General features: G+C 68.6%; 61 protein-coding genes, 1 other RNA gene and 1 pseudogene (2 of these 63 only partly in view). 22 read left to right on the top strand and 41 right to left on the bottom strand.

The genetic code is table 11. The features are described 5' to 3' along the window. The 6 genes from ACGFH6_RS23270 to ACGFH6_RS23245 all read left to right on the top strand — a co-directional run. Positions 1–573, top strand: the 3' portion of a protein-coding gene (locus ACGFH6_RS23270) for a helix-turn-helix domain-containing protein (protein ID WP_393387311.1). Its footprint begins 3 nt before the window's first position; the window shows 573 of its 576 coding nt (coding positions 4–576); its start codon lies beyond the left edge, outside the window; it ends in the stop codon at positions 571–573. Beyond that, positions 570–1,286, top strand: coding sequence for an SRPBCC domain-containing protein (locus ACGFH6_RS23265; RefSeq protein WP_393387308.1), 717 nt, complete (start codon positions 570–572; stop codon positions 1,284–1,286). Before ACGFH6_RS23270 ends, ACGFH6_RS23265 begins: the two co-directional genes overlap by 4 nt. A gap of 163 nt (positions 1,287–1,449) precedes the next feature. Continuing rightward, positions 1,450–2,658 carry a hypothetical protein gene (locus ACGFH6_RS23260; RefSeq protein ID WP_393387306.1) on the top strand — a complete coding sequence of 403 codons (1,209 nt, stop codon included), beginning with the start codon at positions 1,450–1,452 and terminating at the stop codon, positions 2,656–2,658. 158 nt (positions 2,659–2,816) lie between these two features. Then, positions 2,817–5,477 (top strand): FHA domain-containing protein, encoded by a 2,661-nt coding sequence (locus ACGFH6_RS23255; RefSeq protein ID WP_393387303.1) that lies wholly within the window; start codon positions 2,817–2,819, stop codon positions 5,475–5,477. Positions 5,478–5,556: 79 nt separating this feature from the next. After that, the gene (locus ACGFH6_RS23250; RefSeq protein ID WP_393387300.1) at positions 5,557–5,994 is read left to right on the top strand and encodes a MarR family transcriptional regulator; all 438 of its coding nucleotides are present in this window, start codon (positions 5,557–5,559) and stop codon (positions 5,992–5,994) included. Beyond that, complete coding sequence (locus ACGFH6_RS23245; protein WP_393387297.1) at positions 5,991–7,202, top strand: epoxide hydrolase family protein; 1,212 nt, start codon at positions 5,991–5,993, stop codon at positions 7,200–7,202. Before ACGFH6_RS23250 ends, ACGFH6_RS23245 begins: the two co-directional genes overlap by 4 nt. Here the strand turns inward: ACGFH6_RS23245 and ACGFH6_RS23240 are convergent. Next, positions 7,193–7,972, bottom strand: coding sequence for a helix-turn-helix domain-containing protein (locus tag ACGFH6_RS23240; protein ID WP_393387294.1), 780 nt, complete (start codon positions 7,970–7,972; stop codon positions 7,193–7,195). The genes ACGFH6_RS23245 and ACGFH6_RS23240 overlap by 10 nt on opposite strands. 88 nt (positions 7,973–8,060) lie before the next feature. Here ACGFH6_RS23240 and ACGFH6_RS23235 point away from each other — a divergent pair, with 88 nt between their 5' ends. Continuing rightward, positions 8,061–8,429, top strand: coding sequence for a nuclear transport factor 2 family protein (locus ACGFH6_RS23235; protein WP_393387291.1), 369 nt, complete (start codon positions 8,061–8,063; stop codon positions 8,427–8,429). Here ACGFH6_RS23235 and ACGFH6_RS23230 read toward each other — a convergent pair. Further along, entirely contained in the window at positions 8,426–9,217 is a 792-nt protein-coding gene (locus ACGFH6_RS23230) for a DUF4386 domain-containing protein (protein ID WP_393387288.1), read from the bottom strand. The genes ACGFH6_RS23235 and ACGFH6_RS23230 overlap by 4 nt on opposite strands. Positions 9,218–9,399: 182 nt before the next feature. Here ACGFH6_RS23230 and ACGFH6_RS23225 point away from each other — a divergent pair, with 182 nt between their 5' ends. Next, positions 9,400–10,389 (top strand): helix-turn-helix transcriptional regulator, encoded by a 990-nt coding sequence (locus ACGFH6_RS23225; RefSeq protein ID WP_393387285.1) that lies wholly within the window; start codon positions 9,400–9,402, stop codon positions 10,387–10,389. A 6-nt stretch (positions 10,390–10,395) separates the two neighbouring features. Further along, positions 10,396–11,334 (top strand): AraC family transcriptional regulator, encoded by a 939-nt coding sequence (locus tag ACGFH6_RS23220; protein ID WP_393387283.1) that lies wholly within the window; start codon positions 10,396–10,398, stop codon positions 11,332–11,334. 58 nt (positions 11,335–11,392) lie between these two features. On the opposite strand, the gene ssrA is transcribed toward ACGFH6_RS23220, so the two are convergent. The 9 genes from ssrA to ACGFH6_RS23175 all read right to left on the bottom strand — a co-directional run bounded on the left by ssrA (position 11,393) and on the right by ACGFH6_RS23175 (position 17,604). Further along, positions 11,393–11,769, bottom strand: a transfer-messenger RNA (tmRNA) gene (gene ssrA / locus ACGFH6_RS23215). A 90-nt stretch (positions 11,770–11,859) separates the two neighbouring features. Next, the gene (locus ACGFH6_RS23210) at positions 11,860–12,549 is read right to left on the bottom strand and encodes a YoaK family protein (protein WP_393387280.1); all 690 of its coding nucleotides are present in this window, start codon (positions 12,547–12,549) and stop codon (positions 11,860–11,862) included. Between the two features lie 19 nt (positions 12,550–12,568). After that, entirely contained in the window at positions 12,569–13,129 is a 561-nt protein-coding gene (locus ACGFH6_RS23205; protein WP_393387278.1) for a DUF1707 and DUF4870 domain-containing protein, read from the bottom strand. Between the two features lie 104 nt (positions 13,130–13,233). Continuing rightward, on the bottom strand, positions 13,234–13,713 hold the full coding sequence (gene smpB, locus ACGFH6_RS23200) for an SsrA-binding protein SmpB (protein ID WP_131517580.1): 480 nt from the start codon (positions 13,711–13,713) through the stop codon (positions 13,234–13,236). Positions 13,714–13,734: 21 nt separating this feature from the next. Beyond that, positions 13,735–15,162, bottom strand: a complete 1,428-nt coding sequence (locus ACGFH6_RS23195) for a M23 family metallopeptidase (protein ID WP_393387275.1) — start codon at positions 15,160–15,162, stop codon at positions 13,735–13,737. A 66-nt stretch (positions 15,163–15,228) separates the two neighbouring features. Beyond that, positions 15,229–16,140 carry a permease-like cell division protein FtsX gene (ftsX, locus tag ACGFH6_RS23190; RefSeq protein ID WP_131364580.1) on the bottom strand — a complete coding sequence of 304 codons (912 nt, stop codon included), beginning with the start codon at positions 16,138–16,140 and terminating at the stop codon, positions 15,229–15,231. Positions 16,141–16,173: 33 nt separating this feature from the next. Continuing rightward, positions 16,174–16,863, bottom strand: a complete 690-nt coding sequence (gene ftsE / locus ACGFH6_RS23185; RefSeq protein ID WP_131364582.1) for a cell division ATP-binding protein FtsE — start codon at positions 16,861–16,863, stop codon at positions 16,174–16,176. A gap of 203 nt (positions 16,864–17,066) precedes the next feature. Continuing rightward, complete coding sequence (locus ACGFH6_RS23180; RefSeq protein WP_360445271.1) at positions 17,067–17,231, bottom strand: hypothetical protein; 165 nt, start codon at positions 17,229–17,231, stop codon at positions 17,067–17,069. Then, complete coding sequence (locus ACGFH6_RS23175; protein ID WP_238163402.1) at positions 17,224–17,604, bottom strand: hypothetical protein; 381 nt, start codon at positions 17,602–17,604, stop codon at positions 17,224–17,226. Before ACGFH6_RS23175 ends, ACGFH6_RS23180 begins: the two co-directional genes overlap by 8 nt. Before the next feature lie 127 nt (positions 17,605–17,731). On the opposite strand from ACGFH6_RS23175, the gene ACGFH6_RS23170 reads away from it, so the two are divergent. Beyond that, a complete protein-coding gene (locus ACGFH6_RS23170; protein WP_393387271.1) occupies positions 17,732–18,781 on the top strand; it encodes a carbohydrate kinase family protein in 1,050 nt (349 codons plus the stop codon). A gap of 15 nt (positions 18,782–18,796) precedes the next feature. Here ACGFH6_RS23170 and ACGFH6_RS23165 read toward each other — a convergent pair. The 3 genes and pseudogenes from ACGFH6_RS23165 to ACGFH6_RS23155 all read right to left on the bottom strand — a co-directional run. After that, positions 18,797–19,933: pseudogene (locus tag ACGFH6_RS23165) on the bottom strand (MFS transporter); the annotation flags it as partial. 99 nt (positions 19,934–20,032) lie between these two features. Next, entirely contained in the window at positions 20,033–20,470 is a 438-nt protein-coding gene (locus ACGFH6_RS23160; protein WP_393387268.1) for a PIN domain-containing protein, read from the bottom strand. Further along, positions 20,467–20,676, bottom strand: a complete 210-nt coding sequence (locus tag ACGFH6_RS23155; RefSeq protein ID WP_202867746.1) for a type II toxin-antitoxin system VapB family antitoxin — start codon at positions 20,674–20,676, stop codon at positions 20,467–20,469. The genes ACGFH6_RS23160 and ACGFH6_RS23155 overlap by 4 nt, the downstream gene beginning before the upstream one ends. A 168-nt stretch (positions 20,677–20,844) precedes the next feature. Between ACGFH6_RS23155 and ACGFH6_RS23150 the strand changes: the two genes are divergently transcribed. Together ACGFH6_RS23150 and ACGFH6_RS23145 are read left to right on the top strand one after the other, a co-directional pair. Continuing rightward, positions 20,845–22,119 carry an ABC transporter substrate-binding protein gene (locus ACGFH6_RS23150; protein WP_393387264.1) on the top strand — a complete coding sequence of 425 codons (1,275 nt, stop codon included), beginning with the start codon at positions 20,845–20,847 and terminating at the stop codon, positions 22,117–22,119. Between the two features lie 20 nt (positions 22,120–22,139). Next, complete coding sequence (locus tag ACGFH6_RS23145; protein ID WP_393387262.1) at positions 22,140–22,553, top strand: cytidine deaminase family protein; 414 nt, start codon at positions 22,140–22,142, stop codon at positions 22,551–22,553. A gap of 44 nt (positions 22,554–22,597) precedes the next feature. On the opposite strand, the gene ACGFH6_RS23140 is transcribed toward ACGFH6_RS23145, so the two are convergent. From ACGFH6_RS23140 to ACGFH6_RS23130, 3 genes are all read right to left on the bottom strand, one after another. Continuing rightward, on the bottom strand, positions 22,598–24,949 hold the full coding sequence (locus tag ACGFH6_RS23140) for a hypothetical protein (RefSeq protein ID WP_393387260.1): 2,352 nt from the start codon (positions 24,947–24,949) through the stop codon (positions 22,598–22,600). Between the two features lie 78 nt (positions 24,950–25,027). Continuing rightward, entirely contained in the window at positions 25,028–25,366 is a 339-nt protein-coding gene (locus ACGFH6_RS23135) for a YciI family protein (protein ID WP_393387257.1), read from the bottom strand. Further along, positions 25,363–25,740 carry a VOC family protein gene (locus ACGFH6_RS23130; RefSeq protein ID WP_131364590.1) on the bottom strand — a complete coding sequence of 126 codons (378 nt, stop codon included), beginning with the start codon at positions 25,738–25,740 and terminating at the stop codon, positions 25,363–25,365. Before ACGFH6_RS23130 ends, ACGFH6_RS23135 begins: the two co-directional genes overlap by 4 nt. A 29-nt stretch (positions 25,741–25,769) precedes the next feature. Here ACGFH6_RS23130 and ACGFH6_RS23125 point away from each other — a divergent pair, with 29 nt between their 5' ends. Further along, positions 25,770–26,321 carry a winged helix-turn-helix transcriptional regulator gene (locus tag ACGFH6_RS23125; protein WP_393387254.1) on the top strand — a complete coding sequence of 184 codons (552 nt, stop codon included), beginning with the start codon at positions 25,770–25,772 and terminating at the stop codon, positions 26,319–26,321. Here the strand turns inward: ACGFH6_RS23125 and ACGFH6_RS23120 are convergent. The 5 genes from ACGFH6_RS23120 to ACGFH6_RS23100 form a co-directional block, all read right to left on the bottom strand. Further along, positions 26,291–27,283 (bottom strand): TIGR03842 family LLM class F420-dependent oxidoreductase, encoded by a 993-nt coding sequence (locus ACGFH6_RS23120; RefSeq protein WP_393387251.1) that lies wholly within the window; start codon positions 27,281–27,283, stop codon positions 26,291–26,293. The two genes, ACGFH6_RS23125 and ACGFH6_RS23120, sit on opposite strands and share 31 nt — an antisense overlap. Before the next feature lie 16 nt (positions 27,284–27,299). Continuing rightward, positions 27,300–28,706, bottom strand: a complete 1,407-nt coding sequence (gene hydA, locus ACGFH6_RS23115) for a dihydropyrimidinase (protein WP_393387248.1) — start codon at positions 28,704–28,706, stop codon at positions 27,300–27,302. Between the two features lie 55 nt (positions 28,707–28,761). Further along, positions 28,762–29,604, bottom strand: a complete 843-nt coding sequence (locus ACGFH6_RS23110) for a nitrilase-related carbon-nitrogen hydrolase (protein ID WP_393387245.1) — start codon at positions 29,602–29,604, stop codon at positions 28,762–28,764. Positions 29,605–29,693: 89 nt separating this feature from the next. Continuing rightward, positions 29,694–30,365: a PhzF family phenazine biosynthesis protein gene (locus ACGFH6_RS23105; protein WP_393388744.1), complete on the bottom strand. Its 672-nt coding sequence runs from the start codon at positions 30,363–30,365 to the stop codon at positions 29,694–29,696. A gap of 10 nt (positions 30,366–30,375) precedes the next feature. Next, entirely contained in the window at positions 30,376–30,570 is a 195-nt protein-coding gene (locus ACGFH6_RS23100) for a hypothetical protein (protein ID WP_393387242.1), read from the bottom strand. 83 nt (positions 30,571–30,653) lie between these two features. On the opposite strand from ACGFH6_RS23100, the gene ACGFH6_RS23095 reads away from it, so the two are divergent. Together ACGFH6_RS23095 and ACGFH6_RS23090 are read left to right on the top strand one after the other, a co-directional pair. Further along, complete coding sequence (locus ACGFH6_RS23095) at positions 30,654–31,073, top strand: SRPBCC family protein (protein WP_393387240.1); 420 nt, start codon at positions 30,654–30,656, stop codon at positions 31,071–31,073. Then, a complete protein-coding gene (locus ACGFH6_RS23090) occupies positions 31,070–31,618 on the top strand; it encodes a TetR/AcrR family transcriptional regulator (RefSeq protein WP_393387237.1) in 549 nt (182 codons plus the stop codon). The genes ACGFH6_RS23095 and ACGFH6_RS23090 overlap by 4 nt, the downstream gene beginning before the upstream one ends. On the opposite strand, the gene ACGFH6_RS23085 is transcribed toward ACGFH6_RS23090, so the two are convergent. Continuing rightward, complete coding sequence (locus ACGFH6_RS23085) at positions 31,599–32,765, bottom strand: serpin family protein (protein WP_393387235.1); 1,167 nt, start codon at positions 32,763–32,765, stop codon at positions 31,599–31,601. The two genes, ACGFH6_RS23090 and ACGFH6_RS23085, sit on opposite strands and share 20 nt — an antisense overlap. A gap of 81 nt (positions 32,766–32,846) precedes the next feature. On the opposite strand from ACGFH6_RS23085, the gene ACGFH6_RS23080 reads away from it, so the two are divergent. Both ACGFH6_RS23080 and ACGFH6_RS23075 read left to right on the top strand, forming a co-directional pair. Beyond that, complete coding sequence (locus ACGFH6_RS23080) at positions 32,847–33,827, top strand: permease (RefSeq protein WP_393387233.1); 981 nt, start codon at positions 32,847–32,849, stop codon at positions 33,825–33,827. After that, on the top strand, positions 33,824–34,519 hold the full coding sequence (locus tag ACGFH6_RS23075; protein ID WP_393387230.1) for a TIGR03943 family putative permease subunit: 696 nt from the start codon (positions 33,824–33,826) through the stop codon (positions 34,517–34,519). Before ACGFH6_RS23080 ends, ACGFH6_RS23075 begins: the two co-directional genes overlap by 4 nt. Here ACGFH6_RS23075 and ACGFH6_RS23070 read toward each other — a convergent pair. The 3 genes from ACGFH6_RS23070 to ACGFH6_RS23060 are packed head-to-tail and all read right to left on the bottom strand — an operon-like array spanning position 34,510 to position 36,798. Further along, entirely contained in the window at positions 34,510–35,571 is a 1,062-nt protein-coding gene (locus ACGFH6_RS23070) for a serpin family protein (protein ID WP_393387227.1), read from the bottom strand. The two genes, ACGFH6_RS23075 and ACGFH6_RS23070, sit on opposite strands and share 10 nt — an antisense overlap. Positions 35,572–35,575: 4 nt before the next feature. Continuing rightward, the gene (locus tag ACGFH6_RS23065) at positions 35,576–35,869 is read right to left on the bottom strand and encodes an antibiotic biosynthesis monooxygenase (RefSeq protein WP_131519438.1); all 294 of its coding nucleotides are present in this window, start codon (positions 35,867–35,869) and stop codon (positions 35,576–35,578) included. Between the two features lie 23 nt (positions 35,870–35,892). Then, a complete protein-coding gene (locus ACGFH6_RS23060; protein ID WP_393387223.1) occupies positions 35,893–36,798 on the bottom strand; it encodes an EamA family transporter in 906 nt (301 codons plus the stop codon). Between the two features lie 73 nt (positions 36,799–36,871). Here ACGFH6_RS23060 and ACGFH6_RS23055 point away from each other — a divergent pair, with 73 nt between their 5' ends. Then, positions 36,872–37,780 carry a LysR family transcriptional regulator gene (locus ACGFH6_RS23055; protein ID WP_393387220.1) on the top strand — a complete coding sequence of 303 codons (909 nt, stop codon included), beginning with the start codon at positions 36,872–36,874 and terminating at the stop codon, positions 37,778–37,780. A gap of 35 nt (positions 37,781–37,815) precedes the next feature. Here ACGFH6_RS23055 and ACGFH6_RS23050 read toward each other — a convergent pair whose 3' ends face one another. Next, positions 37,816–38,703 carry a helix-turn-helix transcriptional regulator gene (locus tag ACGFH6_RS23050; protein ID WP_393387217.1) on the bottom strand — a complete coding sequence of 296 codons (888 nt, stop codon included), beginning with the start codon at positions 38,701–38,703 and terminating at the stop codon, positions 37,816–37,818. A gap of 101 nt (positions 38,704–38,804) precedes the next feature. Between ACGFH6_RS23050 and ACGFH6_RS23045 the strand changes: the two genes are divergently transcribed. Next, complete coding sequence (locus ACGFH6_RS23045) at positions 38,805–40,259, top strand: MFS transporter (protein WP_393387215.1); 1,455 nt, start codon at positions 38,805–38,807, stop codon at positions 40,257–40,259. Here ACGFH6_RS23045 and ACGFH6_RS23040 read toward each other — a convergent pair. From ACGFH6_RS23040 to ACGFH6_RS23030, 3 genes are read right to left on the bottom strand one after another with little or no spacing between them, the layout of a single operon-like run. Beyond that, positions 40,216–41,010 carry a pentapeptide repeat-containing protein gene (locus ACGFH6_RS23040; protein ID WP_393387212.1) on the bottom strand — a complete coding sequence of 265 codons (795 nt, stop codon included), beginning with the start codon at positions 41,008–41,010 and terminating at the stop codon, positions 40,216–40,218. The genes ACGFH6_RS23045 and ACGFH6_RS23040 overlap by 44 nt on opposite strands. Continuing rightward, positions 40,994–42,115 carry a peptide chain release factor 2 gene (gene prfB / locus ACGFH6_RS23035; protein ID WP_393387209.1) on the bottom strand — a complete coding sequence of 374 codons (1,122 nt, stop codon included), beginning with the start codon at positions 42,113–42,115 and terminating at the stop codon, positions 40,994–40,996. Before prfB ends, ACGFH6_RS23040 begins: the two co-directional genes overlap by 17 nt. An 18-nt stretch (positions 42,116–42,133) precedes the next feature. Next, positions 42,134–42,763 (bottom strand): TetR/AcrR family transcriptional regulator, encoded by a 630-nt coding sequence (locus ACGFH6_RS23030; protein WP_393387206.1) that lies wholly within the window; start codon positions 42,761–42,763, stop codon positions 42,134–42,136. Between the two features lie 70 nt (positions 42,764–42,833). On the opposite strand from ACGFH6_RS23030, the gene ACGFH6_RS23025 reads away from it, so the two are divergent. Further along, on the top strand, positions 42,834–43,634 hold the full coding sequence (locus ACGFH6_RS23025; RefSeq protein ID WP_393387203.1) for an SDR family oxidoreductase: 801 nt from the start codon (positions 42,834–42,836) through the stop codon (positions 43,632–43,634). A gap of 4 nt (positions 43,635–43,638) precedes the next feature. Here the strand turns inward: ACGFH6_RS23025 and ACGFH6_RS23020 are convergent, their stop codons facing one another. The 9 genes from ACGFH6_RS23020 to ACGFH6_RS22980 all read right to left on the bottom strand — a co-directional run bounded on the left by ACGFH6_RS23020 (position 43,639) and on the right by ACGFH6_RS22980 (position 50,055). Further along, positions 43,639–44,433, bottom strand: a complete 795-nt coding sequence (locus ACGFH6_RS23020; protein ID WP_393387200.1) for an SDR family NAD(P)-dependent oxidoreductase — start codon at positions 44,431–44,433, stop codon at positions 43,639–43,641. 40 nt (positions 44,434–44,473) lie between these two features. Next, positions 44,474–44,872, bottom strand: a complete 399-nt coding sequence (locus tag ACGFH6_RS23015; protein WP_393387196.1) for a pilus assembly protein TadG-related protein — start codon at positions 44,870–44,872, stop codon at positions 44,474–44,476. Between the two features lie 35 nt (positions 44,873–44,907). Further along, a complete protein-coding gene (locus ACGFH6_RS23010; protein WP_393387194.1) occupies positions 44,908–45,357 on the bottom strand; it encodes a hypothetical protein in 450 nt (149 codons plus the stop codon). Then, positions 45,354–45,761, bottom strand: a complete 408-nt coding sequence (locus tag ACGFH6_RS23005; protein ID WP_393387191.1) for a TadE family protein — start codon at positions 45,759–45,761, stop codon at positions 45,354–45,356. Before ACGFH6_RS23005 ends, ACGFH6_RS23010 begins: the two co-directional genes overlap by 4 nt. Then, the gene (locus tag ACGFH6_RS23000; protein WP_131519427.1) at positions 45,761–45,955 is read right to left on the bottom strand and encodes a hypothetical protein; all 195 of its coding nucleotides are present in this window, start codon (positions 45,953–45,955) and stop codon (positions 45,761–45,763) included. The genes ACGFH6_RS23005 and ACGFH6_RS23000 overlap by 1 nt, the downstream gene beginning before the upstream one ends. Before the next feature lie 14 nt (positions 45,956–45,969). Then, positions 45,970–46,908, bottom strand: coding sequence for a type II secretion system F family protein (locus ACGFH6_RS22995; RefSeq protein WP_393387187.1), 939 nt, complete (start codon positions 46,906–46,908; stop codon positions 45,970–45,972). Beyond that, positions 46,905–47,765, bottom strand: a complete 861-nt coding sequence (locus tag ACGFH6_RS22990) for a type II secretion system F family protein (protein WP_393387185.1) — start codon at positions 47,763–47,765, stop codon at positions 46,905–46,907. The genes ACGFH6_RS22995 and ACGFH6_RS22990 overlap by 4 nt, the downstream gene beginning before the upstream one ends. Beyond that, a complete protein-coding gene (locus ACGFH6_RS22985) occupies positions 47,765–49,039 on the bottom strand; it encodes a CpaF family protein (protein WP_393387183.1) in 1,275 nt (424 codons plus the stop codon). Before ACGFH6_RS22985 ends, ACGFH6_RS22990 begins: the two co-directional genes overlap by 1 nt. 272 nt (positions 49,040–49,311) lie before the next feature. Then, positions 49,312–50,055, bottom strand: coding sequence for a GntR family transcriptional regulator (locus ACGFH6_RS22980; RefSeq protein ID WP_393387180.1), 744 nt, complete (start codon positions 50,053–50,055; stop codon positions 49,312–49,314). Between the two features lie 323 nt (positions 50,056–50,378). On the opposite strand from ACGFH6_RS22980, the gene ACGFH6_RS22975 reads away from it, so the two are divergent. Next, complete coding sequence (locus ACGFH6_RS22975; RefSeq protein ID WP_393387178.1) at positions 50,379–51,380, top strand: Gfo/Idh/MocA family protein; 1,002 nt, start codon at positions 50,379–50,381, stop codon at positions 51,378–51,380. Here ACGFH6_RS22975 and ACGFH6_RS22970 read toward each other — a convergent pair. After that, complete coding sequence (locus tag ACGFH6_RS22970; protein ID WP_393387175.1) at positions 51,377–52,075, bottom strand: hypothetical protein; 699 nt, start codon at positions 52,073–52,075, stop codon at positions 51,377–51,379. The genes ACGFH6_RS22975 and ACGFH6_RS22970 overlap by 4 nt on opposite strands. A gap of 77 nt (positions 52,076–52,152) precedes the next feature. Here ACGFH6_RS22970 and ACGFH6_RS22965 point away from each other — a divergent pair, with 77 nt between their 5' ends. Further along, entirely contained in the window at positions 52,153–53,034 is an 882-nt protein-coding gene (locus ACGFH6_RS22965; protein WP_393387172.1) for a LysR family transcriptional regulator, read from the top strand. On the opposite strand, the gene ACGFH6_RS22960 is transcribed toward ACGFH6_RS22965, so the two are convergent. Next, positions 53,031–53,682 carry the 3' portion of a hypothetical protein gene (locus ACGFH6_RS22960; protein WP_393387169.1) on the bottom strand. 500 nt of this gene lie beyond the right edge of the window, so 652 of the gene's 1,152 nt are visible here — the last part of the coding sequence; its start codon lies beyond the right edge, outside the window — the gene reads right to left on this strand; it ends in the stop codon at positions 53,031–53,033. The genes ACGFH6_RS22965 and ACGFH6_RS22960 overlap by 4 nt on opposite strands.

The raw sequence follows: 53,682 nt of genomic DNA, 5'->3' as shown, positions 1-53,682 counted from the left end.
CTGGGATACGTCGAGGAGCCGGAGAAGCTGCGCGTGGCGCTGTCGCCGATCCGGCGGCGGCTGCTCGAGCTGCTCCGCGAGCCGTCGTCGGCGACCCAGCTCGCCGCCGCGCTCGAGCTGCCCCGGCAGCGGGTGAACTACCACCTGCGCGAACTGGAGAAGGCCGGACTGATCGAGCTCGTCGAGGAGCGGCAGCGGCGCGGATTCACCGAGCGGATCCTGCGCGCGAAGGCCGCGACGCTCGTGGTCGATCCGGCCGTGATGGGCCACGCCTTCAGCGAGATCCAGGACCAGTACGCCGCCGAGCACCTGGTGGACGTCGCCGCCGGCACGGTCCGGGATGTGGCCCGGATGCAGAGCGCGGCCGACGCCGACGGGAAACGGCTGCTCACGTTCACGCTGGAGGCCGAGGTGCGGTTCGCCGAACCGGGCGACGTACATCGCTTCACCGACGCTCTGACCGAAGCGGTGCGGCGGACCATCGAACAGTTCGACACTGAGAACGGGCGGCCCTATCGCCTGATCGCCGGCGGCCACCCGGCAGCACGACGTACCGAAGGAGAAGAAGGATGAGCGAGGAGACACCGCGGATCGTGGTGACCGTGGCCGCGCCGGCCGAGGCGGTCTGGGACGCGCTGCGGAACAAGGACAAGATCCGGCACTGGCACGGCTGGGAGTACGAAGGGACCCAGGGCGGGCTGGAGGAGGAGATCGACCTGATCTACTTCACCAAGGTCGACGACAGCCAGGTCGGGACGCTGATCCTCGGGGACGGTGACCGGTTCGTGGTCGAGCCGGTGGAGGGCGGGTCGCGGATCACGCTGACTCGCTCGCCGCGCGGCGCGAATCCCGACTGGGAGGCGTACTACGACGACATCACCGAAGGCTGGACGACGTTCCTCAACCAGCTGAAGTTCGCGCTGGAGCAGCACCCGGACGACGAGCGGCGGACGCTGTTCTACGTCGGCACCGGTGCTGCCTCGCTGACCGGCGAACTGGGTATCGACATCCGCCCGGCCGGTACGTCGTACGAGCTCGACCTGATCGGCGAAGCGGTGAAGGGTGAGGTCCTGTACACCTCGGAGCACCAGATCGGCCTGACAGTCGATGCCTGGGGCAACGGTCTGCTTGTGCTCAGCTACATCTCGCCGGGCGAGCTCAAGCCGGACGGCTCCGCGATGGCGATCCTCAGCCTGTACGGCGACGTCGACCGGGACGCATTGGACGCGCGCTGGAAGAACTGGTGGGAGACGCACTACGTGCCGGCCAGTCTGCCCGGCACCTGACACGCCTGCATGCGACGTCTCCTGGGACGTGTTCCTGACACGGCGGTGACAGGGCGCAAACGTGCCAGCACTCTCGGTCTGTCTCTCGCGGTTACTTCTGAGTACCTTTCTTGCCACGGCGGTCGCCGCCCCGCGGCCGCCCTCCGGCGAGAGAGGTCTTCCGGTGAACATTCCGTCCCGCTCACTCGTGCGTCGAGTGTCCACGTTCCTCGTGCTCTCCATGACCGGGCTCTGCCTGGTCGCCACCCCCGCCCGGGCCGACGGTCCCGGCTCCGGGACGCCGTACGTCGTCACCCTCGGCGACTCCTACATCTCGGGCGAGGCAGGCCGCTGGGCCGGCAGCTCGAACAACTCCGAAGCACCGGCCGACGCGCTCGGTGCGCACGCCTACCACGACAACGCGAGTGGGACCGCCGAGCAGATCCCGAGGTGCCACCGCAGCAGCTCCGCCGAGGCGTTCATCGGTGGTGGTGTCGGCGGACTGAACCTCGCCTGCTCCGGCGCCAGCACCGCGACCAGCACCGGCGACGAGTTCAAGCCAGGCATCGACTTCTACGACGACGGCGCCGGCCATCTCGGGCAGGCGAAGATGCTGCAGCAGTTCGCGGCCGGCCACAACGTGCGGCAGGTGGTCGTCTCGATCGGGGGCAACGACTTCAAGTTCGCGTCGATCGTGACCCAGTGCGTGACCGACTTCCTGCTGTCGCCGTCCTGGTTCCCGGACTACTGCAAGGACGACTCCTCGGTCGTCGCCAACTTCACCTCGGCCAACGTCACCGCCGTACGCGGGAGGATCGCGGCCGCCTTCCAGAACGTGCGCACGGCGATGCGGAACGCCGGGTACGGCGACAACGCGTGGACGCTGCTGGTGCAGACCTACCCGTCGCCGCTTCCGGGCGGGAGTGGGTTCCGGTACGGGCAGAGCGGCTACACGCGGCAGAGCGTGGGCGGCTGCGGGTTCTGGAACGCGGACGCCGACTGGGCGAACAACACCGCGCTCGTCACCATCAACAACACCGTCCGGGCGGCGATCGGGCCGTCCGGGCTCGGGAACGTCCGCCTGCTCGAGCTCCAGTCCGCCTTCAACGGCCGGCGGTTGTGCGAAAGCTCGGTCGGTCTCTACGAGGAGGTCGGGCTGAGCTCGTGGACCCAGCCGACGGCGGTCGACAAGACCGAGTGGATCAACCAGATCCGCACGGTCACCACGGTCGGGTCCAACTACTTCATCCAGGAGAGCCTGCACCCGAACTACTGGGCCCAGCTCGCGCTCCGCTCCTGCGTCCGCCAGTCCTACACCCAGAACCGCGGCGGCACCTGCACGATCTCCGGCACCGGCCTGCTCAATGGTGAGCCCCGGATGACGCTCGGTTAGTGCTCTGGATTCCCTGGTACGGCGGCCCCGTGGGGGTCGCCGTACCGGCGGTTGATTAGGCTCGGGGCGTTGTGGGTGCTCTGGACCAGGTGAGGGTGGTACAGGCAGAATCGCGCAGACGAGTCGGCTGCTTCGTGGGGTGTTAGGGCGTAGTGGAAATGGAACATGCGCTGTCGCTGGGCGGTCAGCGCTGGGATCTGTCGGACGGTAGCGACTCGATCACCATCGGGCGCGCCTCCAACGCCGACATCCGGTTGACGGCGGACGACCAGATCTCCCGTATCCACGCCCGCCTCGCCCGCTCGGGCAGCACCTGGACCCTCATCGACGAGTCCCGCAACGGCACCGCCCTCAACGGCCGCCGCCTCGCCGCCCCCACGCCCCTCACCGACAACGACCAGATCCACATCGGCCGCTCGGTCCTGACCTTCCACGAAACCCCCTCCCAGGCCGCTGCCCAGCCCGCGGAAGCCCCACCCGCCTCGTTCTCTCCACCTGAGCCCCCTCCGGCGGCCGCGTATCCCCCGCCTGCAGACGCTCCTTACCCGGCAGGCGACGCCTACCCGGCCCCGGCGAACGAGCAATACGCAGCACCCGCAGACGAGCAATACGCCGCGTCCTCGGAGGAGCAGTACGCCGCGCCTGCGGAGCAGTACTCCGCGCGGGCAGAGGAGCCGTATCGCGCACCTGCGGAGGACGCGGTCTCCGGGCGGGCAGACGGTGACTACGCCGCGCCCGACGAGGCGTCGTACCGGGAGGACGCCTCGGCGTACCACCCCGACTCAGGCGAAGCTCCTGCGGCGGCACCTTCCGGACCCGCCGAGCGGCCGCAGGTTGTGGATCGGTTCTCTCTTGCGGAGCCAGTCGCGCTCGGCGATCCAGCCGCGTACGCCCCGGTGACTCCTCCCTCGAGCCGCGCGGACCGAGGTCAGAACCCCTTCGCCCCGCCCGAGGCTGAACCCGCCCCGAGCCCGTACGCACCCACCGCCCACAACCAGCAGCCGAGCCCACCCGAGCCCGACCAGAACGCGCACCCGTTCACCCCACCCGACCCGGCCGACCGAGGCCCCAGCCTCGCCGACCGCGGCCCCAGACCAGTCACTCCGGCCAACCGCAACCAGCAGCCAAGTCCCGCCGCACCCGACCCCGGCCCGGATCCAAGCGCGTACACGCCAGCCGAGGCCGACCGAGGCAAGAACCCTTTCGCCCCACCCGAGCCCGAGCAAGCCGCAAACCCCTTCGCCCCAACAGAAGGCGAGCCCACCGGTTTCCCCCGGACCGACGGCGAGCCCGGCAGCTTCACACCAAGCGAAGCCGGGCAAGGCGCGAGCCCATTCGCACCACCCGAGGCTGAGCCGGGCGGCTTCGCCCCACCCGGAAGCGAGCAGGGCCGGAGTCCATTCGCGCCGGCGGAGGGTGAGCCCGGCGGCGTCACACCACCCGAAAGCGAGCAGGGCCGCAGCCCATTCGCCCCGGACCAGGCTGCGCCGGGCGGCTTCGCATCCGAGAGCGAGCAGGGCCGGGGCCCGTTCGCCGCGGCTGAGGGTGAGCCGCGCGGATTCGCGACCGACGACAGCGAGCAGGGCGGGACCCCATTCGCGCCGGCGGAGGGTGAGCCCGGCGGCTTTGCACCGCCCGAGAGTGAGCAGGGCGGGAGTCCGTTCGTTGCGGCTGAGGGTGAGCGGGGCGGATTCGGGCCCGGCGAGGGTGAGCGTGGGGGGAACCCGTTCGCGGCTGGTGAGGTTGAGCAGGGGGTGAGTCAGTTCGCTCGCGCCGACGGTGAGTATGAGTCGTCGGGTGATGAGGGTTCTGGTGGGGTTGCGGTTGGGCCTGGGGATTGGGGGGCTTATCCGTCGGCGGACAATCCGGAGCCGGCTCGGTCGCCGTGGGCTGGTGGGATGACCGTGCCGGTGCAGTTCGATCGGTCGCAGGCCAGCCGGAACGAGTCGGCCAGTTGGCCCGACACCAGCCGGGCCGACGAGCAAGCAGGCGTCGCCCCACCAGCCGGCGGGGCGCAGACATCACGCGGAGCATCGGGCGCACGGCAGACATCGCGTACGGCGCAGCCTCGGCAGGCGTCACGTACGACGGAGGCCCGCGCCGCGCAGGCCAAGACGCGACGGCCCGCGGACCCCGATGAGGTGGGCCAGGTCAGGCTCGGGCGTGTGCTCGCGGTAGCAGGCGCCCTCCTCGCGCTCGGCCTCCTGATCAACCTCGTCGTCAGCTTCTTCTCACCCGGCCCCGGCGGTCCCCTCCGCTGGCTGGTGCCGCCGGTCATCGCGCTCATCACCGCCATGGTCGTCGCCCTGATGGACGCGCTCAGCCCGCAGGAACGCTCCCCCGGCCGCCTCAACGTCTCCGTGATCGTCGCGATCGTCGTCGTACTGCTCGGCGTCGGTGTCGGCGGGTTCGCGCTCACCGCGGCAGCCCAGTACGCCGCCGGCTACTTCACCGGCAAGGAGTCCGGCGAGGACCGCCTGGTCAAACCGGTCGGGAAGGCGTTCGACGGCCTGACCGTCACCGTCGAGAACGTGACGTACACGAGCCACTTCACCCGGGTGCGACTCGGGGTCAAGAACGCCGGTGATCAGTCCGTCGACCTGCCGCTCGACAGCAACGTCGCCCTCACCGGCCCGGAGGGCAACGCGATCCGCGCCGACGACTCCCGTAGCCAGTGGCCGGGCAAGTTCCCGTCCGGCGGCACCGAGCACGGCACGATCACCTTCAAGGGCCACCTGCCGGACAACCTGACGACCGCGACCCTCACCCTCAGGTCCGGTGACAAACCCGTCGCCGTCGGTATTGCCCTCAGCAACTGACCGCTGAGCAAACTGTTGCTCCAGGCAACCGGAAGAAATCCGTGTGCGCACTTACATCGATTATTGATATGGTTCCGGCATGGCGGCAGAGGTAGACGTCGAGCGGCTGACCACAGCCATCGAGGACTTCAACCCGATCTTCATCCGGTTACCCTCGGTGCGCAGGTTCAACTTCTCGACCTTGTCCGTCCTGCACACGCTGGCGCGCAACGGACCGCTCCGGCTGACCGACCTGCTGGCGACCGAGCAGCTCAAGCAGCCCGCGCTCACCAGCCTGGTCACGAAGCTCGAGCAGGACGGCCTCCTGCAGCGCCGCCCCGACCCGAATGACGGCCGCGCGATGCTGCTGTCGCTGACCCGCGCCGGCCGGCAGGTCGTACGGTCCCGCCATGCGGAGCGGGTCACCAAGCTGTCCCGCCTGGTCGACCGACTGACCCCCGAGGAGCGCGACGTACTCGCGAGCTCCATCGACGTGCTGAACCGGCTGACCGAGATCGCCGCTGAGGAGCAACTATGACCGGCTTTCCCCTGGAGCCAACCCCGATCCACGTCCCGGACGACGTCCTCGACGACCTGCGCCGCCGGCTGACCGCGACCAAGTGGCCGCTCGACGCCGGGAACGACGACGGTTTCTACGGCGTACGTCGTACTCAACTGCAGGCACTGGTGGAGTACTGGGCCGACGGGTTCGACTGGCGCGCCGCCGAGCGGGCGATCAACGCCTTCGAGCATTACCGCGTCGACGTGAACGGCGTACCCGTGCACTTCCTGCGCAAGCCCGGCGTCGGTCCGAAGCCGATTCCGCTGATCCTGAGCCACGGCTGGCCGTGGACGTTCTGGCACTGGTCGAAGGTGATCGGCCCGCTCGCGGACCCGGCGGCGTACGGCGGTGACCCGGCCGACGCGTTCGACGTGATCGTGCCGTCACTGCCCGGCTTCGGGTTCTCGACACCGCTGACGAACCAGCCGGACATGAACTTCTGGAAGATCGCCGACGTCTGGCACGATCTGATGACCGGCGTCCTCGGCTACCCGAAGTACGCCGCCGCCGGGTGCGATGTCGGCGCACTCGTCACCGGGCAACTCGGTCACAAGTACGCCGACGAGCTCTACGCGATCCACATCGGTTCGGGCCTGAAGCTCACGTTCTTCAACGGCGACCGCGGCTGGGACCTGAGCGGCGGCAATCCGATCCCGCCGAACCTGCCGCCCGCGATCCACGACCGGATCATCGAGCTGGAACGGCGGTTCGCGGCCCACCTGGCCACGCATGTCCTGGACCCGAGCACCCTCGCCTTCGGCCTGGCGGACTCACCGGCCGGCATGCTCGCGTGGATCCTCGAGCGGTGGCTGAGCTGGTCCGGCGGCGACAAGGCGTTCAGCGACGACGACCTGCTGACGCACGCCACGATCTACTGGGCCGGCAACGCGATCGATACGTCGATCCGCACCTACGCCAACAACAACCGCTACCCATGGACGCCGTCGCACGACCGTACGCCGGCCATCGAAGCACCCACCGGCATCACCTTCGTCGGCTACGAGGACCCGCCCGGCGTCAGCACGCCGGAGGAACGCGTCCAGAACTTCCTGAACAGCGACCGCGCCGAGTGGTACAACCACGTCAACCTCACCGCCCACCCGGGCGGCGGCCACTTCATCCCCTGGGAACTCCCCACCGAGTGGACCGACGACCTCCGCCGCACCTTCCGCGACTATCGCTGAGCGGCGCGGAAGAAGTCGGCAGTCCGGGCGTCCGCGGGCAGGTAGCTCTCGACGGCGATCTCGTCGAGGGTGATGTCGAATGCTGTACCGAACGTGGTGATCGCGTTGATCAAACAGAGCTCGGTACCGCGGTGGTCGATGCGGATCGGCAGCGCGATGTCGGCCGGATCGGGTACCGGCCTGACGTCATCCGGTCCGAACGCGATCAACTCGTCGTACAGCTCGTGCAGTACGGCGTCGCCGGTGGCGGCGGCCTGCCGTGCCAGCCGAGGCAGGAGGTAACCGCGCACCTGGTTGAGGTTGCGGATGCGCGGCGCCAGACCTTGCGGGTGCAGGCCGAGTCGCATCATGTTGATCGGCGGTTCCAGCAGCTTCGGGTCGGCGCCGTCGACGAAGACATCGAGTGCGTCGTTGGCGAGGATCAGGTTCCAGCGGCGGTCAACGGCGAGCGCCGGATAGGGCTCGTGTGCGCGCACGAATCGCTCCAGTGCCTCGCGAAGACGGTCCATGTCCGGGTCGTCCAGCGGGCGTTGGTGGTAGACCGGCGCGTGGCCGGCGGCGACAAGGAGACGGTTGCGCTCCCGGAGCGGTACGCCGAGGTGCTCGGCCAGGTGCAGCACCATCGGGCTGCTCGGGACAGTCCGGCCCGTCTCGACGAAGCTGACGTGTCGTGCGGACACACCGGCCTGGAGCGCGAGATCGAGCTGGCTCAGCTTCCGCCGCTGCCGCCACTCCCTGAGTAACGCACCTACCGGGCTGACCTCGCTCACATCCCGAGTATCACCGGCGCGGGGTGGGCGATGCCATTACCACCCTTGTAATCGACACCAACGCCTGTCATCGGCAACGGTCTGACACATGACAGCCGAACAGAACAAGAAGCTGGCCGTGCACGCCTTCCAGGAGTTCGCCGCGGGCAACATCACGCCGCTCCGCCCACTTCTGCATGAGGACTTCCTCGAGCACAGTCCCGGCAATCCGTCAGGCCGTGACGCCTTCCTCGACTTCATCGCGACCGCTCCGGTCGCCTCGGCTCGGCTCGATCTACGCCGCGTCATCGCCGACGACACGCACGTGGTGATGCACTACCTGATGACCACCCCGGACGATCCCCGCGGCGTGGCTGTCACCGACATCTGGCGCTTCGAGAACAACCAGATCGTCGAGCACTGGGACGTCGTACAGCCCGTCCCCGACGCCGCGGAGATTCCGAACGGGATGGCCTAAGCGCTGGTCGGTGGGTTCGGGCGGCGGAGGAGCAGGACGCCGAGCACCAGGAGCCAGATCGCCCACAGGTAGCTGCCGAGCAGGCCGCCGAGGTCCCAGACCGGGAAGCTGGGGATCGCGGTGGCGAGGATGTCGCCTTGGTTGGTGAAGTACAGCGCGCTGGCGAGCAGCCCGAGCCAGCCCGCCCACCTCGGCATCAGCCTGGTTCGCAAGATGATGATGCTGACGGTGACCGACCACGCGATGCCCAGGAGTTGTCCCAGGTGTTCACCGAGCAGCGCGCCGCCGTACTGATGCTGGGCCGTCCACGCCGCGGCAACCGCCGTACGCGTAGCCGTGTCTCCGTTGACGTAAGTGTCGGCCAGTGGCGGTACTACGAAGACCCAGCGCAGGAATCCGATCAGCGCCAGCAGCACAGACGCCGCGCCCGCCCACGTGGCGACCCGCAGAGCCATGTCGTCCCGGCGCTTCAGCGCAGCCGGCAGCAAGAGGATCGGTACGGCGAGGATCGCGTACGTCCAGGCGACCGCGAACCACGTCCAGACCAGGCTCGTGCCGCCGTCGACGTACTCGGGCAACACCACATCCGCCGGTTGACGCAGGATGTCGGGCCAGTCGAACGTCATCGACAACACCGTCGCGGCCACCATGAAGGCCACGGTCGCCACGATGAAGGCGATCCCGGTGAACTTGCGTGTGGTGATACTTGATCGACGTCGTGGAGCCGGCGCGATGTCGACCTGTTCCAGTTCCTCGTCACGTTGATGACGTCGCTCGACCCTGTCCATGCCAATCGCCCCCTTGGCGGGTCACGGCTCCGGGCTGCCCGGGCGCCCCCCGACCCCACCGCTTTCAGCATGCGCGCCGGTTCCAGCGCTGTCCATGGCGCCTCGATCCATGAGGCTCGTCTGGTTTCGCTGCGTGGTGTGTCGGCGTAACTTCGGAGGAAGTCCTCGTGGAGGTTGACAACGTGACAGGAGCCGACAGCACACGAACTGGCGGTGTCGTGCGGGGATTCATGCTCGGCGAGGGTTCGGACGCCGTCGTGGAAGCGCTGGATGCCATCTTTCCGTCCGCCAGCCCGCGAGTCGCCGGCGGCCAACTGTCCACCGGGGCAGTGAAGATCGAGACGACGCAGTGCGGACCGTTGGGCTCGGACCGATGGCACGTGGGTCTGGGTTTCGCGGTCGACACCGAGCCGTACAAGGAACCGCTCGTCGTCTGGTTCTCGCGGCCGGCCGTCGCGACCATCCCGAGCGGGGAGTTGCGGGTGCCGGCCGGTGGCTCGCTGATGCGTGCGCCGGACGACCCGATGGCGCTCGCCTTCCCGCCGTTCGACTCGATCGGGACGCGCGTCAGCTACCGCGACCTCGAGGAGGCCGCCGAGTCGGCGCACGGCGTACCGCCTGATGACTTCTGGCTGGGCACTGGGCTGCCACTCAACGCCCGGCTCAGTGGGTACTGGCAGTCGGTGAGCCAGTACGTCCACCGAGTCCTGACCGACGTACCGTCGTCCGCGGACAGTCCGTTGGTCGCCCAGCAACTGCACACGCACGTCATCGCGTCGATGCTCGCGGTCTTCCCGAACGCGACGCTGCGGGTCGCCTACACCCCCTCACCCGGGTGGGTGACTCCGGCGTCGGTGCAACGGGCCGTCGCCTACATCGAGGCGCATGCCGCCGAACCGATCGGCGTCAACGACATCGCCGAGGCCGTCGGCACAAGTGCCCGTGCACTCCAGTACGCCTTCCGCCGGCATCTGGAATGTACGCCGTTCGAGTACCTACGACAGGTCCGACTCGAACGCGCGCACGGCGACCTGCAGAAGACCGACCCCGCCAGCGGCCTAACAGTCGCCACGATCGCCTACCGGTGGGGCTTCTCCGTCCCCCGATTCACCACCTGTTACCACGCCGCCTACGGTCGCAGCCCAGGCCGGACCCTCCAGGAGGGTAGCTGAGCTGCGATGCCAGTCGTCTTCGAGAGCACCACGATCGACGAGATCGAGGCCTTTCTGTCCGAGACGTACACGCGGGTGAACCTGTCCGGCCTCGACGGCGTACCGACCCGGACCCGCATCGTCCGGACGTTCCTCCCCGGCCTGACCAGCGACGAGCTCCAGCTGGGCGCGGACCTGTCGTACCGCGCCGATCCGCTCAACCACTACATCTTGTGCAGCCTTCGTTCCGGTGGAGTCGAGATTCCGGAGTACTCCGCCGGACCGGGCGACGTACTGCTCCTGCCTCCTGGAGAGCGCGGGCTCACGGGCAGGCTGCAGCATCCGCGCGAGCTCGTCCTCATGATCGATCCCACTGTCCTGCAACGGGTCGCCGCCACCGCACTCGACGGGAGAAGGCCCGCGGCGCTCAGCTTCCACAGCCACCGCCCCGCCACGACGGCGGCCCGGCGGCAACTGCGGGACGCGATCGACTACGTGCACACGCAGGCACTCACCAACCCGGCCCTCGTCTCCGAACCCCTCATTTCCACGACCATCACGCAGTTCCTCGCCGCGATGATCCTGGCCACGGTTCCCAACAACACCCGCACCGACCCCACCACCGAGAACCGTCGCGACGCCCACCCCGCCACCCTCCGCCGAGCGATCAGTTACATCGAGGCCAACCCCCACCGCGACCTCACCATCGCCGACATCGCCACCGCCGCCGGCGTCACCAACCGCGCCATCCAACTCGCGTTCCGCCGGCACCTCGACACGACCCCGCTGGCCTACCTCCGCCAAGTCCGCCTGGCCCAGGCCCACGCCGACCTCCAGGCCGCCGACCCCACCCAAACGACCGTCACTGCCATCGCTGCCCACTGGGGCTTCCACCACCCCGGCCGCTTCGCCAACCAGTACCGCACCGCCTACGGCCAGTCCCCCAGCACCACCCTCAACACCTGAGACCGCGCGTACACGCAAGAAGGCCGGTCCCTAGGGACCGGCCTTCTTGTACTCACAGGGGTGGAGGTGGCGGGAATCGAACCCGCGTCCTTCAGCGGTGTTTCAAGGCTTCTCCGGGCGCAGTCTGTTAGTCGTTTTCTCAGCCCCAGCGCTCTCACAGACACGTCGCTGACAGGCTCAGTCACTGTAAATGTCCCACACCAGCCCCGTGACCGGGCTAGTGCAGCAAGCTCCCTAAATGAGGCCAGGAGCCGGGGCGGGAGCATCCCCGGGCTGACCGCTTCTTTAAGTGCTCAGGCCGTCAGGCGGCGAGAGCGAAGCTACTGCGCTGAGTTTTGGCAGTTATTGGTTTCCAGAGATCGTTAACGAGATAACCCTGGATCCTCGGCCCGCTTCCCTTGGAACAGACGTCCAAAGTCGAAACCGTTCACCCCCTGTTGAGTTGTCAAACTCCCACCGGTCCCGCAGGGCGGTGGAAGATCCACACTACCAAGTCCAACAGGCGACCCGCACCTGACATTCCCGTTACACACGGTCAGTGGCAGGCGACGCCTCGGGCGCGCGCAGGAAGATGACCGCCGCCCCCGCGACCATCAGCCCGGCCAGAGCGATCACCCACCCGGTGGTCCATCGGAGCAGCAACGCCCCCACCGCCGCGCCCACCAGCATCGCGGCGATCGACCCCAGCCGGCGGTGAGGTTTCACCGAGCGGCCGTTGCCGAGCACACTGTCGGCTGCCAGCCCGGTCAGCGTCAGCGTCAGCACCGTCGTGGTCATGTCCCGCGGCGCCACGTGCCGGACCGTCGCGTTCTGCAGCCCGAAGCAAGCGGCCAGCACCACGATCAGCACGTACGACGTCCCGCCCGACTCCTCGAGTACGCCGAGCCCGACGAGCAACGCGCACAGCCACAACACGGCCGCCTGTGCCCCGAAGGCCGACGCCAACCACCGCCGAGGCCGTGACTCCATCGCCCGCGCAGCTCTCCCGCCGGCCAGGGAGCCGAGCACAAACCCGAGCACAGCCGCTAGCGGCGGACCGAGGCGGAACCCCGACTCCGGCGACACCGCGAATCCGAGGAAGACGACGTTCCCGGTCATGTTCGCGACGAAGGTATGTCCGAGCCTCAGGTAGCTGACCGCGTCGATCAACCCGGTGGCCGCGGTCAGGCCCAGGAACGCTGTGACCTCCCACCGCGCCCCGACAGGAACAGCCATGCCTGCCAGGGTAGAGCCACTACTTGATCAGACGCAGCGTGAACGGGTAGCGGAAGTTGGAGCCGACCGCGGTCGCGAGGCCACCGATCCCGGTCAGGATGAACCACAGGATGCCGAGGATCGGGAACAGGAACCCGGTGAAGCCCTCCGTCACGCCCGTCATGATTCCCAGCAGCGCGAACGCCCCGAAGGCGCTCAGCTGGAAGTTCAGCGCCTCCACCGCGTGCTTGCGGACGCCGGGGTTCTTCTGGCCGGCCGTCGCCACCACGATCGCCGGTCCGACGAAGAACGTCGGGTACCCGAGCCAGTGCGCGACGGTCCCCATCCCCCGGCCATCGCCGGTGTACCGCTGCACCGGGGCCGGCCGGGTGAAGGCGGCGGGTGCGTACGTCGGGACGGGCCGGGACACGAGTCCGTCGAAGGTGCTGTTGAGTTCGGCACGGGTGCGGGCCTTCAGAGCCAGCTCCAGCCGGGTGTCGAACTCGGCGTGGTCCAGCCGGCCGTCGGCGTACATTTCTTTCAGGATCTCGAGGGCGCGGTCCCGTTGGGCCGGCGTCACCAGCAGGTCTGAAGTGGACATGCATCCACTCTGCGCGCCGGACGCCGTCCGCCCCATCGGGTGCAGCCCCCAGCCGCCCCTGAGCCGACCCCAGGCAGCCCTCAGCCCGGCCGGCCCGGGCCCCCTCAGTCGCGGCGGCGGGTGCGCTCCGACAGGGCACGCCGGGCCTCGCGGTCGGCCTGGCGCTCGGCCAGCGCGTGCCGCTTGTCGTAGTCCTTCTTGCCTCGCCCGGTGGCGAGCTCGACCTTCGCGTACCCGTCCTTGAAGTAGAGCGACAGCGGGATCAGCGAGACGCCCTGCTGCTCGACCGCCCTGATCAGCTTCTGCACCTCGTCCTTGTGCAGCAGCAGCTTGCGGGTGCGGCGCGGCTCGTGGTTTGTCCAGGTGCCGTGCTTGTACTCCGGGATGTGCATCCCCTGCAGCCACAACTCGCTACCGCGGACGGCGGCGAACGCGTCGACGAGGGAGGCCCGGCCCTGCCGCAGGGACTTCACCTCGGTCCCGGTCAGCACCAGCCCGGCCTCCACCACGTCCTCGATGTGGTAGTCGTGTCGCGCCTTCCGGTTCTGCGCGATCGGCTTCTGCTGGCCGGTCTGTTTCACCATCCGACCAGTATCTCAGACCGCTCAGAGCCACTTCATCGGATTAACCACCCGGCCGTCCTGGTAGACCATGAAGTGCAGATGGCAGCCGGTGGAGTACCCCGTGGTCCCGGCGTACCCGATGATCTCGCCCTTGCTGACGTGCTCGCCAACGCGCGCCTTATACCGCGACAGGTGGTTGTAGACCGTGGTGATGGAGCTACCGTCGATCACTCCGTGCGATACGAACAGCCGGTTTCCGTAACCACCGTTGTAATACTTGTCCGTCACTCGTCCGCTCGCCGCCGCGCGGATCGGCGTACCGCAGGGGGCGCGGAAGTCCGTGCCGTCGTGCAGCTTCCAGTAGTGCAGGACAGGGTGGAACCGCATCCCGTACGGCGACGTGATGTAGCTGCTGACCGGGTAGCTCAGCCCGCCGTCGCCGGAGTCGTCCGGAATGCGCCGCGGCGGCCGCCCTTCCTTGCGGGCCTTCGCCCGCTCGGCCTTCTCCCGGGCCGCCTTCTTGCGGGCGGCCGCGGCCTTCTCGGCCTTCGCCCGGGCGATCAGGATCTGCTCGACCCGGCTGCGCTCGGCGACCAGGGCGTTGTACTGCGCCTGTTCGGTGTCCTTCTCGCGCTCCGCGGCCTTGTACGCGACCAGCTTCACCTGGGCGACCGCGGCGGCCTCGGCCTTGTCGGCCGCGACCTGCTTGGTCAGCGCGGTGACCTGCTTGACCGTCCGGGCCGCCTCGGCCCGGGCCGCGGCCGCGGCCTTCTCGGCGACGGCGACCTTGGCCCGCTTGTTCGCGAGCTGAGCCTGCGCGTTGTTCAGGTTCGTGATCGCGTTGCCCTGGATGCCGAACACGTTGCGCTGCACCTGCATCCCGGTCGCGATGTCGGCCGGCGACGCACCGCGCAGCGCGATCGTCAGCCCGACCAGACCGGTCTGCTGCTGGTACGCCGATCTGACCGCGCGACCGGCCACGGCCCGCTTCTCGGTGATCAGCTGCTCGCCCGCCGCGACGTCGGCCACCGCCGACGTCAGCGCCTGCTCGGCGGCCTGGAGCTTGCTCGCGGCAACCACATCGGCGGCCTTCGCGGCCGCCAGTTGGCCTTGTGCGGCGGCGTACTTGACCTGGACGACCTTGTACTTCGCCTCGGCCTGGTTGTACGCGGCAACGGATTTGCCGAGCTGGTCGGACGCCTCGGCGAGATCGGCCTTCTGCGCACCGATCTGCGAGTCGAGCTGTTTCTTCTTGGCGGCTGGATCCGGCGGGTCCGCTTGGGCAGCCGGAACCGCCGCCAGGACTCCGGCGGACAGGGACAGGACAAGGCAGCATGCGGCAACGACCGTCTGCCGGCCCGGCGGTCTGCTACGTGATCGCTGGTACGGCGTGGCGGTGGTGCCGGTGCTGTCGTCTCGCTTGATGCTCCCCCGCTGACGCGGGTTCGCACCGGGGAAGTGCGGGACCACAGGTCGACCCCTTGCTCTGGGTTGAGTTGTCGTGCGGTGCTGCTATTGCACGATAAGTCACCCGGGTCAGACTTTGAGGTATTTCCGGGTTGTCAGGAATGTCGGGACGACAGCGAGGATCAGTCCGACCACCACCATGATCAGCGTCGCCCGGAAGGTTTCCGCGGCGCCGACCCATTGCCAGACCCGGAACGTCTCCTCGGCCCGCTGCATGACGACGACGTACACGAAGACCCACAAGGTGCCGCAGGCAAGGACCGCGCCGATCAAGGCGGCCAGCACCGCCTCCAGCAGGAAGGGCAGCTGGATATAGAAGTTCGACGCGCCGACCAGGCGCATGATGCCGATCTCCCGTCTCCGGGCGTACGCCGCCAACCGGATCGTGTTCGAGATCTGCATCAACGCGGCCACCAGCAGCAGTCCTGCGGCGACCAGGGCGCCGACCTGCAACCCGTTGAGTGCCTTGAACAACGGATCGAGGTACTGCCGGAGGTCCTGCACGGTATCGACGCCGGGTAGGCCACTGACCGCGCTGACGAGGTTCTGATAGCGCTGTGGATCCTTCAGTTTGACCCGGAAGGACTCCTGCATCTGGTCCTCGGTGACCGTGCTGACGATCGGCGAGTCCTTGTACAGCTTCTTGAACGACTCGAACGCTTCCTTCTTCGACTCGCCGAACACTCCGTCCGGTGCGGTGTCCGGGTTCGACTCGATCACCTGGCGGATCCGGTTCTTCTGCTCCTGGGTCACCTCGGCGCCGGCGCAGCCACGGCCGCCGGAGTCCTTGGTGCACATGAAGACCGAGATCTGGATCTTGTCGTACCAGTTCCCCTTCATCAGGTCGACCTGCTCGCGGGCGAGCAGCGCGCTGCCGAACAGCGACAGCGACACCCAGATGGTGACGACGACCGCGATGGTCATCGAGAGGTTCCGCTTCAGGCCGATACCGAGGTCGGAGAGGATGTAGTTCAAGCGCATTCTTCAGTCAGTCCCTGTACTCAGGCAGCGGTCTCAGTGCTGGTAGCCGTAGACGCCGCGCGACTCGTCACGGACGACATGACCGTTCTCCAGCTCGATCACGCGCTTGCGCATCTGGTCGACGATCGACACGTCATGGGTGGCCATCACGACCGTGGTCCCGGTCCGGTTGATCCGGTCGAGCAGCTTCATGATGCCGACCGACGTACCGGGGTCGAGGTTTCCGGTCGGCTCGTCGGCGATCAGGATCATCGGCCGGTTCACGAACGCGCGGGCGATCGCGACCCGCTGCTGCTCACCACCGGACAGCTCGTCGGGGAGCCTGTCCTCCTTGCCGTCCAGGCCGACCAGCTCGAGCACCTCGGGAACCGTCTTGCGGATGTGCGACCGGGGCTTGCCGATCACCTGCAGCGCGAACGCGACGTTCTCCGCGACGGTCTTGTTCGGCAGTAGCCGGAAGTCCTGGAAGACGGTGCCGATCTGGCGGCGCATCTGCGGGATCCGCCAGCTGGCCAGCCGGTTCAGGTCCTTGCCGGCCACCATGATGTGACCCCTGGTCGTCCGGTGCTCGCGCAGGACCAGACGAAGGAACGTCGACTTGCCGGACCCGGAGGTGCCGACCAGGAAGACGAACTCGCCTTTCTCGATCTCGACGTTGACGTTCAGCAGAGCGGCCTTGGACTGGCCCTCGTACGTCTTGGACACATTCTCGAAGCGGATCACGGGTCTATCCGGCCGTGGTCGGGAACAGGGAGCGACGCAACGGTAACCACCAAGGCACCGTACGCCACCGGAGCGGCCGTCGATCAGTGTAGGTGGTTCCGGGCGTGCCGCCGACCAGGCGTGCCGCTCCGAACGGGTGCGTCCGATAGACGGTGTACGACGTCAATCGTTGTACTGCGGCGGACCAGCGCCGTACCGAACGCTCAGGCGGGGGCCGGTGACGCGCCGTTGCCGTTGTCGGGGCGGGCACCCGCGATGCGGGCCACTCCCGGTTCGGGTTTCCGGCCGGCCCTGCGCGCGGCCTCCACGTGCAGGCGGGCCAACTCGACGGCCTGACGGGAGACCCTGACGGTCTTCTTCTCAGCCATGCTCCTCGTCTCCCTCGACGACCTCGATATCAGCGTCCGCAATATCAGCGTACGCGGCCGGGCCGACCCGGTCGATCGCAACGGAGGCGGTCAGCGCGGCGACCAGGTCGTAGTCCTCGGCCTGTAACAGTTCCGATCGCATCAGTGAACGCAGTGTCACGACTCCGGCATCTGTCCCCGCCTCGTCGCCCTCGAGGATCTGCTCGACCGCCCACCGGACCATCCGCATCGTCTCCTCGCGGTGCCGCCAGACATCGAGCTCACGATCCGACTTCCGGGTCAGGTACGAGCCCAGGAACACACCGCCGAGCGCCAGCAGCGGGCTCAGCACGGTCATCACCACACCCACGACCGAGATCCAGGTCGGAATCATGGACACGCCCCGCCACTCACAAACGTCCTCCCAAACCCGTGGTGATGACCGGTCGATGATGCTACGAAGGAGCATTCCACCCGGCACCGACAACCAACGACCAAGAATGACAAGGAGCAGTGTCACCGTGACCAACGAACCCGACGCGTACGACGTGTTCGTGCAAGGCACGGTGTTCCTCGACATCGTGCTGACCGGCCTGGAGTCCGCACCGACCACCGGGACCGAGATCTTCGCCGAGGGGATGGGCTCCTGCCCGGGCGGGGTGGCGAACTTCGCCATCGCGGCCGCCCGCCTCGGCCTGAAGAGCGGTCTCGCGGCCGTCTTCGGCGACGACGTGTACGCCGACTTCTGCTGGCGGACACTGGCCGACCAAGAGGGCGTGGATCTGTCCCACTCCCGCCGGATCGGCCACTGGCATTCCCCGGTCACCGTCTCGATGTCGATCGACCGGGACCGTGCGATGGTCACCCACGCCCACGAGGCCCCGGGCGACCCGAGCAAACTGGTCGGCCCCGGCCTGAACACCCGGTCCGCGATCGTGCCGGTCGCCGACGAGCTGCCCGGCTGGACCGTCGAGGCGCGAGAGTCCGGAGCGCTCCTGTTCGGCGACGTCGGCTGGGACCCGACCGACGAGTGGTCCCCTGCCGTGCTCGACGTACTGGAGGGTTTCCACGCGTTCACGCCGAACGCGGGCGAGGCGATGGCCTACACCCGCACCGACACGCCGAAGGCCGCGCTGCACAAGTTGGCCGATCGAGTTCCGCTCGCGGTGGTCACCAACGGTGCGGACGGCGTACTCGCGATCGACTCCGCCACGGGCGAGGAGGAGCAGGTCCCCGCGCTGCCGGTCCGGTCCTACGACCCGACCGGTGCGGGCGACGTCTTCCTGGCGTCACTGGTCCTCGGCACCCTCCGCGGCTGGCCGCTGGCCCACCGCCTCGCCTTCGGCAACCTGTGCGCGGGCTTGTCCGTCCAGCACTTCGGCGGATCGCTCGCGGCCCCCGGGTGGGGCGACATCATCGACTGGGTCCGCGACCACAGCCGGCACCGTCCCGGAGGCGTCGACCCGGACATCCTGAAGCACTACACCTTCATCGGCGACGTCCTCCCCGAGGGCCCGGTCCCGATCGTCCGCCGGGCGTCGGCCACCATCGCCCGCCTGTCCGACGCCTGACCGCCAGACCGTCGCGGAGACGACGGCCAGCAGTACGCCGCCGGCCAGGAATCCCTGGGTCGGCGACGCCCGGTCGATCGCCAGCCCGGCAAGCACCGAGCCGGCCGAGCTGCCGAGATTGTTGGCCGTGTTGATCCAGGTGCTCGCCTCGGTGCGCTGGTGCGGCGGGGTGACGTCGTCCGCCGCCAGGTAGGCGACCACGAACAGTGGAGCCACAGCGAGCCCGGCGACCGCCATCACGACCCCGAGGACGACGAGGTTGGGTGCAAGCGACGCAGCCGACAGTCCGATGGCAAGTACGCCGATCAGGCCGGCAAGGTGAATCGGCCAGGACCTCGTGTGTTTCCGGCGCGCCCAGAGGAGTCCGCCGACGACGCTGCCGAGACCAATGCCGGCCTCGACGTACCCGGCCGCGCCGGGGTTGCCGGCCCGTTGAGCCACGCCGGCCACGCAGAGGTAGGCGATGCTGACGCCGGACGCGGTGACCATGATCACGAGCAGGATCCGCCGCAGCGGCCGGATCGTGAGCGGCCCCAACGGGTGGCGGTTCGGCGGCGCCGCGGTCGTGTGGGTCGTGACCGGGCTCGTGACCATCAGGACGGTCCCGGCGAGCATGAGGACGGCGCAACAGGTGAGCGCCGACCGGGCCGATGCGACGCTGATCAGTACGCCGGCGAGCAGCGGACCGCCCAGATACAGCGATTCCTCGCAGACGGCGTCCAGCGCGTAGGCCCGTTCCTTCAGGTCCGAGCCGTCGGTGAGCAGCCGCCAGTTCGACCGCATCGATGGTCCCAACGGTGGTGCGAGGAGTCCCGCCGTACCGACCAGCAGCAGTACGACGCTGTCCGCCGTACGAGTCGATGCGACGAGAGTGACGGATGAGCCGGCTGCCAGCAGCGGAAGGACGCGACGCTGGCTGAAACGGTCGACGAGACGGGCTTTGTAGGGCATCGACAACGATGCGAGGCCGAACAACGCGACGGCCGTCCCGGCGGTCGCGAACGACTCGGTGGAGTGCTGGACAGTGAACAGCAAGGACAACGGGAGCAGACCGTACGCCAACCGCCCGAACAACGCCGGCACGAACGTGCGCAACGCCAACGGCAGCAAGACAACATCACGGTAGCCCCCGGCACGAGAAGTGCCGGACATGAATTCGCTCCTAGAGATCCGAACAAACCGGGCTCAACCACGCCAACCAGCGCAGGAACCCTCTCTAGTCACGAGAAGAAAACATGCGGCGAGCGTACCTCAGTCGAGCGTTCCACGCGGGGACACCCAGAGGTGGGGCTGGCCCGTGACGGCCGAGATGTGTTCGAAGTCGGCGTCGTAGTGCAGGATGACGGCGCCGTGCTGCTCGGCGACGGCCGCGGTCAGGAGGTCGATCACCCCAGCGGCTCGGTGATGGCCGCGGGCAGCCATCCGGACCTGCACCTCGCGGGCACGCTCGGCGATCGCCTCGCTGATCGGCAGATTGACGTACAGCGATCGCCGGCGCTCGCCGATCGTCTTCACGCCGGTGTGGTCACGTCCCGAATAGCCGGCTTCGAGATCGACGGTGACACAGGTCGCCGCGGCACGGTCGACGATCAGCCCGGCGATGATCGATCGCACCGCCGGATGGCGGGCCCGCGCCTGCGCCGACGTGTCGATCAGGTAGAGCTTGCCGACCGACGCGACCGTGCTCAACGACGCGCCTCGCGCATGATGTCGGGGTCGTCGATGTCCGGCCCGGCACCGAGCGCGAACGGGTCGTCCAGGAGCGCCTCGATCCGTTCGCGCCGTCTGGCCACGAACTCCAGTGCCGCGTTGACCGTGTCCTTCTTCGTCACTGTCCCCAGCTCCTTCGCGGCCAGCGCCAACGCCTCGTCGTCCAGATCGATCATCGTCTTCATATATACGACGGTATGTTCTCGTATATATACCTGGATATCCTCCGGCTCGCAAAGTCATCAGATCGTTGCCACTGCTTGCCAGGCGGAATCGCCCGTCTCCGACCCGACCCGGCCATAGGGTCTTGGGTGGTGCGTGGGCTGTGGGACTGCGCGGATGGAGGATGTTCGATGGTGGGTGCTGGGATCGGTAGGCGGCGGGTGCTGGTGGCGGGTGGTGGGTTGGCGGCCTTGGCGGTGGCTGGGTGTGGGTCCAACTCGGGGCGGCCGGAGACGGGGTCTGGCGGGTCGAAGCCGGCGTTGGCGCAGTGGTATCACCAGTACGGTGAGGCCGGGACCCAGCAGGCGGTCGAGAAGTACGCGAAGGAGTACCCGGACGCGACGGTCGGCGTCCAGTGGTCGCCGGGCGACTACGACAAGAAGACCGCAACCGCGTTGCTGACCGACCAGGGCCCGGACGTCTTCGAGTACGTCAACGGTCCGACGATCGACATGATCAAGGCCGGTCAGGTGGTCGAGCTGACCGACCTGCTCGGCGACACCAGGGACGACTTCACGCCGTCCCTGGTCGCCCGGATGTCCTACCAGGACAAGCTTTACGCGATCCCGCAGGTCACCGACATGCAGCTGCTCGTCTACCGCAAGAGCCTGCTCAGCGCGGCCGGCGTTCAGCCGCCGCAGACGGTCGACGAGCTGCTCGCGGCCGCGAAGACGCTGACCACGGACAAGGTGAAGGGCCTGTTCGTCGGCAACGACGGCGGCGTCGGCGTGCTCGGCGGACCGGCGCTCTGGTCGGCCGGTCTGGACTACCTGACCGACGACAACCAGTTCGGCTTCGACGAGCCGGCCGCGGCCGAGTCGCTGCGCAAGCTGCGCGAGTTGTTCACCTCGAAGACTCTGTTGCTCGGGGCACCGACCGACTGGTCCGACCCGTCCGCGTTCACCCAGGGCCTCACCGCGATGCAGTTCACCGGCCTGTGGACGTTGCCGGTGATCGAGAAGGCGTTCCCGGACGACTACGGCGTACTGCCGTGGCCGAAGCTGAACGCGACCACGGGCAAGCCGAGCGTCCCGGTCGGCGCGTACGGGTCCTGCGTCAACGCGAAGTCGAAGAACGTCGACGCGGCGAAGAAGTTCGTCCAGTGGCTGTGGGTCGGCCAGACCGACAAGCAGCTCGACTTCGCCCAGTCGTACGGTTTCCACATCCCGGCCCGCAAGAGCCTGGCCGCGAAGGCGGAGAAGCTGAAGTCCGGCCCGGCCGCTGACGCGGTCACGTTCGTCAACGAGTACGGCCACGCCCAGACCCCGATCCTGTGGTCGCCCAAGTCCAGTTCGGCGTACTCCGACGCGCTCAACCGGATCATCCGCAGCGGATCCGATCCGGCCACCGAGATCAAGGCGGTCAAGGCCGTGGTGAACGCGGAACTCCAGCGCATCACTCACTGACCGGATGGCAGAGTGGGTGCATGATCACCGTGCACCCACTCACCGACGACGACCGCGAGCTCATCGAACTGGCCCGCCGGACCGTGGACGCGAACACCGACGGACCGGACGGCGTCTACACGATGGGCGCCGCGGTGCGCGGTGTGGACGGACGGATGTACGCCGGCATCAACCTGTACCACTTCACCGGCGGGCCGTGCGCCGAGCTGGTGGCACTCGGCCGAGCCCGGGCCGAAGGCGCGCGCGAGCTCACCACGATCGTGGCCGTAGGCAACGAAGGCCGCGGCGTGGTCGGCCCGTGCGGCCGCGACCGGCAGGTCCTGGTCGACTACCACCCGGCCATCCGCGTCATCCTGCCGACCGGCGACGGCGTCGGCTCGGTCCTGGCCACCGACCTGCTGCCAGGCGCCTACCGCTGGACACCGAACCCCTGATCCACGCCGGATGGCTCCGAGCGCCGGAGCCATCCGGAACGGGATCAGCGACCCAGCTTGTAGGCCTGGTCGATCTGCTGGTCGACCGTGTTGCCGTCACGGTCGGCAGCGGTGGTTCGCACCGACACCGACTCTGCGCCGGCTGGGGTGGTCACCACGGCGACGTACCGATTGAGGACGGTTCGGTGGACCTTGGCGGGCTGCCAGGTCTTGCCATCGTCGGTCGACGTCTGCAAACCGACAGTCGTCAGCGGGCCGACCTTTGCTCCGAGCAACGGTTTGAGCTCGAAGGGCAGCAAGTGTGTCGCACCGGTCTCGACAGCTGGCCGGTAGCTGACCGTCCACAGTGGCAGAGCGGTCCTGGTGGCCGTCGTACCTGATGTGAATCGCCACGAGCTGATGGTCCTGGTGGACACTCCGAGCGGCGACCCCACCGTCACCAGATCCAGCCTGTACGCCGCCTCGCCCGGCGAGACGCCGACCGTCGCGGTCCCGTCGTTCGGCACCTTGACGCCGGTGCCTCCGTCGGGGCCCACCGTGAAGATCCCGGTCCTGCTCGCGATATGTCCGGACCCATCGGCACCCGCCGCGGACAGCGTGAAGACGTCACCCGCCCGGGAGAGGTCGGTCTGGTTCACGGCGTCGAGGGACTGGAACTCCAGCAGGCGGGCGTCGGCAACGACCGGCGTCACGACAGTGTCGCCCCACTGACTGGCACACGTCTGGCCGGCCCGGCAGGTGACAGCGGACTGCGTGAATCCGGACCGAGAGTCGTCGTTCTGATACTGCACCCGGGGCTGCCAACGGAAGTCGTCGGCCACGGTCGTCCGGACGGTCGGAGTGGCGGGGAGCTTGGTGTACTTGTAGGCCTCGAGAAAGTCGATGCCGACTCTGGGCGACACCCGCAGGGCCGACCACACTGCCGTCGCCTGTCCGGTGCCGGCGGTGATCGTCGGCCGCAGCGTCGCCAGCTCGCTGTCTCGAACGGCCTTGGTGAATCCGTCGAAGACGCCGTCGAGCTTCCCCCAGTGCAACTGGTACAGCACCGGGCTGTCGGTGTACCCACCCTCCGGACCGGGCGCGCCGACGGCGAACTCGCTGTGGATGTTGCTGGTCAGGCCAGGCACCGAAGCACCCACCTGGCCGGTGAACAGGACCGGATCATCGAAGCCACCGACCCCGCCGCCGTAGTTGAACAGCGGCGTCACCAACTCGTAGGAAGCGAAGGTGAAGTCGTTGCCGGCCCGCTGGTCGGGGACCGAGATCTTCACCGGCTTCGCCTGCCTGGCATCGAGGGTGATCGTCCGATCTGTCGTCATGTCGAGCTGCGGCATGACCAGGTCGGTCGATTCCTTGCGGTCGGCCTCGGTGCCGAACCAGGACTCCAGCAGGTAGCGGCCCTTGGGAACGCGCAACTGGTACTCGCTGCCGTCACCCCGCAGGAAGAGCTGGGAGCCGTCGCGCTCCTCGGTCGCGTCACGATCCACGAGGAAGTCGTAGTAGTCCGACGTCTCCGCGCCGGTCCGGTCGAGGTGACGGACGGTCAGGTCGTAGCTCTCCACCTCACGCTGTACGGCGAGAGTCGTGGTGAGTGTGTCGCCGGAGGCGAGTCGGGCCGTCAGCCGGCCGGTGTACCGCCCGTCGGGCCCGGCGTGGTTGGTGTTCGAAGTGACGACGACCTGAGCGGTGCCGTGGGCCGGAACGGCCAGCGACGACGTGCTGAGACGCACCGCGGACGCGGGCGCCGGTTCGCCGTCGGGCGCCGTCAGTACGGCCTCGAGCTCGAGCTGGACCGGCTGCTCACCGTCGTTGGTGTAGGTGACGGTCTTGTCCTGCGGCTTGTCGTCGGTGTGCGGCCAGCGCTGCTCGTCGTACTCGATCGCCTCGGTGCTCGGCACCACCTGCGACTTGACGCCGGGCCCGGATGAGACTGCGGGCGGCGCGGTGCGTCGATCGTCGAGCCAGATCTTGCCGACGGGCGCCGCGGACGGGTGAGTGCCGGCCAGTTCGCCGTACAGGTCGGCGGCCTTGGCCTTCGAGACCCGGACCGACGCCGGTCCGGAGGACGTGACGACCAGCGGAAGGCCGTCGTCGTAGCTGAGCATCTGGCGCAGGTCGAACAGCCGCCGGTCGAGCCGGTCGTCGGCGATCAATCGGCCGGCGTCGGACGGTACGACGAAGACGGCGCCGGGGGTCCGGTGGATCGAGAAACGCACGTTCCGGCGGCCCGGGCCGGGGACGAACCGGACCTGGCGCAGATCCGGGGACGTCTGCACCCGGTCACCCGTGATCAGGGTGACGGTGCGATCGAGCCCGGCCGGCTGGGCGGCCGGAGGCGGCGCGGCAGCGGATGGGGAGGACAGACCGATGGCTGTGACCAGTAACGTCACAGCCATCGGCATGAGTGATCGGCGGAAAGCTCTCATACCCAGCTTCTGTCCGAAGCGCCCCGATCATTACAGCCCACGGCACGCTCAGCTGGGATTCAGCCGGACCTCGCCCTCGCGGAACCACCAGGTGATGGCCTCGGCGGTCAGGATGCCGGCGCGGACGGCGGGATCCTCGGCCGCGTGACGGCGCGCCTCCTCGATGCCGACGCGGTAGAGGCACAGCCCCCGCAGGGTCTCGTCGTCGTGATCGCGGAAGGGGCCGGCAGCACCCATCACGCCCTCCTGGCGACGCGCGTCGAGGAAGGCGAGATGCTCCTGCTGGATCCGGTCCAGCTCGTCCTCGGGCAGCGCCGGCGGGTCTGCGGGACGCCGGAGCAGGACGAGCGTGAGGCTCTCCATCCCGGGCCGCGGCGGCGTACTCATGCCTGCACCACCCGCTCGGAGAGCATGAAGGTGTTGCCGTCAGGGTCGTAGAAGGTGGCGAGGCGAACCTCGTCAGCGACCAGCCGCGTCTCGCCGTCGAAGCGCGTCCCGTGCGATTCGAGGTGCTCCCGCGCCTTGTCGATGTCCCGTACGCCGAAGGTGACGACGACCCCGCCGTCGGTCTTCGGGTCCTCGACCTGCCCGATCCCGATCGAGATCCCCGGCAGCGGCGTACTCAGCTCGGCCCACCCCCAGGCGTCCAGCCGGTGCACGACCTCGAAGCCCAGCGCCTGCTCGTACCAGCGCAGCGACCGCTCCAGGTCGACAACGTCCAGGGCGCACACCGCGCGCCCGTCGTACTCGATCCCGCTCATAGTCCTGTTTTTATACTAGGCTTACTTTCGTGTCAACGCTCTCCCGCCTGGTGCACTACCGCTGGGCCGTTCCGGTGCTCGCCGAGCTGCATCGCGGGCAGGGCGGCCGCTTCGTGAACCTCACCCACACGCTCGGCATCAGCCGGGAGTCGCTGCGCCGTACGCTCGCCTTCCTCACGGACACGGGCCTGATCGAGCGCAACCCGGGTCACGGGCACCCGCTGCGGCCGGAGTACCTCCTCACGATCGAGGGCGAGCGGCTCGGCGAACCGTCCGTCGCGCTGACCGATCTGCTCGTAGAGCTCGACCTGGCGGACGTCGGCCTGCGGAAGTGGTCGCTGCCGATCCTGGCCGTGCTCAACCAGGAGCGCCGGTACTCCGAACTGGGCGCAGCTCTCCCCGGCATGTCGAACCGCGCCCTCGCCCTGGCCCTCAAGGACCTCGCGACCGCGGGCCTCGTCGACAGGACCGTCACGACCGACTACCCGCCCGCGACGCTGTACGGTGCGACCGGCACCGGCCGACGCCTGGCGCGGGCGGCGGATCGGCTTCAGAACGCCGGGATGACGTCCTTGCCGTAGGCCGCGAGCGTCTCTTCCTTCCCGTCGTGCTGCAGGTATACCGCGAACTGGTCGACGCCGAGCGCCTTCAGCTCGGTCAGCCGGGCGATGTGGTGCTCGACCGGGCCGAGGATGCAGAAGCGATCGACCACCTCGTCCGGGACGAAGGCGGTGTGGGTGTTGCCGGCCCGCCCGTGCTCGGCGTAGTCGTAGCCCTTCCGGCCCTCGATGTAGTCGGTCAGCGCCTTCGGCACCGCGCCCGACGTACCGTAGCGGCCGACGATGTCGGCCACATGGTTGCCGACCATCCCGCCGAACCAGCGGGTCTGTTCGCGCTGGTGCTGCAGGTCGTCCCCGACGTACGCCGGTGCCGCGACGCAGAACTTGATGGCCGCCGGATCACGGCCGGCCTCCTCGGCAGAACGTCGTACTGCCGTGATCATCCACTCCGCGATGTCGGGGTCGGCGAGCTGCAGGATGTAGCCGTCGCCGACCTGACCGGTCGCGGCCAGTGCTTTCGGACCGTACGCCGCGACCCAGACGTCCAGGGCGCCCTTGTCGACCCAGGCGAACTTCAGTTGCTGACCGCGATACTCGACCGTCTCGCCGCGGGCCAGCGCGCGGACCACCCGGACGCACTCCTTCATCTGGTCGATCGTGCCGGGCTTCGCGCCGAGCGTGCGCAGGGCGGAGTCGCCGCGGCCGATCCCGCAGATCGTCCGGTTGCCGAACATCTCGTTCAGCGTGGCGAACTGGGACGCGATCACGGTCCAGTCCCGGGTGCCCGGGTTGGTCACCATCGGGCCGACGATCACCCGCTGCGTCGCGGCCAGGATCTGGCTGTAGATGACGAACGGCTCCTGCCAGAGCAGGTGCGAGTCGAACGTCCAGACGTAGCCGAACCCCGCGTCCTCCGCCTTGCGCGCCAGCTCCACGACCGCGGACGCCGGCGGATCACACTGGAACACCACTCCGAAGTCCACGGTCTTCCCCCTTGTTCTACTGCAGGTACGACGACAGGCCGCGCCGCAGGAACTTCCCCCGGCCCTTCCGGCCATGGTAGTTGCCGTCGGCCACGATCACCTCGCCGCGCGAGATCACGGTGCCCACCCGACCCTGGATCTCGACCCCTTCGTACGCCGAGTAGTCCATGTTCATGTGGTGCGTGTCGACGCTGATCCGGGTCGTCGCGTTCGGGTCGTAGATGACCAGGTCGGCGTCCGAGCCGGGTGCGACGATGCCCTTCTGCGGGTACAGCCCGAACATCCGGGCCGGCGTCGTCGCGATCGTCTCGACCCAGCGCTCGAGCGACAGCTGACCGTCCACCACACCTTGGTAGATCAGGTCGACCCGGTGCTCGACGCCGCCGATCCCGTTCGGGATCTTGGAGAAGTCGCCGACGCCGAGCTCCTTCTGGTCCTTCATGCAGAACGGGCAGTGGTCGGTCGACACGATCGCCAGATCGTTGCTCCGCAACCCTTTCCAGAGGTCCTTCGCGTGCGACTCGTGCTTGCTGCGCAGCGGGGTCGAGCAGACCCACTTCGCGCCCTCGAAACCGGGCGCGCCGAGCTGGTCCTCGAGGGTGAGGTACAGGTACTGCGGGCAGGTTTCGGCGAACACGTTCCGGCCGGCGTCGCGGGCGGTGGCGACCGCCTCAAGGGCTCCGCTCGCGGACAGGTGGACGATGTACAGCGGGCAGTCCTTCGCCACCTCGGCGAGCGCGATCGCACGGCTCGTCGCCTCGGTCTCCAGCGCCGCCGGGCGGGTGATGCCGTGGTAGATCGGGTCGGTCTCGCCGCGGGCCAGTGCCTGCTGCACGAGTACGTCGATCGCGATGCCGTTCTCCGCGTGCATCATGATCATCGCGCCGTTCTCCCGCGCGGTCTGCATCGCCCGCAGGATCTGGCCGTCGTCGGAGTAGAAGACCCCGGGGTAGGCCATGAACAGCTTGAAACTGGTGATGCCCTCGTCGGCGACCAGTTGGTCCATCGCCTTCAGGGCGTCGGTGTCGACGCCGCCGAGGATCATGTGGAAGGCATAGTCGATGTGACAGTTGCCGTCGGCCTTCGCGTGCCAGGCGGCCAGGCCGTCCTGGACGACCTCACCGGTCCGCTGGACGGCGAAGTCGATGATCGTCGTGGTCCCGCCCCAGGCCGCTGCCTGGGTCCCGGTGTCGAAGGTGTCACTGGCCGCCGTACCGCCGAACGGGAGCTCCATGTGCGTGTGCGCGTCGATCCCGCCCGGGATCACGTACTTGCCGGCGGCATCGATCACCTCGTCCGGAGTGATCGACTGGCTGAACGACGGATCCAGCAGGGCAACGATCTTCTCGCCCTGGACCAGGACGTCGGCCACCTGTGTCCCGGTCGGCCCGACGACGGTCCCACCCTTGACCAGCAAAGACATCTATGCCACTCCCCTTTGAGCGGTTCGACGATTGAAAAGGTTCGGTTGGGTTCGTCTACGGTTTGGTCAGGTCGCCGTACGCGTCGGGGCGGCGGTCGCGGTAGAACTGCCAGCGGTCGCGGACCGTGTCCAGCAGGCTCAGGTCCAGGTCCCGGACGATCAGTTCCGGATCGTGGTCGTGCCCGACGTCCCCGACGAACTTGCCCTCGGGGTCGACGAAGTACGACGTACCGTAGAAGTCGTTGTCACCGAAGTCGGACTCGATGCCGACCCGGTTGATCGCGCCGATGAAGTACTCGTTGGCCACCGCCGAGGCCGGCTGCTCCAGCTTCCACAGGTACGCCGACAGTCCCCGGCTGGTCGCGGACGGGTTGAACACGATCTTCGCCCCGGCCAGCCCGAGCGCGCGCCAGCCCTCCGGGAAGTGCCGGTCGTAGCAGATGTACACGCCGATCCGGCCGACCGCGGTGTCGAAGATCGGATAGCCGAGGTTCCCGGGCCGGAAGTAGAACTTCTCCCAGAACCCCTTCACCTGCGGAATGTGGTTCTTCCGGTACTTGCCCAGGTATTTGCCGTCGGCATCGATCACGGCCGCGGTGTTGTACAGCACCCCCGGCTGCTCCTGCTCGTAGACCGGCAGCACCATGACCATGCCGAGTTCCTTGGCCAGCGCGGCGAACCGCTCGGTCGTCGGCCCCGGCACGGACTCGGCGTACTCGTAGAACTTGGGATCCTGCAACTGGCAGAAGTACGGCCCGTAGAACAACTCCTGGAAGCACAACACGCGCACGCCGGCCGCAGCCGCCTGCCGCGCGTACTCCTCGTGGGCCTTGATCATGGACTCCTTGTCACCGGTCCACGACGCCTGCACCAACCCAGCCCTGACAACCTCCGCCACCAGAACCTCCCCAACTAGCCGAGCACCCATGCTCCATCCGCGCCCCCACAACCGTCAACGGATGCGGAAAGCCCAGCCCGAACGGGCGCTCAGATCGTGACGGTGCGGGAGGCTTCGGCCACGACCCGCCCGGCGACTGTGGCGTGGGTGGGCGGGAGGTGAGTGGTGTAGAGGTGGGAGCCCGCGCCCTGGATGATGTGGAGGTCTCGGCCCAGGTGGGCGGTCAGTTGGGTGACGGCTGAGCCTGTTGCCTCGTCCTCCCGGACGCCCATGGCGGGTGCGAAGGCGCGAGCCCGGATCACGCCGCGGGATTCGTCCAGCCAGGCCCAGAGATACGAGTGACCGGCGGTGTACGACGCTGGGTCGGCGGCCAGGACCTCCTCGGCGGACTCGAGTTCCTGCCAGTCCCAGTCGCTCCCCCAGGTGGTGTCCGCTCGTACGGCGAACAGATCGCCCTGACGCGTGACGGCGATGTCACCGACAGGCACTCGCAACGTCTCTACGGAGTGTCCCTGGGAGTGGAGCCACCAGGAGATACCGACGGTCGGATGGCCGGCGAAGGGCATTTCGGTCGTGGCGGAGAAGATCCGGATCGTGCCGGACTCGGCGTCGTCGACGTACACGGTCTCGCTGTAGCCCAGCTCGGCGGCCACCCGCAGCCTGTCCGCGGGCGCCACGAGGGCACCGTCGATGATGCCGAGCGGGTTGCCGAACCGTCCGTCGGGGTCGGTGAAGACCCGGACGACGTCGACCGGGATCACGGTCAAGGACTCAGAAGACGGCGATCGCGGCGATGACCGCGATCAGCACCACGGCGGCGCCGACGACAGCCAGCACCCGGCCGTTCACCTTCGGTTCGGTGGTGGCCTCGGCCTGGCCCTCTCTGACGAAGGCGCGGAACATCTGGGTGTTCGCGCCCGGGTCCTGCTCGTTGTCGACGTTCTGCGGGACGTTCTGGTCAGCCATGGCCCCAGACCCTACCTGGCGCGGGTGACGCCACCGCAGACGCCCGCCGAAGCCTGACGAAGACCTGATGTACCATTTGGTACATGCGCTTCGATCATTCCATCACGGTCCAGGCCCCGCAGGAGCGGGTCTGGCAGGTGTACAGCGACGTCGAGCGGTGGCCCGAGTGGACGCCGACCATCGACTCGGTCGAGCGGCTCGACGCCGGCCGCATCCACATCGGCGCCAAGACCCGGATCCGGCAGCCGAAGCTTCCGGTCGCGGTCTGGGAGGTGACCGACCTCAAGGAGGGCGAGTACTTCGAGTGGGTCTCGAAGGCTCCGGGCATCAGGACGATCGGCGGTCACCGCGTCGTCGGTACGCCGGAGGGCACGGTGGTGACGGCGACGATCATCCACGAGGGCCCGATCGGCTGGCTGTTCGGCAAGCTCTACGCCCGCCTCACCAAGAGCTACGTCGAGACAGAGGCGATCAAGCTCAAAGAGGTGAGCGAACAGGCGTGAGTAGGCAATCCCTGCTGGCCGGCGCCGTCGAGTACTTCGCGAAGAACGGGATCGGCGACGCCAGCCTGCGCAGCATTGCCGGCTCGATCGGCACCAGCCACCGGATGCTGATCTACCACTTCGGTTCCCGCGAAGGGCTGCTCGCCGAAGTGGTCCGGACCGTCGAGCAGCAACAGCGCGACCTGCTGACCGAGGTGCTGGCGACCGACCTGCCGGTGGAGGAGCAGAACGACCTGTTCTGGCGCCGCGTCACCGAGGCAGCCCTGATCTACGGTCCGCTGTTCTTCGAGCTGAGCGCTCATGCGATGCAGAATCGCCCGCACACCGAGGCACTCAAGGCGGACCTGATCAACGTCTGGCTTCCGCCGGTGATCGAGCTCTGCCTCCGCGCGGGCATCCCGCCCGACGAGGCACCGGCGTACGCGCGGCTCGGTCTGGCAGCGTCTCGCGGTCTGCTGTTCGACCTGCTCCTCACCGGCGACCAGGTGGGGGTCGACGAGGCGTCCGCGCTGCTGAACCGGCTGTTCAGTCTCCCGGCTCTGTAGGCGTGGCGACCCAGCCGGCAACGATCGGCAGCCGCGACTCCCGCAGTACCGCGGTGAACGCGAACGGCTGGTCCAGCGCGACCTCGAGCCGGCGGGCCTGGCGGGTCGGCATCGAGGCCCGGACCATCGCCATCGACGTGACGGCCGCGGCCTCGAACCCGGTCGCGAAGAACCGCGCCAGCACCTTCTGCTTCGCCTGCCCGACGGCGAGCGGCACCGGACTGATCGCACTGAAGTGGCCTCGGACCCCGGGATCCGAGGTGACCGTGGTCAACCCGAACAGCTCACGCAACTCCAGCAGGTCGTGCTCGGCCTCGACGTTGAACGACGGCAGCGTCAGCTTCAGATCCGGCCGCGGCGCCGTGGTCTGCCCCACCTTCACCCCTGGAGCGAGCTCCGCACCAGGCTCCCCCTGATCGATCAGCGCACTCCCAGGTACGCCGTCAGCCGGACGGGCCGCGGCACCGAGCAGGCCCGCGAGCACGTCTGCCTGCGAACCCGATCCAACCCCGAGCAGTACGTCGACATCCGCGTCGCCGCGCACCGTGATCACGGTCAGGTCGTCGTACCGCCGTACGGCGTCGAGGTCGCTGTCGACGCGCTCCAGCCAATGCCACCGGCCGCCCGCCCACGGGCCGGCCTGGACACGCTTGATCTGCTCGGTGAACGGGCGAACCCAGGTGGTGCGCAGCGACAGCGCCGACGCGAGAACGAGCATGACGTCCGGGTTGATCTCGACCGGCATCTCGCGGATCAAGTCGTTGGTGTGCTCCGCGGCCCAGGCGTCGAGCTTCGGCTTGTCGACGGCAGCCCGACCGGTGAGGGTGCCCATCAGCGGCGCCGGTACGACGCTGTCGAACGTCTCCGCGAGCTTCAGTTGCTCATGCACCCAAACGCCCAGCGCCGCATGCAGATCAGCCGACTCCCCGATCGCGTGCACCAGCGCCAAGGCATCCCCGGACCCCGCCGCCGCGTCGATCCCGGCGGCCTGCGCCAACTCGGTCCGGCCTGGTTCGTCCGCGGCCGTCGCCAGGATCGCGAGCAGCGGCCACAGACCGAGCCCGGACACGACAGTGTTCCCCGCCGGAAGCGTGCGGGCCCAGCGAGCGGTGAGGTCATTGACTGCGCGCACCACGTCGGCATCCATACCTCCACCCTGCCACATCGATATTCCCTGACAACGACACTGGTTTTCATTTCCGGCGGAGGTTGTGTCAGGATGCGGCGGGTGACCGACACGGCCGAGAAGGAAGCGTCCGGGTCCTCGATCGCGTTCACGGCGACGCTCGTCCTGCTGGTCGGGCTCGCACTGTTCGGGCGGCGGATCTTCACCGGGGTGTTCACCGCTGACGGGATCCGAACGTGGGCGACGACGTTCGTCGGCGTCACGATCCAGGCGTTGCCGTTCCTCGTCCTCGGCGTCCTGCTGTCCGCAGCGCTGACCGCCTTCGTTCCGGCGTCGTTCTTCGCGAAGGCACTCCCCAAGCATCCGGCCCTCGCCGTACCGGTCGCCAGCGCGTCAGGCGTCGTACTGCCCGGCTGTGAGTGTGCGTCGGTGCCGGTGTCGGCCGCGTTGATGAGTCGTGGTGTGACTCCGGCCGCAGCGATCGCCTTTCTGCTGTCCGCACCGGCGATCAACCCGGTCGTGCTCGCGTCCACCGCGGTCGCCTTCCCCGGTCAGCCAAAGGTCGTGGTCGCCCGCGCGGTGACCTCGCTCGCGGTCTCGATGATCCTGGGCTGGTTGTGGTTGCTGACCGGCAAGGGCGGTTCGTGGCTGCGGATGCCGAAGAACCGGCACGCGGACGGCGGCCGGTTCGAGGTCTTCCGGTCCGCGATGTTGCACGACTTCCTGCACGCCGGCGGGTTCCTGGTCATCGGAGCGGCGGCCGCGGCCACGCTCAACGTGGTGGTTCCGCGCAGCTGGCTCGATCAGGTGGCCGGCAGTCTTGTGCTGGCCGTGCTGATCCTCGGGCTGCTCGCCGTACTGCTGGCGATCTGCTCGGAGGCGGACGCGTTCGTGGCGGCCAGCCTGACCCAGTTCAGCCTGACCGCGCGGCTCGCGTTCATGGTGGTCGGGCCGATCGTGGACGTGAAGTTGATCGCGCTGCAGACGGGGACGTTCGGTCCCCGCTTTGCCGTTCGGTTCGCGCCGGCGACGTTCGTGGTCGCCGTACTCGCCAGCTTGGGCGTCGGGTGGTGGTTGCTGTGAAGCGGAATGTCGCCGGTCTGGTGGTCGTGTTCGTCGGGGCCGCGGTGGTCCAGCTCGCGACCTCGAACACGTATCTGCGCTACGTCAAGCCGGGCATGCGCTGGATGCTGCTCGCGGCGGGCCTCATCCTGATCGCACTGGCGGTCGCCGACGTCCTCGCCGGCTCCCGCACGAAGGACGACGGGCACGGTCATCACGGCTTGCCGCGTGCCGCCTGGTTGCTGCTGATCCCGATCTTCGCGCTGCTCGTGGTCGATCCGCCTGCCCTCGGCGCGGACGCGGCGCAACGTCAGTCCCCGGTCGCGGCCAAGCCCGCTGACCCCGAGAGCAACTCCTGGCTTGGCAGCAATGCGGAGGGCGATGCCCCAGTCGCGCTTGCCGTCCGGGACTACGCCGTCTGGGCGGTCTGGGAGAAGGAGAGCATGCGGGGCCGCGCCTTCCAGCTGACCGGCTTCGTCACGCCGGCCAAGAACGGCAGCTGGTACGTGACCCGGATCGGCCTGACCTGCTGCGTCGCCGACGGTACGGCGTTCATGGTCGAGGCGCGCGGCCAAGCGGCACCGGCGAAGAACCAGTGGGTCACGGTCACCGGCCAGTGGGCCGAGCCCAGCAAGCGGATCGACGGAGATGTCGCCGCGCTGACCGTCGAGACGATCGAACCCGTGACCGCCCCAGCCAATCCCTACGAGTAGTTCACCCAGCCGGCGACGACAGGTACGCCGGTCGGCCGGTGCACGGCGATGAACCCGAACGGCTGCACCAGTGACACGAGCAACGCCTTCGCGCCGGGCATCGGCGCGGACCCGGCGGCCATCGCCATCGTCGTGACGGCGGCCGCTTCGAAGCCGGTAGCGGAGAAGCGAGCCATCACGGCCTGCTTGGCCTGGTCGATCGCCAACGGCTGCGAGCTCAGGCCAGGGAAGTGGCCCTGGCTGGAGTCCATCGCCGACGTCAGCCCGAACACGTCCGGATGCTCGAGCAGATCGTGCTCGGCGTCCACCTCGAAGTACGGCAACGACAACAGCACCGACGGCACCGGCGACATCGACTCGATCACTTCCAGAGCCGGCGCCGACGCCTCAGCCGCCAGCAACTCCGACCCGCTGACGCCGTCGCCGCTCAGCTCGAGCGCGGCCGCCAGCACAGCGCCCCGCCCACGACCCGCCTCACCGACAACGAGCCGTACGTCGAAGTCCCCGGTGCCGACGACCGTTGCCACCGTCAACGGTCCGGCCGCACTCTCGTACACGCGCACGCTGTCGAGGTCATCGTCGGACCGGCTCAGCCACCGTTGTCCGTCGCGTGGATACTCGTTGAAGGGCAGCACCCACTTCATCCGCAACGCCAACGCGGACGCGAGCACGAGCAGCACGTCGGGTGTCAGCTGGATCGGCATCCGCTCCAGCAGCCCGTCAGTCTGCTCGACCACCCACGCGTCCAGCGTCGCCTGGTCGGTCAACGTGCCGCGGACCTCGGGCGGCAGGAACCGGTCGACTCCCGGCTGCAGCGGGACCTCCGGCCGCGTCCATAGACCGAGCGCCATCCGGAGCTCCGGGGTCTGCAGCAGACCGTCGTACGGTCCGCCGGCGGCCTCGACGAGTTCGTCCCGCGCGGGCCCGACGGCCAGTTGGGCAAGGATCGCTAGCAACGGCCGGACGCCGAGCCCGGAGACGACCGTGCTGCCCTCTCCGGGCAGCTTCTCGATCCAGCGAGCGGTCAGGCGACTGACCTGCTGCGCATCCATCCGGTCAACTGTCCTGGACGTCGGTGAAGTGCTCGACGTGCGGCGGATTCGCGAAATGCGGGCCGATCAGGCCGCGCCAGACCCCGAAGGATTCGCTCGCCCGGAACGCCTCGTGCGCCTCGAGCGAGTCCCACTCGACCTGGAGCACGAAGCGCGTCGAGGTCTCGATACCGCGCGACATCCGAATGGTCCGGCTGCCCTCCGCGTTCTCGAGTTGCTTGCGGGCTTCCAGATAGGCGGCCGCGAACGCGTCCTCCTGGCCGGCGATCACATCGAACAACGCCACTTCGAGCACCATGCGGCCAACCCTCTCACACCGGATCAGCCGACGGGCTCCACCAGCGCCGGTCGCTCGGCGTCCGCCGTGGTCCGAGGCCGGCGTCGTACGACGGTGCATGCCATGCCACCGATCACCAGGACCGCCGCGATCGCCTGCTGCACGCCGACCGCCTCACCGCGCCACACCCAGGCCGCGGCCATGCCGACGATCGGCACCAACAGAGAGAAGGGTGCGACGGTGCTCGCGTCGTACTGGCGCAACAAGTAGCCCCAGGCACCGAATCCGAACAGCGTCGCGGCAAAGGCGAGGTAGCCGATCGCCCCGATGCCGGTCAGGTCGATCCCGCGCACGGCCTCGAGATCCGTGTGCGGTCCTTCGGTGAGGAGCGACAGGATGAGCAGCGGTACGACGGCGACCGCGCTGACCCAGACCATGAAGCGCAAGGTGTCCTGCGGCTTGGCGTAGCGGGTGATGGTGTTGGACACGCCCCAGAACGCACCGGCCGCGATCACCAACGACAGTGCGCCGAGCGGTGCGGCCAGTCCGCGGTCGAGCATGATCAGCACCATCCCGAGGCAGGCGATGGCGATGCCGATCACCTGCGCCTTGCGTGGCCGCTCCCGCAGTACGGCGATCGCGAACAGGACCGTGAAGATCACCTGACACTGCAGCACCAGCGACGACAACCCGGCCGGGACGCCATGATCCATGGCGGTGAACAGCAGCCCGAACTTCACCACCCCGAGTGCGAGACCGACCCCGACGACGTACCGCCAGGCCACCGGTGGACGGCCGAGCAGGAAGATCGCCGGGACGGCGGCGAAGAAGAAGCGCAAGGCGGAGAAGAGCAGGGGCGGGAAGTCCTCGAGGCCGACCTCGATGACGACGAAGTTCACGCCCCAGACCACGACGACCGCGAGTGCGAGGAGCAGGTCACGAGGTTTCATGCGTTCCAGTGTGGATCGGCGTACACTTAAGGACCAGCACCGATTGCTACCGCCGTCACTTTAGGAGTGCTGAATGATCGATCTCGGCCGGCTCCGCGCCCTGCACGCCGTCGCGCAGTACGGGTCGGTCAACCGCGCGGCCGAGGTGCTCGGCTACACGCCGTCCGCGGTTTCCCAGCAGCTGACCAAACTGGAGCGCGAGACGCGGACGACGCTGATCGAGCGGCAAGGCCGAGGGATCGTCCTCACCGACGCCGCCCGGCAGCTGGCGTCGACCGCCGCCCGCATCCTCGAACTGGTCGAGGACGCTGAACTGACGCTGGAAGAGCAACGTGGACAGGCCATCGGCACCTTGAAGATCGCCGCGTTCCCGACCGCCGCGCGCGGCCTCCTGCCACAGGCGCTGGCGCGGCTGATCGACGAGAACCCGGGTCTGGATGTGCGGGTGACCGAGACGGATCCGTTCGAGGCTGTCGCCGCGGTCAGTCGCGGGGAGATCCACGTGGCGGTGGTGCACGACTGGCAGAACACTCCGCTCAGCCTGCCGGAGGGACTGTCCCGGGTGAAGCTGGGCTCCGATCCGGCCGACGTCCTCGTCCCGGCGGCGCACCGCCTGGCCGGCAAGGAGTCCGTCCGGGCGGAGGACCTGGTCGGCGAGCGATGGATCTGCCAGCCGGCCGGCTCGATCTGTCACGAATGGCTGGTCCGGACGATGCGCCGGGCCGGCGTCGAACCCGAGATCGCCTACTCGGTCGCGGAGTACCAGACCCAGTTGGCGATGCTTGCCCGAGGCATCGGCATCGGCCTGCTCCCCCGGCTCGGCCGTGGCACACTCCCCGACGGTGTGGTCGTCGTACCGCTGCAGCCGGCCCCGAGCCGCCGCCTGTACGCCGTCTGGCGGACGACCACCTCCCGCCGGCCCGCGATCGCCGTTGCCCTGTCCACACTCGAGTCCGCCTGGCCAGACCGCGACACCGCCTGATCGAACGCGGGCCCTGACCAACCCCGGTACTCCCGTCAGCTGATGCCAGCCGACTGTCCTCGGCCGGAGCCGACGAGGGCCCGGAGCTTCTTCTCGGTGTCCTCGTCGGCGGCGGTGTAGACGGTCGCCCGGAACTGGCCGAGCTGGGACAGCCACAGGTTGACCGGTTCGATCCGCAGCATGCCGGCGTCGGGGTTCTCGAGCACCTTGATCCGGTTGCTCGGCGAGGCCACCTCGTATCGCTCCCACAGCTCGGTGAACAGCTTCGACCCCGCGAGCAGCCGCTGGAGCAGGTCCTGCCAGGCCGGCTCTCCGAGGTGGTCGGCCATCGCGGCCCGGAATCCCGCCACCATGTGCACCTTCATCGACTCGGACTCGGCGAAGGTGCACCGCCACTCGCGCGACACGAACGTCACCCAGAGCATGTTGCGCTCCTCGACCGGGATCTCCCGCAGGTCCAGCACCACCCGGCAGTAGGCCTCGTTGAACGCGAGGATGTCGTAGCGCGCACTCAGCACAACAGCCGGGTACGGCGAGACGGCGTCGAGCGTCCTCTGGACGGACGCGGGCAGGATCGCGCACTCACCGCGCGCCGGGCCCACCTGGAGCCCGGCCAGCGTGAACAGATGATTGCGTTCCTGCCGGTCCAGCCGCAGCGTGTTCGCCAGCGCCTCCAGCACCTGCGCCGACACGTTGATGTCCCGCCCCTGCTCGAGCCACGTGTACCAGGTGACGCCGACCCCCGCCAGCAGCGCCACTTCCTCCCGCCGCAACCCCGGCGTCCGGCGCCGGCCACCCGGTGCGAACCCGACCTCGTCCGGTTGGATCCGCTCCCGCCGGCTGCGCAGGAAGACCCCCAGCTCCCGCCGCTGCTCGCCTTTGTCGACGGCAGTTCTGTCGGTGGTGAGTGGCAGGGTAGTCATGTGGCCATGATGGCGCGAAGTGGAGACTGGTGCCAGGTGGTGTCAATACCAGGATAACCAGGCTCTCACCACCAGGCTCCGAGCGCGCGCAGGCTGGAGTCATGACAGACCAGCTCCAGGCCACCGCCACCGGTGTCTCCGCCCGGCCGCGTGCCGTCGCGTCGCCGCTGGGCCCGGTGGCACTGACCACTCTCCTCTTCGGCGCCTTCCTGCCGATGCTCTCCTTCTTCATCATCAACGTCGCGCTGCCGGCGATCGGCTCGGACCTGCACGCGACCTCCGGCGAGCTCCAACTCGTCGTCGGCAGCTACGGCATCGCCAACGCCACCTTGCTGGTGGTCGGCGGCCGTCTCGGCGACGGCTTCGGCCGCAAGCGCCTGTTCCTGATCGGCCTGACCGGATTCACCCTGCTGTCGCTGATCTGCGCGATCGCCCCGACCATCGGCGTACTCCTCGCGGCTCGTGTCGTCCAGGGCGCCGCGGCGGCTGCCATGACACCGCAGGTCCTAGCGTCGATCACCAGCCTGCTCACCGGCGAGCACCGCGCCCGCGCGATGGCCATGTTCGGTGTGGCCGGCGGCGCCGCGGCCGCGCTCGGCCAGATCCTCGGCGGCGTGCTGGTCGAGGCTGACGTCTTCGGGCTGGGCTGGCGGGCCGTGTTCCTCGTCAACGTCCCGGTCGGCGTGCTGGCGGTCGCCGCGGCGATCCGTCTGCTCCCGGAGACCAAGGCCGAGAAGGCCCATCGGGTCGACCTCGTCGGCGCCGCTCTGCTCGCACTGGCCCTCGTACTGCTGCTCCTGCCGCTCACCGAAGGACGCCCACTCGGCTGGCCGCTCTGGACGTGGCTCTGCCTGGCCGCGGTCATTCCGGCTGTCGCAGTGCTCGGCGTACACCAGCACAGGTCTGAGCAGTCAGGTCGCGCTCCGCTGATCCCGCCGACGGTTCTGCGGCTCCGCGCGATGCGGCTCGGCCTGCTGCTCGCGAGCGCGTTCTTCACCACGTTCGGCGGCTTCATGTTCGTCTTCGCGCTCGCCACGCAGGGCGAGGCCCACATGTCCCCGCTGGAAGGCGGTCTGAGCCTGTTGCCGATGGCAGTCGGGTTCCTGATCACCTCGGTCTACGGACCACGGCTGCAGCAGCGGTACGGCGCCGGCCTCATCCTCCGCGGCTGGATCATCCAGGCCGTCGGGTACGCCGTACTGGCCGCCATCACCCTCATGGCCTGGCCGGACGTGACGCCTTGGACGCTCGCCGTACCGATGCTGATCGCCGGCTTCGGCAGCGGACTGGTCATGGTGCCGCTCATCGGCGTCGTGGTCGGTCAGGTCCCACCGGCACAGGCGGGACTGGGGAGCGGCATCCTGCTCACCAGCCAGCAGACGACCCTCGCCTTCGGCGCAGCCATCGTCGGTACGGCGTACCTGGCGCTGGCAGGCACGTCGTGGGGACAGGGCGGGGCACTCGCCGCGGTGGCTCTGAGCATCACCGTCATCTCACTGCTGATGACGCCGGTCACGCACCGGCTGGGTTCGCGCCCCAGTGCGAAGGGCGCGTAACCGCGGACGGAAGCCTGGTCGCACTGTCGCCACGCGCGGCGTTGACCTGAGCCTGGGTGAGGAACAGCGCCCCGGTCAGGTCGGCGCCGCGCAGGTCGGCGTCGCGAAGATCCGCTCCGATGAGGTCCGCCTGCCGGAGATCGGCGTCGCGCAGGTCGGCGCCGATCAGGTAGGCACCGCGCAGGTTGGCCTTCGCGAGGTCGGCGCCGCGGAGCCCCTTACCCATCAGGTCGGCGCCGCGGCGCTCCTTCTTCTTGCTCTGCTTGCCGCGCAGGAGCTGACTGGTCTTCAGGAGCAACTCGTTGACCACGGCCCGTTCCGCGATCACGTCGACCTTCGTCAGGTCCGCTGTACCGGCCACCCGCTCGACGCGCTCGATCGCCGCCCGGATCTCGGCCTCGAACGCCTTGTATTCAAGGGCTTCGGTGAGATACCAGAGCAGCTCGTGCAGCTGACGAAGGATGGGCAGCGCGGCGAACATCTGCCGGCCTGGCTGTTCGCGCCAGCTCTTGCCGGCCCGGCGGGAGATCTCCTGGCCGGCGCCGAAGCAGTCGTAGACCGTGCAGCCCTGGAAGCCGCTCGCCCGTAGCTTGCTGTGGATCGTGCAGCGGAAGTCTTCACTCAGATTGGGACAAGCCTCACCTGCGGGCTTGTCGATCGCGAAGTCCGCCGACTTGCTGAACGTCAGCGCGACGCAGCAGAGACCGAAGCAACCGCCGCAGTCGGCGCGAAGATCAGTTCTGTTCGGCAACCGTCTGGCCGGTACGGCGCCAGCGGATGCCGGCCTCGATGAAGTCGTCGATCTCACCGTCGAAGACACCGGAGGTGTTGCCGGACTCGTACTGCGTGCGCAGGTCCTTCACCATCTGGTACGGGTGCAGCACGTACGACCGCATCTGGTCACCCCACGAGCCCTGCACGTCGCCGCGCAACGCGTCGATCTGGGCCCGCTCCTCGGCCTTCTTCAGCGCCAGCAGCTTGGCCTTCAGGATCACCATCGCGCTGGCCTTGTTCTGCAGCTGCGACTTCTCGTTCTGGCAGGAGACCACTGTGCCGGTCGGGATGTGCGTGATCCGGACCGCCGAGTCAGTGGTGTTGACGCTCTGGCCACCCGGGCCGGACGAGCGGTACACGTCGATCCGCAGTTCCTCTTCGGGAACGTCGATCTCGTCGGTCTGCTCCAGCACCGGAACCACCTCGACCGCGGCGAACGAGGTCTGCCGGCGGCCCTGGTTGTCGAACGGCGAGATCCGCACCAGCCGGTGCGTGCCCGACTCCACACTCAGCGTGCCGTACGCGTACGGCGCCTTGACCCCGAACGTCGTCGACTTCAGCCCAGCCTCTTCGGCGTACGACGTGTCGTAGACCTCGGTGGCGTACCCGTGCCGCTCGGCCCAGCGCAGGTACATCCGCTGCAGCATCTCGGCGAAGTCGGCCGCGTCCACACCGCCCGCGCCGGACCGGATCGTCACCAGCGCCTCGCGCTCGTCGTACTCACCGGACAGCAACGTGCGGACCTCGAGGGACTGGATCGCCTTGCTCAGCGAGCCGATCTCCTTCTCCGACTCGGCGATGCTGTCGGCGTCGTTCTCCTCCCGGCCGAGCTCGATCATCACGCCGAGGTCGTCGAGGCGGCCGCGCAGCCCGGTCACCCGCTCCACGTCGGCCTGCAGGCTGGACAGCCGCGAGGTCACCTTCTGCGCGTTCGCCTGGTCGTCCCACAGGTCCGGCGCGGCGACCTGCTCACCGAGGTCGGCGATCTCCCGGCGCAGCGCATCGAGATCGAGCACCTTCTCGATCGAGGTCAGCGTCGCGTCGAGCTGCTTGAGCTCCGCGTCAAAATCCAGTCCAGCCACAACCAAGCAGCGTACCCGCTATGCCGTGGTTGCCGGTAAAGAGAGGCCATGCCGGAGTACTCCGAAGACCTCGGCGACTGCTCTTTCCAGCTCTGCTTGGGCCTGCTGTACCTGATCCTCGGACGCTTCGTCGGGCAGGAGCCGCATCAGTTGTTCTTCCAGGACCTTCTGCGCGGCGGCGAACTGCGCGGCGATCAAGCGGTTTCTGAGGTGCCCAGGATTCCGCTCGTCGAGGGCCTCGGTGAGCGAGGTCTCCATCTCCGCAGCGTTCAGCCGGCGACGGGCCAGCAGGGCCGGGCTGCTCTCGATCGTCCGGACGAACTGCCTCCACGTCGCCAGATGCCCGACCTCGAACCGCTCCCGGGTCTCCGCGAGGTACGCCGCCTCCAGCACGTTCACCGGATCCGCCCCGGTGGGCGCCTCCCGGATCGACCGCGCGGGCCCGGTCCACCAGCCCTGCTCGTCGAAGAACAGATCCTCCTTGGCCGGGAAGTGATTGAACACCGTCTGTACGGCGACGTCCGCCGCGCGTGCGACCTCGGCCACCGTCACCGCGTCGAAGCCGCGCTCGAGGAACAGCGCGGTCGCGACATCCGAGATGGCCTGTCGCGTCTGCTGCTTCTTCCGCTCCCGCCGCCCGGTCTCCATTGGACAGAGCGTAGGGCACCTGCTTTACTTCATCCAATCTTGTAGTCACTACATTTTTGGAGCAAACCCAATGACGATCCTTGTCACCGGCGGCCGCGGCACGATCGCCCGCGCCATCACCGCCGGCTTGACCGCGGCCGGCCGCGACGTCCGCGTCGCCTCCCGCGAGCCCTCCGCCGTAGGGCCGTCCGCCGTCAGCTACTCGGACGACCCGGCACCCGCCTTGCGCGGCATCAGCCAGGTCTTCCTGTACTCCGATCCGTCGTCGGCACCGGCGTTCGTCGCGGCAGCCGAGGCGGCCGGCGTCAAGCAGGTGGTCCTGCTGTCATCGCTTTCCTCGCTGGGCGGTCCTGAGGACCCGCATGCGCAGACCGAACACGTGATCGGCGGCGGTTCGTACGCGACCACCTACCTGCGGCCCGGTGCGTTCATGAGCAACGCGAAGTTCTGGTCGCAGCAGTTCCGCGCGACCGGGCAGATCCGGCTGCCGTATCTCGACGCCGAGGAGGCGCCGATCCACGAGCAGGACATCGCCGATGCGGCCCTGCGCGTGCTCCTCGACGGACCGGGCCACGGCCACGACGGTCGTGGGTATGCGATGACCGGACCGTCGTCGATGACACGACGCCGTCAGATCGCCCAGATCACCGAGGTCACCGGCGCCCAGATCGAAGCGGTCGATCTCACCCCCGACCAGGCCCGGGCCGAGATGCGGATGCGGGACGCCGGCCAGCGCGAGACCTTGCTCGCCTACTGGGCGTCCCGCGTCGGCACTCCGCAACCGATCGAGACCGGCGTCGAACTCCTGACCGCCCGCTCCGGGCGCACCTGGACCACCTGGCTGACCGACAACCCGGGCCTGTTCAGCTGACGGTCTACGGCAGGATCGAGTCGATGTAGCCGCCGTCGACGCGCACCGCGCCGCCCGTGGTGGCGGAGGCAAGGTCGGAGCTGAGGTACACGACCATATTGCCGATCTCCGGCGGCTCGATCAGGCGCTGGATCAGGGAGTACGGCCGGTGCTCCTTCATGAACTGACGCTGCGCCTCGTCCCACGGCAGGTCGTCACCGACCAACTCGTGGACGAAGTCCTCGACGCCCGGCGTGTGCGTCGGGCCCGCCATCACCGAGTTCACCGTCACGCCGGTCCCCGCGGCGGCCTTCGCGTAGCCACGCGTCACCGCGAGGAGAGCCGTCTTCGTCATCCCGTAGTGCACCATCTCGAGCGGCGTCACCACGGCCGAGTCACTCGCGATGTTCATCACCCGGCCGAAGCCGCGCTCCATCATCCCCGGCAGATACATCCGGATCAGCCGGACCGCGGACAGCACGTTCACCTCGAAGTACCGGCGCCACTCGTCGTCGTCGATCTCCAGCACCGGCTTGGCACCGAAGATGCCCAGGTTGTTGACCAGGATGTCCAGTTCGCCGACCCGATCCCGCAGTACGTCGGCGCCTTCCGCCGAGGCGAGATCGGCCGCGATCGCCGTCACGTCGGCGTCCGGCACCTCCTTGCGGACCTGATCCGCGGCCGCGCTGGTCTTGTCCTCACCGCGTCCGTTCACCACCACGGCCGCACCCGCCCGGGCCAGCTCGGTGGCGATGGCCAGTCCGATCCCCTGGCTCGATCCCGACACCAGGGCCCGCCGTCCGTTCAGCTCGATCTTCATCACCCCATGGTGCCCTTTCTGCCGTGGCGGAACGCGGGATTCATCGGATCGGGACGATCGCGGCCGCCTCGGAGGCGATGTCCGCGTCTCCCGGCCAGCCGGGCGGCTCGAACGGCAGCTCCACCGAGGACGTCAGCCGCACCGTCACCGTCGTACCGGCGACGTCGGCCGACCAGTCGAGCCCGTCGAACCGGTTGCTCGCGGCAACCTGGTCCAGGTACTCGGCCGTCAGCCGGCGGGCCTGCTCCGGGTCGAACTCGGCGTTCCCGTCCGCCGCGGGTTGCGCGTAGATCGCCGCCAGCCCGTTCGCCGCGGCCAGTACGGCGCCGTCCGCGGTCGCATCGAGGTCACGGCGTACCAGGAACACCTTGGAGATGTCGGTCACCACGACGATCATGAGCAGGACGATCGCCGTGAAGCCGATGATGAGGACAGTCATCTGACCTTGCTCACCCTGTTGCCGTCGGCATCCGTTCATCCGTTGCCCTTGGCCTCGCGATAGTCGCCGTACGGCTCGGTGTGCGAGGCACTGAGGTGGATCGCCGGCGGCTCCCCGCCGAGTGCGTCCGGGATGAACGGCAGCGGTACGTCGGTGGCCAGCGTGACGGTGACCGTCGACCCCGGCTCCAGACAGGCAGGATCGCAGCTGATCGTGAGCTGGTCGGAGGTGAGCTCGACGCCTTGGTCCTTCATCGCCAGCCGCGCCGCCTCGAAGGCCCGGCTTCGCGCCTCGTCTTCCGACAACCCGGCCGGCACGATCACGAACGCACGCCCCGCCGCCCGGGTCGCCGCCGTCGCGCCGTACGACGCCCGCTGGACGTCGAACACCGCCAGCATCACGTAGATCAACGGGACCATCAGCAACAGCGCCAGCCAGGAGAACTCGACCACCGCGCTACCGCGCTCGTCCCGCGATCGATTCATTCGCCGGTCTCCTTGACGGCATGACCTTCGACGCTGAACGCGACACCAGGACCCCACAAGCCCAGCGGTGGCATGTGCGCCTGCACGACGACCTGCACTCCTGGCCGGCCGTCGATGTCGGTCTCCTCGGACCGGACCGCATCGATCAACTGGTCCTTCACCACCCCGTCGATCAGATCGCGCGTCCGCCCCTCTCCCTCGGCCGGCTGCCGATTCAGCACGGCCGCGTAGGCCGCACCCTCCGACGCGGCGGCGGTCAAGGTGTTGCGGACATACAGGTAGAGCCCGACCTGCAGGATGCCAAGGAACAAAGGCACCACGAGCATCGACACCAGCACGAAGTCGACCACCGCCGAGCCGCGCTCATCACGCGGCCGCGACGGATACGGGCGGGCGGGAACCATCACTTGTTGGAGACGGAGTCCAGTGCGTCCTGCAGCATCTGGGCGAGTTGTTTGCCCGCCAGGCCCCAGATCACGACGACCAGCCCGGCGGTCATCACGGTGATCAGCACCCAGCCGGGGACGTCGCCGCGCTCCTTCCGTGCGGGTCGTGGCGCCAGCAGCGCCACGAACAGTCTCGTCAGCAGTAGGGACATGACCTCTCCTCAGTTCATCCGGCGATCAGCCGGATTCCGACAGCGCCCGGGTAGAAGGCGAACGCGATGGTGACCGGCAGGACGAGGAACACGACCGGGATCATCATCGCGACCTCGCGGCGAGCACCGGACTCGATCAGCTCGCGCCGCCCGGCCTCACGGATGTCCCCCGCCTGCGCGCGCAGTACGTCGGCCAGCGGCGTACCGCGTTCGAGTGCGACCGCGAGACCATCGGCGAACCGCGACAACGCGAGCAGACCGGTGCGGTCGGCGAGACCGTCGAGTGCGCGGACGAGCGTCTCACCGGCGCGGGTCTCACCCAGGACCCGCTGGAGTTCGTCGGCGAGCTCGCCGCGGCAGGACCGGGCGACCCGATCGAGAGCCGCTGCCGGACCCTCACCGGCCGCCACCGACAGCGCCAGCAGCTCGGCCACGGTCGGCAACTCCGCGAGCAGCCGCCGCTCCCGGCGTCGTACCTGCGTGCTCAGATAGGTGTCTCGGGCAAGTACTCCGAGGACGCCGAGCAGACCGCAGAACACCAGCATCCCGACCGGATTCCCGACGCCGAACGACACTGCGACGATCGAGACGACGAGCCCTGCCCCGAACGCCGCCGTACCCCACAGCACCTGCTCGATCCGGAACTCCTCGACAGACCGCTCGATCCCGGCCCGCGACAACCGGCGGCGGATCGACGCGGCACCACCAAGCAGACGCTCCAGCCGACCGGCACCGGCTCGCAGCGACGGCCCGAACAACCGCACGATCGCGTAGAACGGCGAACTGGAGTCGACCACACCGAGGAACACCTCCGGCCCGCCAAGATCACGCAGGTACGGCGCGATCCGGTCGTCGACCGACGGCTTGCGGAGGAACGGCAAACGCCGGACGACCAGGAGCAGGCTGAGTCCGAAGAGCACACCCACCAGACCACCGAGCACCATCGGGCTCATCGCAGCACCCACTCGGGCTCGGGCAGCCGGCCGATCCGCAGCATCAGTCGGTACGCGATCACGCAGACCGCTGCACCCACACCGATGATCAGTGCGCCGACCGGAGAGTTGTAGCGCTGGATCACGTCACCCTGGAACGACAGCAACGCGAGGACGAGCCACGGCGCAGCGACGGCGACCCTGGCACCGTTGACCGACCACGACTGCCGGGACTCGAGCTCGGATCTGGTCCGCGCGTCGTCGCGGAGGAACGTCGACAGCGAACGCAGCAACCGGCCGAGATCCCCACCACCGACCTCGCGCGCGATCCGCAACGCCTCGACCACGCGGTCGCCGACGGGATCTGCGAGCCGCGCCTTCAACCGGTCCAGGGATTCCGCGAAGCGACCCGTCGACGCGTAGTCGGCGCCGAACCGGCGGAACGGTTCACGCAACGGCAGCGGGCCACGCTCACCGACCTGGGCCAGCGCCTCGGACAGCGACAGTCCCGCCCGGACCGCGGAGGCGATGTTGTCGACGACATCAGGCCACAGCTCGCGAAACTCGGCGAGCCGCTTCCGCGCGCGGCTCCGCACCAGCGCGACCGGCAGACCGCCGGCCATCAGGCCGAACACCACACCGACCGGCCACGCGCCCGAAACCACCAACATCAGCACGAACCCAGCGACGCCGGTGATCAGGCACGCGCCGACGAACGCGCCCGGCGTCACACCTTCGATCCCCGCGCCGGCCAGAAGGTCGCGGCTTCGAGCGATCAGTCGCGCGTCGTTCGCCGGCCGCGTCTCCGCCGGCACCGCGAACGTCCAGATGATCAGCAGCAGGCCGATCCCGAAGAACAGTCCGAGCAGCAGTCCCATCAGCCCACACCTCGCGGCAGCTCGGTCAGCAACCCGGACAAGGAGTACCCCGCATGCTGGAAGCGCTCCGGATGCGGCAGATGCCCTTCGGCCCGCCGCAACTGTCCGTCGACCGTGCCGAACACCGTCTCGGTCTCGATCGCCTGCTCCTCGATCCGCCCACTGACCGCCACGATCTCCCGCACCCGCCGCTGCCCGTCCGCCCCGATCCCGAGATGGATGACGAGATCCACGCAGCCGGCCACGGTCGGGAGCACGAAGCGGCTCCCGATGTTCTCGCCGGCCAGCAACGGCAACGTGCACATCTTGGTCAGGGCTTCGCGCGCCGAGTTCGCGTGGATCGTGCACATGCCGGGGAGGCCGGAGTTCAATGCCAGCAGGAGATCCAGGCACTCCTCGCCGCGGACCTCGCCGACGATCAGCCGGGACGGGCGCATCCGCAGCGACTCCTTCACGAGATCGCGCAGCCGCACCTCACCTGTACCTTCGAGACCCGCCTGCCGCGTCTGCATGGACACCCAGTCCGGAATCGGGAGCTTGATCTCGAAGACCTCTTCGCAGCTGATCACGCGTTCGCTGCCTGGGATCGAGCCGGCCAAGGCGTTGAGCATCGTGGTCTTGCCGGCCTGGGTGCCGCCCGAGACGAGGATGTTCAGCCCGACCGCGACGGCGGCGTCGAGGACCGCGGCCGCGTGCGGAGTCAGCGATCCGAGCGCGACCAGGTCGCTCAGCCGGGTCGCGCGTACCGTGAACTTGCGAATGTTTATTGCCGCATAGCGATGAGTGATGCCGCCGAGCACGATGTGCACGCGGCTGCCGTCGGGGAGTCGCGCGTCGGTGAACGGCTGCGAGACGTCGATCCGGCGGCCGGTCGTCTTCAGCATCCGCTCGACCAGGTCGCTGACCTCTTCCTCGGTCAGCACCGTCGTGGTCAGCTCATGCCGGCCTTCCCGCGCGATGAACACCCGGCTCGGCTCGTTGATCCAGATCTCTTCGACCGCCGGATCATCCAGGAAACGCTGCAGCGGCCCGAAGCCGGCGACCCGGTCGTGCACCTCCCGGCTGACCGCGTCCACATCGACGATCGGCGGAACCACCCCGGTCAGGCTGCGCTCGTCGTACTCCCGCACGACGGTCGCGACGATCGCGTTCACCGCCCCCGGATCCCGCAGCGGGTCGATCCCCTCCCGCCGGACAACGTCCCGGACCTGCGCATCGATCAACTCGACAGCATCGCGCCCCACCCGCCGCGCGGCGATTCTGTCGGCTGCCACGTGATCCCCCAGATCGGTCCGAGCGGCGACCGGACAGTCACCGTGCGCGACATTCTTCCAACCCAGAGCGATGCTGCGCCACCCGCTCCTGGCTGCCTGTGGATAACCGTCCCACGCCGCGGGTTCACCGAGCGTGTCCAGATGCTCACGTCACGGACGACTGCAGAGCGGGGTGTGACGTAGTCGGCGGCTCGCAGCGTCAGAGGTGCGAGGTACCCGGACAGCCGCGCCCGGCACAAGGCCCGTCCACCGCTGGTCCTCTGAGGGGTGGATCAGCGGTGGACGAGGGTGTGTTCGAAGGAGTAGCGGCTGGCGCGGAACAGGTGGGAGCCGTACTCGACCGGAGCGCCGTGGTCGTCATACGTGATGCGGGTGGTCGCCAGCAGCGGGCAGCCGGGCTCCTCGGACAGGAGTCTGGCCTGCTCGGTGGTGGCGGGTACGGCGGAGATGGTCTGGTGCGCCACCTTCAGTCGTACGCCCTCGGCGCGTAGCAGCTCGTAGAGTCCACGCTCGGCCAGCGTGACCGGGTCCGTCTCGAGCATGTCGGGTGGGAGCCAGTTCCGCATCAAGGCCAGCGGCTCGCCGTCCGCTCGCCGCAGTCGCTCGATCCTGAGCACTCGGTCGCCCTGCTCGCACTGCAGTGCGGTCGCCACGTCCGCGTTCGCCGGGCTGATCCCGAACCGCAGTACTTCGGTCTCCGGCTTCCGGTGTGCCGCGGCCAAGTCGTCGTACAGGCTGGTGAGCTCAAGGGAACGTCGTACCTGGCCCGAGTGGCCGACCACCTGCGTGCCCACGCCGCGCTTGCGCACCAGCAGCCCCTGGTCGACCAGGCGCGCGATCGCCTGCCGCACCGTCGGCCGGCTCAAGCCATAGGCCTCCGCCAGGTCCACCTCGTTGCTCAGCCGAGAACCGACCGGCAACTCGCCACCCTGGATCGCCGCCTCGAGCTGCTGTGCCAACTGCACATGTAACGGCGTACGACTGCTCCGATCAACCCGGACCTGCACGGTGCTCATGCGCAAATACTGCGGCCTGCGCCCGCATCCGTCGACCCAACACCCAGATTTGATCAGATCCCTCCGATACCGGATCACCTCATCGTCGGCACCAGCGACCCGGATGAACGCCGGGCAGACGGCACGTGAAGGGCCGGAGCTCCGGGGGCGAGGCGGCGCAGCGGTGGAGCGAGTGACTCCTACGCTGAGGGCTGGGGGTCGGGTCCGGATGGCGGGCCAGGGATGTTTGGTGGTGGGGGCGTGCGGGAGGATGACATCTTCGGTGTCGAATTCGCCGGCACGGTCGTGCCGCGCCCGCCGTACCGCTGACGATGAGGAGAAGCATGGAACCGCTGCGTATCGGGATCCTTGGTGCTGCCCGGATCGCGGGGAGGGCGATCGCCGAACCGGCGCGCTCGAGCGGGGCGCGACTGGTGGCCGTCGCCGCGCGGGACAGGGACCGGGCCGAGGCGTTCGCGGCGGAGCACGGGGTCGAGAAGGTGCACGCGTCGTACGACGACGTGATCGCCGATCCCGAGGTGGAAGCGATCTACAACCCGCTGGCGAACTCGTTGCACGGTCCCTGGAACCTGAAGGCGATTGCCGCGGGCAAACATGTGCTCACGGAGAAGCCGTCGGCCAGCAACGCGACCGAGGCAGCGGCGGTGCGCGACGCTGCAGCGGAACACGGTGTGGTGCTGATGGAGGGCTTCCACTATCTGTTCCACCCGGTGACCCGGCGGCTGCACGAGCTGCTCGCCAAGGGTGAGCTGGGCGACCTGCAGCACGTTGAGACGACCATGGTGATGCCACCGCCGCCGGAGGACGACCCGCGCTGGTCGCTGCCGCTGGCCGGCGGCGCAGTCATGGACGTCGGCTGCTACGCCCTGCACGCCCAGCGCATGGTCGCACCCTGGGCCGGTGGAGCACCCAGGCTAGTCAGTGCGCGAGCGGGTGAGCGGAAGCGGCTGCCCGGTGTGGACGAGTGGCTGAACGCCGACCTCGAGTTCCCGAACGGCGCGACCGGCTCGGTGCGGACGAGCATGGCGGCGGAGACGCTCGACTTCAGCTGCAAGATCGTCGGTAGCCGCGGTGAGGCGTTCGCACCCAGCTTCGTGCTGCCGCATCTGGACGACCGGGTGATCGTCACCACCAAGGAGGACCACTGGGTCGAGCAGCTCGGCCGCAAGTCGTCGTACGCCTATCAGCTGGAGGCGTTCACCGCTCGCATCCGCAACGGTGCGCCGCTCCCGATCGACGCGGACGACGCGGTCGCGACGATGACGCTGATCGACGAGTGCTACCGGACGGCCGGCCTCGAACCTCGTCCGACGACCACGCTCTAGTTCTTCCCGGCGGCTGCGCGGGCGAAGGCCTCGATCAGTGCATGCGGTCGAGTGCCGTCGCCCGCCAGCTCCGGCTGGAACAGCGTGGCCAGGTAGAACGGGTGATCGGGCAACTCCGCGATGCGCGGATCGCCGGTGTCGTCGTACCCGCTGAAGACCATGCCGTGGTCCCGCAGTACGTCGAGGCGGGTGGAGTCGAGGCCGTAGGAGCAGTGGTACCGCTCCATCGATCGCTCGACGCCCAGTAGGTCGGCCGCGCGAGTGCCCGGCGTCACCTGGATCGGACCCTCGTGACCGTCGAGTGAGCACTCCAGCGCGACGATGAGCAGATCGTCTGCCGCCGGGTTGCTCTCGCCGTGCTGCACGCCCGACAGACCGCAGACGTTGCGGGCGAACTCCAGCATCGCGTGCTGGAACCCGCCACAGGTGCCGAGGAACGGGATCCTGTTCTCCCGGGCGATCTGGACCGCCGTGACCGCGCCGGTCTCGTCCTTGTACGGGCTACCAGGCAGCAGCCAGATGCCGTCGAACCCCTTGAGCGACTCGTCAGCCTCCTCCGTCGGCACCCAATACACGTCGAGGTCCAGGTTGTCGCGTTCCTTCAACCGGTCCAGCAGACCCGGCACCCGCGCATGCGAGCGGACGTGCGGCGAGCGGTCGGCGACGAGGGCGATGCGTCCGGCGTAGGCGTTCATGGTCACCATCCTGGGCGTCTCACCAGCATCAGCGCCAACGATGATCTCTGCACTGGGCATAAGCGATACTGATCCGCGTGGATCCACACCTGCTGCGCACGTTCGTGGCGGTCGCCGAGTGCGGCTCCTTCTCCGCCGCCGCGGAACGCCTCGGCTACACCCAGTCCGCGGTGTCCCAGCACATCGCCGCGCTAGAACACGACCTCGGTACGCCGCTCCTGCGCCGACGGCCCGTGGTCCCGACAGTCCCGGGCGAACGCCTGCTCGAGCACGCCGGCGCCATCCTCCTCCGCCTCGACGCCGCCCGTGCTGATGTCCACCGAGCCATCGGCGATCCGCCCGGCGCCCTCTCCATCGCGGCCTCCCCGCTCGCCGCAGCCGGCGGCCGGCTGGCGAACGCCCTGACCGAGGTACGACGAGCTCGCGCGGGGACCGCGGTCGTCCTGACCGTGTGCGGCCGCGAAGCGGTGGCGCAGGGAGTGGCTGCGGGCGAGTACCACCTGGGACTGATCGACGGAGTGGCGGCGCCCAGCGATCCGCTCCGTCTGTTCGGCGTCGGATCGCTGCGCACCACCGCGGTGTCGCACGAGGACCTGGTAGTTGCCCTCGCCAAGGATCACCCGTTGGCCGGCCGCCGCCGGATCAGCCTCCACGACCTCGTCGACGCCCGCTGGATCGATGCGCCCGATGTCGCGGCACCGCTCGCCGATCTCCGCGCCGCCACCGAGACCGACGGCATCCGTCCGGCGCTCACCTACTCCGGCACGGATGTCGCCAGCCTGCTGGCCCTGATCGCGGCCGGCCACGGCCTGGCCGTACTTCCCTTGTCAGCAACGGGTTCCGAGGTGGCCACGGTTCGACTGAGCACGCCCCGTCTACTCCACCGCACCGAGCTGCTTCACGGCCATACCTCGGAACCGTCCGCTGCCGCGCTGACCGCCGTACTGTCCAGCCGTTAGGCGTCGAGAATCTCCTCCAGGACGGTCCGCGTCATCGGCCGGTTGAGGACACCAACGGCCTCACGCTCGGCGAACTCCGCGCGGTCCTGGTCCTCGGGGTCGATGGCTTCGCAGATCGTGTTGTAGGCCCAGTTGAGCCAGCCGGTCACGGCGATGCTGAACGAATTCAGTTCGAGCTTGGGCCACTCACCACGGTCGAGATACCCCTCGCGGAACGCCGCGATCGATCGCCGGTTGACCGATGGCCGCATCGCCCACTGGGTCAGCGAGGACGCGATCTCGAACTCAGGCGTCAGCGAACCGGTGAAGTCCCATTCGGTCACGACGAGCTCGTCGTTGCGGCCCTGCCGGACTGTCGAGGGCTGGAGGTTGCTGTTGCACAGGATGAAGTCTGGACCGGTGACGTCGGCATCGATCGTGTAGAGGTCGAGCACCCCGGGGAGACGAGCCTCGAGCTGGTCCGCCCACGGTTTGCCGGCGGCCCGAGCCTGGTCGAGGAGCTGGCGCCACGCGGCGTCGGACTGCCGCCAGGTGAGGTACGGGCTGATCGGCGCCTCGCTGGGAATCGCCAGTGCGTGCAAGGTCGCGAACGTCGTACCGACCTGCCGGGCCACTGCTGTCGAGACCGGCGTCACCGGCGACGGGCCG

It is taken from the genome of Kribbella sp. NPDC049227, from assembly GCF_043197265.1.
GTDB lineage: Bacteria > Actinomycetota > Actinomycetes > Propionibacteriales > Kribbellaceae > Kribbella.
The sequence above is the reverse complement of the archived record's forward strand: the minus strand, read 5'-3'. Positions and strand labels throughout refer to the sequence as shown.

Excerpts from the sequence above, each read along its gene's own strand:
- ACGFH6_RS23265 (WP_393387308.1), top strand. The coding sequence starts at position 570 with ATGAGCGAGGAGACACCGCGGATCGTGGTGACCGTGGCCGCGCCGGCC.
- ACGFH6_RS23255 (WP_393387303.1), top strand. The coding sequence starts at position 2,817 with ATGGAACATGCGCTGTCGCTGGGCGGTCAGCGCTGGGATCTGTCGGAC.
- ACGFH6_RS23250 (WP_393387300.1), top strand. The coding sequence starts at position 5,557 with ATGGCGGCAGAGGTAGACGTCGAGCGGCTGACCACAGCCATCGAGGAC.
- ACGFH6_RS23245 (WP_393387297.1), top strand. The coding sequence starts at position 5,991 with ATGACCGGCTTTCCCCTGGAGCCAACCCCGATCCACGTCCCGGACGAC.
- ACGFH6_RS23235 (WP_393387291.1), top strand. The coding sequence starts at position 8,061 with ATGACAGCCGAACAGAACAAGAAGCTGGCCGTGCACGCCTTCCAGGAG.
- ACGFH6_RS23230 (WP_393387288.1), bottom strand. The coding sequence starts at position 9,217 with ATGGACAGGGTCGAGCGACGTCATCAACGTGACGAGGAACTGGAACAG.
- ACGFH6_RS23220 (WP_393387283.1), top strand. The coding sequence starts at position 10,396 with ATGCCAGTCGTCTTCGAGAGCACCACGATCGACGAGATCGAGGCCTTT.
- ACGFH6_RS23210 (WP_393387280.1), bottom strand. The coding sequence starts at position 12,549 with ATGGCTGTTCCTGTCGGGGCGCGGTGGGAGGTCACAGCGTTCCTGGGC.
- ACGFH6_RS23205 (WP_393387278.1), bottom strand. The coding sequence starts at position 13,129 with ATGTCCACTTCAGACCTGCTGGTGACGCCGGCCCAACGGGACCGCGCC.
- smpB (WP_131517580.1), bottom strand. The coding sequence starts at position 13,713 with ATGGTGAAACAGACCGGCCAGCAGAAGCCGATCGCGCAGAACCGGAAG.
- ftsX (WP_131364580.1), bottom strand. The coding sequence starts at position 16,140 with ATGCGCTTGAACTACATCCTCTCCGACCTCGGTATCGGCCTGAAGCGG.
- ACGFH6_RS23180 (WP_360445271.1), bottom strand. The coding sequence starts at position 17,231 with ATGGCTGAGAAGAAGACCGTCAGGGTCTCCCGTCAGGCCGTCGAGTTG.
- ACGFH6_RS23175 (WP_238163402.1), bottom strand. The coding sequence starts at position 17,604 with ATGATTCCGACCTGGATCTCGGTCGTGGGTGTGGTGATGACCGTGCTG.
- ACGFH6_RS23155 (WP_202867746.1), bottom strand. The coding sequence starts at position 20,676 with ATGAAGACGATGATCGATCTGGACGACGAGGCGTTGGCGCTGGCCGCG.
- ACGFH6_RS23150 (WP_393387264.1), top strand. The coding sequence starts at position 20,845 with ATGGTGGGTGCTGGGATCGGTAGGCGGCGGGTGCTGGTGGCGGGTGGT.
- ACGFH6_RS23145 (WP_393387262.1), top strand. The coding sequence starts at position 22,140 with ATGATCACCGTGCACCCACTCACCGACGACGACCGCGAGCTCATCGAA.
- ACGFH6_RS23140 (WP_393387260.1), bottom strand. The coding sequence starts at position 24,949 with ATGGCTGTGACGTTACTGGTCACAGCCATCGGTCTGTCCTCCCCATCC.
- ACGFH6_RS23135 (WP_393387257.1), bottom strand. The coding sequence starts at position 25,366 with ATGAGTACGCCGCCGCGGCCCGGGATGGAGAGCCTCACGCTCGTCCTG.
- ACGFH6_RS23130 (WP_131364590.1), bottom strand. The coding sequence starts at position 25,740 with ATGAGCGGGATCGAGTACGACGGGCGCGCGGTGTGCGCCCTGGACGTT.
- hydA (WP_393387248.1), bottom strand. The coding sequence starts at position 28,706 with ATGTCTTTGCTGGTCAAGGGTGGGACCGTCGTCGGGCCGACCGGGACA.
- ACGFH6_RS23100 (WP_393387242.1), bottom strand. The coding sequence starts at position 30,570 with ATGGCTGACCAGAACGTCCCGCAGAACGTCGACAACGAGCAGGACCCG.
- ACGFH6_RS23095 (WP_393387240.1), top strand. The coding sequence starts at position 30,654 with ATGCGCTTCGATCATTCCATCACGGTCCAGGCCCCGCAGGAGCGGGTC.
- ACGFH6_RS23085 (WP_393387235.1), bottom strand. The coding sequence starts at position 32,765 with ATGGATGCCGACGTGGTGCGCGCAGTCAATGACCTCACCGCTCGCTGG.
- ACGFH6_RS23070 (WP_393387227.1), bottom strand. The coding sequence starts at position 35,571 with ATGGATGCGCAGCAGGTCAGTCGCCTGACCGCTCGCTGGATCGAGAAG.
- ACGFH6_RS23065 (WP_131519438.1), bottom strand. The coding sequence starts at position 35,869 with ATGGTGCTCGAAGTGGCGTTGTTCGATGTGATCGCCGGCCAGGAGGAC.
- ACGFH6_RS23060 (WP_393387223.1), bottom strand. The coding sequence starts at position 36,798 with ATGAAACCTCGTGACCTGCTCCTCGCACTCGCGGTCGTCGTGGTCTGG.
- ACGFH6_RS23055 (WP_393387220.1), top strand. The coding sequence starts at position 36,872 with ATGATCGATCTCGGCCGGCTCCGCGCCCTGCACGCCGTCGCGCAGTAC.
- ACGFH6_RS23050 (WP_393387217.1), bottom strand. The coding sequence starts at position 38,703 with ATGACTACCCTGCCACTCACCACCGACAGAACTGCCGTCGACAAAGGC.
- ACGFH6_RS23045 (WP_393387215.1), top strand. The coding sequence starts at position 38,805 with ATGACAGACCAGCTCCAGGCCACCGCCACCGGTGTCTCCGCCCGGCCG.
- ACGFH6_RS23030 (WP_393387206.1), bottom strand. The coding sequence starts at position 42,763 with ATGGAGACCGGGCGGCGGGAGCGGAAGAAGCAGCAGACGCGACAGGCC.
- ACGFH6_RS23025 (WP_393387203.1), top strand. The coding sequence starts at position 42,834 with ATGACGATCCTTGTCACCGGCGGCCGCGGCACGATCGCCCGCGCCATC.
- ACGFH6_RS23020 (WP_393387200.1), bottom strand. The coding sequence starts at position 44,433 with ATGAAGATCGAGCTGAACGGACGGCGGGCCCTGGTGTCGGGATCGAGC.
- ACGFH6_RS23015 (WP_393387196.1), bottom strand. The coding sequence starts at position 44,872 with ATGACTGTCCTCATCATCGGCTTCACGGCGATCGTCCTGCTCATGATC.
- ACGFH6_RS23010 (WP_393387194.1), bottom strand. The coding sequence starts at position 45,357 with ATGAATCGATCGCGGGACGAGCGCGGTAGCGCGGTGGTCGAGTTCTCC.
- ACGFH6_RS23005 (WP_393387191.1), bottom strand. The coding sequence starts at position 45,761 with ATGGTTCCCGCCCGCCCGTATCCGTCGCGGCCGCGTGATGAGCGCGGC.
- ACGFH6_RS23000 (WP_131519427.1), bottom strand. The coding sequence starts at position 45,955 with ATGTCCCTACTGCTGACGAGACTGTTCGTGGCGCTGCTGGCGCCACGA.
- ACGFH6_RS22995 (WP_393387187.1), bottom strand. The coding sequence starts at position 46,908 with ATGAGCCCGATGGTGCTCGGTGGTCTGGTGGGTGTGCTCTTCGGACTC.
- ACGFH6_RS22990 (WP_393387185.1), bottom strand. The coding sequence starts at position 47,765 with ATGGGACTGCTGCTCGGACTGTTCTTCGGGATCGGCCTGCTGCTGATC.
- ACGFH6_RS22980 (WP_393387180.1), bottom strand. The coding sequence starts at position 50,055 with ATGAGCACCGTGCAGGTCCGGGTTGATCGGAGCAGTCGTACGCCGTTA.
- ACGFH6_RS22975 (WP_393387178.1), top strand. The coding sequence starts at position 50,379 with ATGGAACCGCTGCGTATCGGGATCCTTGGTGCTGCCCGGATCGCGGGG.
- ACGFH6_RS22970 (WP_393387175.1), bottom strand. The coding sequence starts at position 52,075 with ATGAACGCCTACGCCGGACGCATCGCCCTCGTCGCCGACCGCTCGCCG.